This is a genomic window from Pseudomonas alkylphenolica (genome assembly GCF_004025535.1).
Classification (GTDB): Bacteria; Pseudomonadota; Gammaproteobacteria; order Pseudomonadales; family Pseudomonadaceae; genus Aquipseudomonas; species Aquipseudomonas alkylphenolica_A.
Genome location: NZ_QJRG01000050.1, coordinates 226,603 through 284,273 on the forward strand (window position 1 = coordinate 226,603; position 57,671 = coordinate 284,273).

Sequence of the window (57,671 nt, forward strand, 5' to 3'; positions counted from 1 at the left end):
TACAGAGAAGGGTGCCGACATCATCGACCTGACCGAATTGCTCAAGCGCAGCCTGGCGGGCAAGGTTGGCAAAAAGGCAGCACCCGAGAAAAAGCCGGTAAAACGCCCGCGCAAAGCTTCTTGAAAGGGACGCCATCGCAACCCGCTACAGGGGCGATGTTTCCAGCCTCGCCAGGTAATCCCCAAAGCCTTCCCGCGCCCGGCTATCGCGGCGGCTGCTGGTGGCCACACTGTGCCTGGCCGTCCACACGATCTGTGCGCCATTGGCCTCCAGCTCTTGTACCAGTTGCACATCCTCATGCGCGGACAGGGGCTGAAAGCCACCCGCACGTTCATAGGCGCGGGCACAGATGCCAAGGTTAGCCCCATGGACATGACGATGCCCTTCGTGCGCCTCGTAGGCACTGAGGTAAAGCTTGCGCAATGCAGCCTTCTGCCAGGGTTGCCAGTGGCTGATATGCACTGTCCCGCAGACCACGTCTGCCGTACAGGCGAGCTGCGACAGCAGCCAGTGCGGTGGCACCTGACTGTCGGCATCGGTGCACGCCAGCCAGCAGGCCCCACGTTCGAGCATCAGCCCCGCACCCAGCCGCCGAGCCATCCCGACATTGCCAGCTTCAATCGCCAGGGTGCTGACCCCATAACGCCGGGCGATCGCGGCACTGCTATCGGTGCATCGATCCAGCACCACCAGCACTTCAACCCGCAGGCCGGCCTGCTCCGCCACCGCCACAGCCGCGGCCATTGCCGTCAGGCAACGTCCCAGCCGCCGCGCTTCGTTATGGGCAGGTATGACGACTGCGATCATGGGCACCTCTCGTCGAGGTCGACGCCACCGGGCTGAGATGACCAGTACTCCAGGAGGAAATCCGCTTCCTCATGGCGACATAGCGGATGCAATTGCAGGTGCCGGGCCAGCAACTGATGCACCTGGTCGCCGTTCTGCGGGCAGCCAGCGATCGGATGCCGCCAGTGGCAGGCCAGCAGGCCGCCGTCGCAGGTCAGACTGGCGATCGACTGTTCGATCACCTGCAACCACTGGGCGGCGCCCAGGTAGTAACCCACTTCGCTGAGTACGATCAGGTCGAAACGCCCGTCGGGCCAGTCGGCTGGCAACCGGCCCTGGCTTACCGAAGCGTTGCCCAGCCCGGCTAGCCGCCGTGAGGCCAGACGCACCGCCGTGGGGTCGAGGTCGTGGCACACCAACTCAGCACAGCGCTCGGCCAGCCCGGCGCTCAGCTCGCCATTGGCGCAGGCAGGCTCGAACACCCGCTGATAGTACTGGCGCGGCAGGCTCGCCATCACCAACGTGCGTTTGCGCTGTTCATACCAACGGGTGCGAAACGCCCACGGATCATCGCTGGTGGCGTACAAGTCAGCGAAATAGTGCGCATCAAGGCTCATGATCACTCCGTTTACAGGAACACCAGTTCAAAAGGTTGCAGCAGACACTCCAGCAGCGCCGGGGGCACTACCGCAGGCCGGTCCTGGTCTGGCTCCAGCTGGCTGTGATGCGCGGCAATAGCCTGGCGCTTGCGTGCCACGCCGGCTTCGTCCAGTTCTATGCGGTGCGCCCGTGACCAGGGCAGGCGACTGTCGTCCGGTTTGGCCCAATGCCAGGCCCACACCGGCACCTCGGCCAGTTGCACCTTGCGCACCAGGGCGGCCTGCGCCGCCGCGCGGCCGAGGGCTTCGTGGTCACAGTGGCCGTCACCGCGCCAGGTGGTCATCAATAGGTCTTCGGGGCGGAGCAACTGGTTGAGGTGGTTGACCAGAAAGGCTTCGTCGCGGGGTACCGCGCCGTCTTTGAGGTGCAGCCGGCGCCAATCCAGCTGGGTGAGGTCCAGGTCCAGCTGTTGCAGGGCATGACGGCTTTCCAGGGGGCGCTGGTGGCGCAAGCGTTGCTCGGTCCAGGTCGAGGAACCGGGGTGGCTGCCTTCACCGTCGGTGGCTGAGATCAACAGCAGGTCCTGCTCGCGACCGCGAAACGCTGTCAGCAAGCCACCGGCCATGAGCACCTCGTCATCCGGGTGCGGGGCCAGCAACACCAGCCGTCGACCCGGCGGGCACAGGCTGTCGGGGCTGATCCAGGTGGCGCGGGCCAGGTGCGCCGACTGCTGCCACGCCGTCCACGGCGTACCCGTGCTGGCCTGAATCAGGTTTTTGCTCATAGCTGCCAAGCCCCCGCCGGCAACTGGGCCAGCTGTTGGCCAAGTGCCGCCAGGTCCCGTTCGGCATGGCTCTGGCGCAGGAACACCGGGAGGTCGGCGCTGAGCCGGGCGAAGTGGCTACTACGGCAGAAGGGTGTTGCGCCGAGGGCACGGCCTACATGGTGGATGACCTGCTCGGCTGCCTGTTCCACCTGGGCGCGAACCCGGCGCACCACAAAGCTGGCGTCAGCTGCCGGCTGGCGGTCGATCCATGCCGCACATTCGTGCAATGCCGCGCGGGCACCGCAGAGCGCGGCATCGACGGCACCAAGATGGGCTTGGGCATGGGGATCGGGGTGTGGCTTGCTGCAGTGATTGCGCAAGTAGTGCGCCAATGCTTCGGCGGCCCCGTACCAACAGGCGGCGATGCCGGCACCGCCATGCCAGAAGCCAGGGCGCGACAGGTATTGACCGGGTTGACCGACCGCAATGCCCGGCGTCTGGTCAAACGCGAGCGCTACGCTGGCGGTAGCGGCCATCCCGACAGCTTGCCAGTGATCGGTTTGCTGGCGCTGACTCACCTGCTTCAAAGTGATGGCCACTAACTGGGGTTGCTCATCATCGGTCCATGCGGTGATCAAGGCACGGTCGATCTGCAAGGCGCCAGAGCACCACGCCTTACGCCCGGTCAGCCGAACGTTGTCGCCATCACAGGCAACGATACGCGTGCGGGCATCGGGTGGCTCGGCTGCCCAGACACCCCAGACGGCTTCGCCGAGCAAATGCGTGGCGTCGCATTCGCTGAGAATTGCCAAGGCGTCGGTGTGTCCTTCGTAGAGCTTTGCCAGCGCCAAGTCACAGCCTGCCACATGCGCCAGAGTCTGCCAGCGATGTAGGGTTTGGCCCTGGCCAGGCAGCGGCAGGTGGTCGAAGCGACAGCTCACAAGCGCCCGCATCAGCTCTGCCAGCTGACTGTCCAGGTTCAGTGCCTGTGGGCGCTCGCTGAAGGTTCGCAGCAGGCTGTCGAGGGTGTTCAGATCCAGGCTCATGCCATCTCCAGTTGCTTGCGCATGCGTGCGGTGATCGATTGGCGGGTCTTGTTAATGTCTGCCCACGGGTCGTCGATCTCTGCCAAGCGTGCGTGCAAGTTGCCGATGTGCCACTGGTTGGCGCTTTTGAGCTCGGGCAGCTCGTCGCGCCAGATCGGCACCGACACCGGCAGCCCCTCCCGAGCGCGCAGGGAGTAGGCACAGGCGGTGGTGGCGCCCTGGCTGTTGCGCAGGTAGTCGATAAAGATCCGCCCCACGCGATTCTTCGGTCCGGACACGGCGCTCAGGCGATCCGGAAACAGTCGGGCGAGGTAGTCAACGATGGCGTGACTGAACGCCTTGACTTCGTCCCAGTCGGCGCGACGGGTCAGCGGCACGACAAGGTGCATGCCTTTGCCACCGCTGGTCTTGAGAAACACCTTGAGGCCCAGTTCGTCTAACAATGTCAGGGTCAGCTGGGTGGCTTCGAACATGGCCTTCCACGGTAGCGCCGGGTCGGGGTCGAGGTCGAGCACGAAGCGGTCCGGCCTGTCGAAGTCCTTGTTGGTGGCGCTCCAGGTGTGCAGTTCGAGCATGTTCATCTGCACGGCGCCAAGCAATGTGTCCGGGTAGTTGATGACCATGGCCGCCTGTCCGGCCTGGGCTTTGTCGTAGGTGAGCACCTTGGGCAAGTGCAACTGGCCGCCATGCTTCTGGAAGAACAGTTCACCTGCCAGGCCTTCCGGTGCGCGCACCAGCGCGACCGGGCGGTCCTTGAGCTGTGGCAGTATCCATGGGGCTACCGCCGCGTAGTACTCGGCGACGTCGCGCTTGGTCACGCCGCTGGTGGCATCGATCACCCGTTCTGGGTGGGTCAAACTCATGTGTGGGGTTATTGCATTGGCGGACATCGGGCGCTCCAGGTCGATGGCGCTGGCCGCTTTGTCATCGCGCAGGCCGTGAAATACCGCATGGCGTACCACCCCGTCGCGGGTCATCTGGGCGTAGGCGACTTCCGCCAGCAGGTGCGGTTTGAGCCAATGCACACCGCGCGCCTCGGAACCGGTGGGTGGCTTTGCCAAAGCGGGCCTGGCAACTTCCAGCGGCTTGAGGCGGTCATGCAGGCTATCGAGGGTGGCGACGCTGAACCCGGTGCCTACCTTACCGGCGTAACGCAGCTCGCCACTGTCGTTGTCATGCAGGGCCAGCAGCAGCGCACCGAAGCCATTGCGGCTGCCCTTGGGGTCGGTGTAGCCGACGACCACGAACTCCTGGCGCTGCGAGCATTTGAGCTTTATCCAGTCAGCGCTGCGCCGCCCCTGATACAGACTGTCGGCGCGCTTGCCGACCAGCCCTTCGAGGCCAAGACGGCAGGCACTGTCGAGCAGGGCGGTAACCGGTTCATCAAAGTTTGCGGAAAACCTCAGGATGTCCGACGGGTTGCTTTCAAGCAGTTGGCTCAAGGTGCTGCGCCGCGCCTGCAATGGCGTCTGGCGCAGATCCCGGCCGCCAAGGTAGGGCAGGTCGAACAGGTAATAGGTAATCTGTTCGTCATCCTGCGTGTCGAAAGCGTTCTGCAAGGCCTGAAAGTCAGCGACGCCATTGGCGTCGTTCACCACCATCTCGCCGTCGAGCCAGGCCGAGGTAAGGCCCAACGTGCGCAGCGCCGCTACCTGATGGGGCATTTTTGCGCTCCAGTCATGGCCATTACGGGTGAACAGGTGTACGTCATCGCCTTCGATACGGGCCAGAATGCGGTAGCCGTCGAATTTCACTTCGTAGCGCCAGTCACCGGCCGGGGGCGAATCGACCAGCGTCGCCAGCTGCGGTTGCAGCTGTGCAGGCAGCTGTACCTTGCGCCCGGTGGCGGAACGTGTCGCTTTAGAGCGAGGGGCCGTCACTTTGGCCCGGCGTGGCACTAGGGTACGTTCGCTGAGCACGCTGTCGGGCTGGGCCTCGACAATGCTGTAGTCAGCTTCGCTACGCGCGGCATCGTCGTTGGACTTGACCAGCATCCATTGCTCTTTCTTGCCCGCCAGGCGGGTACGGAACAGGTGCCAGACACCGCTGAGCTTCTCGCCTTGCAGGCGAAAGCGCAGCTTGCCCTTGGCATAGCCTTCGCGGGCGTTGTCTTCGGGTATCCAGACGCCCCGGTCCCAGACGATGACGTCGCCCGCGCCATAGTGGCCTTCGGGGATATGACCTTCGAAACTGGCATAGTCGAGCGGGTGATCCTCCACATGCACCGCCAGGCGCTTTACCGAAGGGTCCAGTGATGGGCCTTTGGGAATGGCCCAGCTTTTCAGGGTGCCGTCCAGTTCCAGGCGGAAGTCGTAGTGCAGGTGACTGGCGTCGTGCTTCTGAATGCAGTACTGCAGGGCATGGGCTTTACCGCGTCCGGGTTTGCCGCTGGGCTCGGGCGTGGCGTTGAAATCGCGCTTGCGCTGGTACTCCTGCAGCGGCTTGGCCATGGTCGGCTCCGGGGTGTTCCGTGGGGCTATAGCCATGGGAGGGACGGGTGGGGAGCGGAGTTCAAAATTTTACGAGGGGCAGATATTCGGAATCATTGTCCGTGGGTGGTGGTCGACCGGATGTGTGGCAATCAGAACGCGAGGAGACAACCATGAACGAGCAACGATGCGCCTGCCCCGAATGTTCTTGTGCGGTGGATCAGAATGCCCTGATGCAGGGGGGGCAGGCCTACTGCTGCGAGGCCTGTGCTACCGGGCACCGGAACGCTGAGCCGTGCCGCATGAGCGATTGCAAGTGCGGCGCGGCGATGCGCCCCAGTGAGCATCGGGTCGACAATGCACTGGAAGAGACGTTTCCGGCCAGTGACCCGATTTCGCCTTGATCAACTGTGCCTTGCACGCATGGTCCGGGCGCGCTTTTCCAGCACCAGGTAGGTAACCAACGCCAGCAACAGGGGAATCAGGTAGTACAGGGTGCGGTACCCCAGCAACGCCGCGATGAGGCTTCCCTGGCCCAGCTGGCCGTGGAGCAGGGCGAGGAATACTGCCTCAAGCACGCCGAGCCCGGCAGGGATGTGCGCAACCACGCCCGCCACGCAACTGATCAGCAACACGCCGAGGATCGACGGGTAGAACAGGTCGCCAGGCAGCAGCCAGTAGATCAGCGCTGCCATCAACGCCCAGTTGCTGGCCCCTAGCAGCACCTGGCACAGCGCCAGGCGCAGCGAGGGTAGGGTGATTTCATGGTCGCGCACGCTCCAGGTGCGGCGTTTGGAAAAGGCGCAGGCCAGCAGATACGCCAGGGCGACGCCGAGCATCAACAGGCCGATCATCTGCAACCCGGTCACGCCCACGGCCCAGCGCTCCGGCACCTTGACCAGGCGCAGGGCGAACACCGTGCCGGCCAGCAGCAGGTAGCCCATCCAGTTGGTCAACAGGCCCAGGGTCAGGATGCGGGTGATGGTTGCGGTATCCAGGCCCAGCCGGCCGTACAGCCGGTAACGCAAGGCCACGCCGCCGACCCAGGTGGTGAAATTGAGGTTGAAGGCATAACAGACGAAGGCCACCGGCAGCACCTGGCGGGCCGGCAGGTGGTGGCCGGTATAGGCCCGGGCCAGCAGGTCATAGCTGGCGAACGTCAGGTAGCTGCACAGCGCCAGGCCCAGGCCGATGATCAGCGTGCCCGGCGTATAGGCCACCAGCGACTGACGCACTTCGTTCCAGTCAAGGTTGCGCACCAGCAGGTACAACAGCACCGGGATCAGTACCACGAACAGCAGGGTCAGCAAGCGCTTGCCCCAGGTATGCCAGGGTTTGTGCGCCATCAGGTATGGCCCTCGTGAAGATCACGTGGCGCCTCGACATCAGGTTGCAGCGATTGCAACCGTTGACGATGGGCCGGGAGCCAGCCGGCGATGCGCGGAAAGTGACGAATGAGGTGAAAGCACAAAAAGATCAACGGCGCCCGCCACCAGTAACCGCGGATCATCCGCTCCAGGGTGACGGCTTTGCATTGTTCGCTGGCGAGCGAGGTGAGGTGCTCATAGAGCAGCTGGTTGAAGGCCCGGTCGCGAATCAGCAGGTTGGCCTCAAGGTTGAACGACAGGCTCAAGGGGTCGAGGTTGCTTGAGCCGACCGTCGACCACTCATCGTCGACCAGCGCCACTTTGCCGTGCAGCGGCCGTTGGCAGTATTCGTGAATCCGTACACCGTCGCGCAACAGGTAGTTGTACAGCAGCCGGGACAGCGCCCGAACCCAACGCAAATCCGGTTGCCCCTGCAGGATCAGGGTGACCTCCACCCCGCGCCGGGCCGCGTTGCGCAGCTCACGCAACAGCCGGTAGCCGGGAAAGAAATAGGCGTTGGCCACCACGATGCGTTGGCGCGCGGCGCGAAAGGCCTCGAGATAGCGCACCTCGATATCAATGCGGCGGCGGCCGTTATCGCGTTCGACCAATACCGCGCTGGCCGGGCCGGCCGGTTCGGTAACCGGGCGCACCTGACTGGGCGGGTCGAGCACCGGGGCCATCAGGCGACGACTGACTGCATGCACCTGGGCCACTACCGGGCCTTCGACTTCCACCGCATAGTCCTGCTTGGCCATCGGTCCGTAATCGTCGAGGTGGTCGGCGCTGTAATTGATCCCGCCAATGAACGCGAGTTTGCCGTCGATCACCACGATCTTGCGGTGCAGGCGGCGGAACAGGTTGGTACGCATGCCCGCCAGGCGCGGTTGCGGGTCGAACGCATGAAAGCGGATGCCCGCTTCAGTCATCGCCGCAATGTACGTATCCGGCAGGTCGGCCGCTCCATAGCCATCGGCTACCAATTCCACCCGCACCCCACGACGCGCGGCAGCGATCAGCACCTGCTGCAACTGCTGACCGACCTTGTCGTCGTAGATGATGAAGGTTTCAAGGAGGATTTCCTCCCGCGCCTGGGCCATGGCCTCGAACACGCGGGGGTAGTACTGCTCGCCGTTGATCAGCAGCGCCACACGGTTACCGTCTACCCAGGGTCTGTTCACAGGTTGATCTCCGCAGCCAGCGGGGCATGGTCGGATAAATGCGACCAGGGATAACTGGACAGCACCCGGGCTTTGCTCGGCATGGCGTTGCGCAGGTAGATGCGGTCCAGACGCAGCAGCGGCAGGCGTGCCGGAAAACTGCGCGCCGGCGTGCCGAAGTGCTCACCGAAGGCTTCTACCAGGCGTTGGCCGAGCAGGGCGTCGGCCTTCAGGCGCCAATCGTTGAAATCTCCGGCGACGATCACAGGCGCCTTGGCCGGCAAGCTGTCCAGCAGGTCGAGCAGCAGACGCACCTGGCGTTGCCGGTGTGTCTCGCGCAGCCCCAGGTGCACACAGATCGCATGCACCTGGTCATGCCCCGGAACGTCCAGGCGGCAGTGCAGCAGCCCCCGCTGCTCGTTGCCGTGGATCGAGACGTCGAGGTTGTTGTGTTCAACAATCGGGAATTTCGACAACAGCGCGTTGCCGTGATCGCCATGCGGATAGACCGCATTGCGCCCGTAGGCGAATTGCGGCCACATACTGTCGGCGAGGAATTCGTACTGCGGCGCCTGTGGCCAGCTCGCGTGCCGCTGTGCATGGCCCTGGTGGCTGCCGTGAACTTCTTGCAGGAACACCAGGTCGGCCCCGGTGGCGCGTACCGCTTCGCGCAGTTCCGGCAGGATGAAGCGCCGGTTGAACAGGGTGAAGCCCTTGTGCACGTTGATTGTCAGTACGTTCAGGCGCTGGACCTCGGAGGCCGGGCCGATACCGGGTTCGGTGACGCGTTCGCCGCTGCGGATCTCGTTCACGCTGCGTTCCTCATTGCAGACTCCCGGGTTGCAGGGCAGGGCACCCATCTAGTGCGACCCGGCCTGAAGGGTCAGGGTTCAGCAGGATTGACGAGTGGCTGGAAGTACAGGGCGGTTGAACGTCGCGGCGGCCGCAAGCGGGCAGACTACAATTGTCACAGTAACCGTGGGGATGAATGCTGATACTTGCCAGGCTGCCTGCCGCGCCTGGACTCTGTTCATTAACCAATGGAGCGTATCATGGCCAAGATTTATAACTATGTGTGCACATCCAGCGTTGATGGCGATTCACCCTCAACCTACGCCTGCACACTGGCGCTTACTGACGATGCGTTGATTGGCTCCTCAGGCACCTGGGTGGCAGGAGGCCCTTCGCCTACCAGGATTTTCATTGCTCAACGCGGTAAATGGGCAAAATTGTCGAGCCGGATCACACTTGACTCCGCGAGCGGAGCCCATGATGAACAGGTGGTGATGTTGAATGCCGACTCGGATTTCGGCGAAATGATCGGTGATGGCCTGGTATCGGCCAACACCGTCAAATGGAAGCGATCTTGATGGAGCCGTACCTTGGTTCGCCTCAGGCAGCCTGCTATGAGACAACCCGATTGCGTCCCTGAGACTTGGCACGATACAGGCACTCGTCAGCCGCCCTCATGACCGCATCCGCCGTTGGCGCCTCGTTGCTTCGACACGCTACTCCGACTGAGAGCGTAAGTTTTCCAATCCCGGGAATTTCACTGGCAGCAATGTTTTCCCTAATCCGTTCGGCAATGGCAATGGCGACCTCCAGCGCTGTATTGGGCAATACCAAAGTGAATTCTTCACCGCCATAACGGCACGCCAGGTCGCCGGTCCTGGAGTTTCGCTTGAGGATATCCGAGATGAACTGAAGTGCGCTGTCGCCTGCGTCATGTCCATGGGTATCGTTGACGCGCTTGAAGTGATCGATGTCCATTGCCAACAGCGAATAAGGCTGTTCGGCTTGCTCAAGCACCTCCAGTACATCGGTCATTGCCCGACGGTTGGCCAGCCCCGTCAGAGGGTCGCTCTGAGCCTCCCGGGCAAGCCGACCAAGCTTTTGCTGCAACAGCTGCACGCCGGTCAACATGGCCTGGCGGATCGACGAGGCTTCAAGGTACCAGGCATGAACCCGTTGCAACCGAGTGGTCGTTTCCGGCGTCGACAACTGGCCGGCAATCGACGATAGCTGGCGCAATGGCCGTGCAATCAGCGCGGCAGCAGCGAAGACCAGGCCGAAGCCGATGATGCCCGCCGGGATCATGCCCTGGAACACTTCGCGTAGCAGTTGCGCGAGTGTGGAAAGCGCGCGCTCGGCAGGTAGCTCGACGACCACTGCCCAATTTGCCGCGGGCACCGGTGCGTAACCCGTGAGCATTGACACGCCCGTGGGGGAGCTGACCTGCATTGAGCCACTGTGCCCTTGCAAGGCCGCGTCAACCGCTGCATTGCGGTCCATTCCCTGTCCAATTCGCTTGTAGTTCGGGTGGTACAACAGCCGCCGGTTGCCATCGACTACCAGCGCCAGGGTGCCCTCACGATGAAAGTGGTTGCTGATGACGCTATGCAGCGCGCTTTGCTTGAGCAAATACACTGAACCACCGATCGAACCGATGAACTGCCCGGTTACGCTGAATATCGGTTGGGATATCGCCACGACCAGATTGCCGGTCATCGACAGGTAGGCAGCACTGATCAAGGGGCGCTGCTGGGCTAGCGCCGACTCAAGGCCCTCGGGGCGAAGCGTGGCACCGACAATGCGCAGGGTTTCCGGAGAGGTCTGCAGTACCTTGCCGTTGGCATCGACGATCACGATGGCATTGAAGTCAGCATCCTGCGCCTGCAAACGAAGGGCCTCGGCCCGTAGTGCAGCAGGATCATCCCAACGTGTCGCCAAGACATCGGCGCTGTACTTAAGGCGGCTTTGTGCTGCCGTCAGGAAGTCACCGATGCTGGAGGCCATTTTCGCCGCGTAGGCGTTATTGGCCTCGAGTGCCGAGTGGATCAATGCGTCACGCTGAATGCGATAGGCGACGATCAGGCCATTGGCGAGCGTGGCCAGTACAGACAGTACGACGACGAAGAAAATCAGTCCGCGCAAATTAATGGGCAAAAGCCTGTGTCGCATTCTGGGCCCTCTTTTTGCCGGAAACGCCAAAACCGGCTTTCACCGTGTGCAGTCTGAGCATAGCTGCACGACGGGCAGCCAACCTGATTCGTCGGCGCTATTCTGAATAAACAGTCCCGTGGGGCGTTGATCATGCGCAGGATGAAGTTATTGCTTGCAGCCTGTGTTGTTGCGGGTTGCCAGGCACCGATGCCCGCCGCCAATCCGCAGATGGCCTGGGTCGATCTATCCCTGCCTTTTCCCAATGACCGGTTGCTGTTGGCCGAGCGTCTGGACAAACAGCGCCTGCGCGACGGACGGTTTTTTCAGGTGCCCCCCGGCAGCCATGAGCTTGTCGTGCGGTTCGATTACGAAACAGGTGGCGGCGGCGGTGGCGGCAACGGCGAGATGGGCGGGTCAACGGAACGGGTCTGCTACCTGACCCTGCGTTACGACCATTTTCAGGCGGGCCAACGCTACGTGCTTGAGGGCCGTTCAATAGCCCTTACCCCTGAGGTCCGCCTGTACAACGCCAAGCGTGAGATCGTCGCAGAGCTGGGTGATTTCTACTGCCTCATGTGAGAGGTCTCGGGAATCGTCAACCCCCACTGACCTTCCAGTGCTTCACATCGTCGGCAAATACCATCTGCTTCATCTCATGTGCGATGCCGTAGGCCAGTGATTCATGCGCGGCGATGACTTTCTCTTCTGCGGACAGGCAATGAAAAATATCCAGTTTGGTCGCAGCATCGGCGGTTTCCAGGGCATAGATCTGCACATAACGCGCGAGATCGTTATCCAGGCTGGACAAGTATTCGCGCAGGCGCTGATGGTCGACTGATTTCTGGCTGAAGTACCAGTTCATCGGGTGAATCAGAAACCTGGCATGAGGGGAGGTAATACGACGAGCAGCCGCCAGAAACATGATGATCCCCATCGACTCGATATTCCCGGCATTGATGGCGCAAAGCGGCACGGGCAGCGACTTCAGGAAAGTGTAAAGGGTGAAGCCGAAATTGGTGCTGCCGCCACAGGTGGACAGGTTCAGGAGCAGCGAGGTTGCGCCCTGATCGATGGCCTCAAGGCAGCAATCCCTGAAGCGCTCGGTGGTGGCCTGATCGATCTGGCAATGAAAGTGCACGATGTGTTCTGTCATCAGTCGACCTCCTGAGTGTGATGCCTGGAGGGCTTCTTCCAAGGAAACCAGTTTAGTAAACATGGCACGTACCGAACTGGAATTCCGGCATACGGTGCTCTTTGGTAATGGACGTGCCTGTGCAACGCCACTCGTCGCGCACCCTGCGTTTCTATTTAAACTTTCCTGTTTTCGCTGTCCTCCGAATTAGACGAGCCCATGCTCGTGCTAACGATGTAGAGGTGAACAGAAATGACCAATACAGGAAAAAACAATCCAGGCGGCTTTTCTGACCGGGACAAGCAAACCGGCAAGAAAGGTGAACAGAACACCGGTGGCAATTTTGCCGACGATCCACAACGCGCCTCTGAGGCAGGACACAAGGGCGGCCACGCTTCGGGTGGTCAGCCATCGCGCGATTCCGACCGCATGGCCGGCGCAGGCTCGCGTCGTGGCGGCGAATTTGCCGACGACAAGGAAAACATGCCCAAGCCTGGCCAGAAAGGCGGTCAAGCGTCCGGTGCACGGCAATCGGACGATTCGGAGCGCATGAGCGGCGGTGGCCAGGGAAGTGCTCGCGGCACCCATGTTACCGACCGTGATAAATCCTCGGACAAGGCGCGCAAAGACCACGAGCAGGGTGGTGGCGGAGGGCGCAAATCCTGATTAGGTACATCTCCGTCAAGCCCGATATCTGTTTCGGGCTTGATGGGGTTTCGGCCAAAAGCCGTTTGTCGAAGTCTGCCTACCCGTCAGGTACAGCCCCAATACCGGTGTACCGCGCCATGCACGCCCTGAACCGGATCTTGCTCCGGAAACGACAGCGAGAGAATGCTCGCCAACTGTTGCTGGCTTGGTGCCTGGCGACAGGTGTCGGCGTGCTGGCCCGGGGGATAGGCGCCGACCACCAGAAAGTCATCACTGCATTGCGTATTGCAGTGGCCGGTACCGACCGGCAGCAGTAAGACATCACCCGCACTGACCTCTACCAGACGCCCGTTCGGGCCGCCCAGCATCAGGCGCGCAAAGCCGCTGACGACGCCAAGCACTTCGTGGCCCTGGGTGTGGTAATGGTGGTAGTCGTACACCCCGGCGCACCATTGCGGCGGCCAACCATGGGTGCTGAAGGTATTCTTGAAATCGGCCACCGGATCGCTGCCTTTGGCAGCAATGGCCTTGATGTAAATGAGTATCGGCAGGTGCGGGTTATTGGGCACCCATTCATTGGGTTCGAGCAGCAGGGTTTGCACGGGAGCATACACAGGCTGCGACCTGACCATGAAGCGTCCTCCGCTGGTTGTGCATCGTCTGGAAGATTCCTGTTTTTGTTATTCTCGGCAGTAGGCGGATACAATCCGGCCAACGCTGTCCTTCGCAGACCGAGCATCAACTGTGGTGGTGAAGCCCCAGTCTTTCGATAGTAGTAGGTTTCGCGCAGACACGTTCCTGACCCCCCAGCTACTTCTTACTGCAAATGGCAGGGTGGTCAGATCTATGGCGAGTGCAAATCTCAGGCGCTTTTCGTGACAGGAGCCCTCAGCTCACTGGCCAACTTTCGGGCCTTGCCGACACCCCATGCCAATGCGCGGGTCATGGTCTGGCCGGGTAGGTTTTGATGGGCTTCTTCGTGAAGCATCATGCCTGAGGGCCCATAAATGCCCAGGAACATCTGGGTAGCGCCAGTGCAGGAGAGGCGGACCTGAACATCAATGACTGTTCCGTCCTCCAGCGTCTCATCATGGATGCGATGATGAAGGGTGGGATCTGCCCATGACCAGAACAGAGTTCCGCGATTCCGCATTTTCCCAAGCTCCAGTATTTGATGGGTTTACACCAGAATTTAGCGGGCCTGAGAAAACTCGCAGCGGGCAAACGGTTGCGCGAAAGTGTCTGCCGACAAACGGCGTAATGGCTGCAATCATCGCCAGATACAGGCTTCAATCTACGTCAGCCCGTCTGCGATGCGTCGACCCTGTCCGTTCGTACCATGCCAGCAGCGGCTGGGTGCTCACCCCGTGCGCCACAATACTCAAAGCCACCACGGAAAGTGCAAAGCCACTGCTGGTTGTCGCCATATCGCCAGGCAGTCCGTGATTGAAAGAATAGAACAGGTAGTAAAGGCTACCGATGCCCCTTATCCCGAACCAGCCCAGCAGGCTTTTCTGACGCACGTCCAGGCGGCTGCACAGGGTCTGAAGAAACACCGCCAATGGGCGTATCACCAGGAACAACGCTGTAGCCACGATCAACGCGCGTGCGTCCCAATGTTCGATTAGTACTACCCCCAGCAAAGTGACCAGGAATACCTCCAATGCGCGTTCTACCAGGTTACCGAAAGCCAGCATGTCTCCGAGCATGATCCCGGCCGCGACCTGGGTGTCCTCCAGCGCCTGGACATCACCCTTCACCGCATGTTCGGGTGCGACATGCTGATGCCCGACCACCGGCTGCACCAGGTGTTCGGCAGGCTCATGCGCTTGCGGGCAGCTGTGTACTTCTGCCTGGCGCAATCCAAGCCCGGCGGCAAATACGGCGAGGAAACCATAGCCATCGATCACCTCGGCCAAGACATAAGCCAGTGCGATCAGCGCGAGGCTGAGGTAATCGTTCGGGGAAACAGTACTGTCATTGTGGCGAGTACGCAGGTACAAGGTCAGCCACCCCAGGCCGCGGCCCATCCAGTAGCCACAAAGCAGGCCAACCGGCACAGCCCAGAGTACATCGTGCAATAGCCAGTAACCCAGCCACTGCTCATCACCCTCATTGTGCTGAATCAACAGCAGACCAAGCATCACGAACGGGAACGCGATGCCATCATTGAGTCCGGCTTCCCCTGACAGGCTGAAGCGCACGGGGTCCTTGTCCTGGGCATCGCTGACCTGGACCAGACTTGCCAATACGGGGTCAGTGGGTGCCAGAATGGCTCCGATCAGTACCGACACACCCCAGTCCATGCCCAGGCCGTAGTGCAGCAGAAGACTGACGCCGGCAATGCAGAACAACATGACCGGCCCGGCCAGGATGAAGGCAACCAGCCAGCGGCAGCTGCGCAACGGCAGCCGCAGCTTGAGGCCGCTGACGAAAAGGGAGAACAGCACGGCAACCTCGGTGAGGTGCTCCATCCAGCCGGAAGCCCGGGACAGGTCGAGCTGCAACCAGCCCATACCGCCAGGACCGAGGGCCGCTCCCAGCCCAAGGCACACCACCGAAGTGGTGACTGGCAGCCAGCGCAGGTACGCGGAGGTCAGGGCCAGCAGCAGCAGGACCGCGCCCAATACGGCAACCCAGACAATAAAGTTCATGCCCTTGCCTACACCCGGTAGACACCCCAGCGGATGCCGATGCTGTCATCCTGCATTATTCCTTTTGGCCATACTTGGCCTGGAGTTGTTTGGCTTGTTGAAGATGATGCTCAAGTTTTGGCAGTACGTCGCTCGCGAATGCCTTGAGTTCAGCGGTGTCAGACGAGCTCGCTTCCTTACTGAAGAGTTCCACCGCCTTTTCGTGGGCATCAACCTGGTTGTTGAGGTATGAGCGATCAAAGGACTCGTCGCGCCATTCCAGTATCACTTTCTTGACCTTGTCCGTTACCGCGGCTTCGTTCGGCACGCTGATGTCGTGTTTGCGTGCGATATCGCCAAGCATCTGATTTGCCCGGGTGTGATCGGTGACCATTTGTTGGGCGAACGCGGTGATGTCGGGGTTCTTGCTCTTTTCCATGGCCAGGTTGCCAGCCACTACTTCGGCAATGCCTGCTTCAGTGGCAGCATCGACGAAGTCGGATGACGTGGCAGCCAGCACAGAAGCGCAAGACAAACCCAATACGACGGAAAAACCGATTGTTTTGAGGAATAGAGTATTCATGTCTCACTCCAGAACAGGATTCGCGACGTCGGTGTCGCTACAGAGTGAGAGCCTGTTCTGCGCAGAAAGGTTTAGTTTTTCAGTCGTAGACCGCCTATGGAGGGCCAACGGAACATTGGCGGCCAGCAACGCTCAGACATTCAAGGACAATAGGGGACTATCGTGGAACTGTGGATTGACCTGCTGCAATGGCCAGCCATGCTGCTTACGGTGGCGGCTGCCTGGGGGACCGGCTCGCGTCATGCCCGGGGGCGCCGGATCGGCTTCTGCTGCTTCATCTGCAGCAACGTGTTGTGGGTGATTTGGGGCTGGCATACCCACGCCTGGGCGTTGGTGGTACTGCAGTTCTGCTTGTGTGCAATGAACCTGCGAGGCTTGAAGAAGAACACGCCATCGGCGGACTGACCGACAGATCAGTATCCGGCGGTCTGTGCGCAATGGCTGCGACACGCGGTGTTCTGCAGCTGTCCGTCCACGACATCATTCAGAGCGCGTTGGTGAGTGGCACCTTGTGCCAGCGATTGGTAATAGACCGCCAACTGCTGATCGGCGTTGGTACCCGTGGTGAGAATACGTGCAGCGTGATCGATGTGCTCCGAGTCGATTGCAAACCGGGCTTGCAGCTCAAGCAACCACGCGTGTGCCGACACTGGCCCTTGCGCAACCGGATCAATGAAGCGTCCGTCACGACCGTCGCGCATGGCGCGCCAGAGGTTCTCCTGGGTAAGCCATTGCGCCTCGCATGTTAGCTGTGAGCCTTGTGCAGGTGTCTCCACGCTGTGCTCGACCATTTGCCGGAACATTTCGGCGATGCATAGGCCGTCTTCGAGGTGAGGACAACCATCGGCCAGACGCAATTCCACGGTGGGGTAGCGCCTTGAGGGGCGAATCAGCCACCAGCAATCCGACTCCGGCCCAAGGGCCCCGGTGCGGCGCAGCAGGTCAAGGTAACGCTGGTAGTCATTCCAGTCCTTCAGCCGCTCTGGCAGGCCCATGCGTGGCCATTCGTTGCACAACACGCGACGGTAGCTGCGATAGCCGCTGGCCTGCCCCTCCCAGAACGGGGATGAGGTACTGAGCACCAGCAACAGCGGCAACCAGGGCAGCAGTTGGTTGATCAGGTGGATGCGGTCATGGCCAGGCGCAATGCCGACATGAACATGCAGGCCACACACCAGGCTGCGCCGGGCCACCAGGCGGTGATCCTCGAAAAGTGTGCGGAAGTGTTCGCCAGAGGCGGGCTGCTGAAACCACCAAGCGCCAAATGGATGGCTGCCAGCGGCGCAAATACCCAGGCCGTTCACAGCCAGTGCGGATGCCAGGCGTTGGCGGTGGCTGCGCAAAAAATCCCGCGCTTGGGCCATGCTGTAGAAAATTGGCGACGCCAGTTCGATCTGGCTTTGGAACATCTCCTGGGCGAAATACTGCCCGAGTACCTCACGACACGCCGCAAGGGCGGGCGCGCCGGGTGTGGTAACCACCTGGCGGCTGTCCAATGCCACCAGCAGGTATTCTTCCTCGATGCCGAACCCCTGTTTCATTCGCGGCAGGTCACGGTAAGCGTTACAGCAGCAATACGTTCCACGTCCTGATAGCCAGGTTGCAGCAGTTGCTCGCCAAACACGTCAGGGTCCAGTTCCTGATAGCGCCACACCCATCGGGTCGGCTCGAGTATGTCGTTGAGCGCATCAAGGAACCGGTCCTGGCCTTCGACTATCGCCACCCCCGTGTAAAGCAGCAGCGTGCCTCCTGGCGCAAGGCGTGGCAGGGACTCCTTGACGATCCGCAGCGACAATCCTTCGCCCAGGGTTCCGCCGCCGTGACGATAGGTACGTTCACTGGCATCGAGCATGTAAGGCGGGTTGGCGACAATCAGGTCAAAAGTGCCGGTGACACCCTGCAGGACATCGCTGTGCGCTACCGAGACATTGGCCAGTTCTGCCAAGGCGACGTTAATGGCGGTATAGCGCAGGGCCAGATCATTGATATCCACGGCCGTCACCTGTGCGTGGCGCCGGGCGGCGGCAATGACGATAGCGCCGATACCGGTGCCGGCGCCTATTTCAATCGCATGGTTGACCGGGTTGATGCTGTGCTGCAGATGCGCCTGGATTACCTGCGCGAAGCGATAACTGTCAGGCCCGAAGAACACGGCATCGGTCGATTCGGTAGGGTAGCCTGAATGCAGAAACAGCCATTCGCCCAGGGTCGAAAAACGCACGGTGCTACGCAACTCGCTGCCCTGCGGCTCGACGATATCGGCCAGGTGCATCTGTTCCAGTTCGTCAGGTGAAATCCGCTCGGGGGCAAAGCGTCGGTTCCAGCCGAATATATCGCGCAGGCTGCGAGCCGGATCTGTAAGGGGCCGATCGAGGTTACGCTGATGGGTGGCGGGGGTAACGCAGGTGAAGGAATAGCCGTCGGCCTGCAAGCGCCGCCCTAAATGAAGCAGTGCCCGGTCAGCCTGGGTTTGTCGGTTGGTCAGTTGCATCAGGGGTGACCTCCGTTCAAACCGGTTATCTGGCGATACCGCCGGGTGGCGGCCAAGCCGTCAGGCAAGGCGTGGCGGGCACCTGCCATCCGGGCAATAAGCTGATCCAGTGGCATTGCCCGCCCAGATGCTTGATCGGCGTTTGTGTCGGCAATGGCCTGCGCTGCCTTACGTGGACGCTGAACGGGTTGCCAGTCAGCTGCAATCCAGTCATGCAACAGTTGCTTTTCATAGGGGCTGAACACACCGAACATCGCAGCCGTGGGCCCTTCGACGAGTTGCCAGAAGCGACTGTCGGCGGGGGGCTGCCCGCGTTTGATCCAGCCCTTGCGTTGTAGTGCAACAAAGAACCCTGCGATGCTGCCTGGCTCTGCCAGCCACTGGTTCACCGTGCGGCCTTCAAGGCGGCAGTAATCCGAGTGCATGTGACTGCCGAAGCTGCGTTTGCGTTCGAACGCTTGCAGTAGCTGCTCCTCAAGGTCGAAGCCGGCGGCGATATCGGCGGCGCCCAGGCCCAGATCGTTGAGCCGGTAACCCTTGGCAACGCGGTGGTAGAACACCTCTTGATCTTTGTCTGGCCATAGCTGGAGGAGGGCCTGAACGGCCTTGCAGGCATGGCCGGTGCTGGCGTTGTCGATGGTGATGTGAAGCCTGAAGTAGTGCGGGTCGATGCCCAGTTCGTCCAGTTCGAACGCGGTCACCAGTAAATGCAGTGGCAATTGTTCATAGCCGAGGTTGTAGCCAATGACTTCAGGCAGGTAGGCGTCCATGTTCAGACCCAGTGCCAGTTGCAACGCGCCCTGCAAGTAGCGCTCGTCGGCCAGGGGGAGGCTTTCATGGCAGCCAAGGCTGGCGAGCAGGCGCTGATAGATGAGCACGTGGTTACACGCCGCATCACCGTCGCCGAGCTCTTCCAGGTAAGTACGGATCAGGCCATGGAAGCGGGGGTCGTTGCTGTGGTGCAGCGCACCAAACAGCCAGGCACCATCAACCGCTTTGGTCGGGGCCACCTGCTGCAGGAAATAGAGAGCATGGGCGCGGTTGCTGAAATACTGCCGGGGTGCGCCCTGGCGGCGTTCATCGAGGTAGCTTGCATACTGGCGGGCAACGTTGGCAGCACGTTGTGCGGTCCAGTCGGCAAGGGTGGTCGGATCGGCGGGCAGTTCATTCGCAAACCTGTCAGCCTGACGCAATTGAGTGTCGAGCCAGGCAGTACTGCCCGAGGTATCACCTTGGGCCAGCGCTTCGTAGTGCGCCTTCAGAGCCCCCGCACGCACCGAAAGGGCCACGTCTGGCAGGCTCATTGCGTTTTATCCTTTTGAGTGTCAGGTGGCTGCTGCATCTGCAGTGAAGGCTTGCTGCGGTCGGTGTCCTGTTCGATGTGCTTGGGCTCGTCGAAGCAGCCCTGCAGCAATATCAGGGAGAAACAGAGCAGTAAGGGGCGACTGAATCTCATGAGCTGTTCCTCCTGATGGAAGGGTTCATATATGCAGAGGAAACTGTACGCACCCTGAAGTTCAGTCAGATTGGCTCAGTGGCAGCCCGGTAAAACCTACATGGTTTTTCAGACCTCCAATGATTCAAAGAATCGGCTTGCCACCGGTGTTGGTGGGCGCTGGCGCAGTGGTTTGGTACTCCTGCGCTGGCAACGACTGATCTGCATTGCTTAAAACCTTGTAGAGCGCCTCCAGTGCCTTGGCGTCATGCTCCAAGTGGGCCGCGATGTCGTTGATGCGTCGGGACAGCTTCGGCGTCAACGCCAGACGCCCCAGCTCGCGCAGCAACTCGGCAGCAGCCTCGTCATTGAACGACGCGCTGCGGATGGTGCACAGGGTTTCGAAGTCGTTTGTCATATGAAAACCTCCGGGGCGAATGCTCATAACGAGCATTCGCCTCACCTGCATTAGAAGAGCTTGAGGAAGTTGATGTAGAGCCGCGGCGCCTTGCCGTTGTCGTCATCCAGCTCTTCAGCCGACACCGAACGGGTCAGCGGGAAGGCGATTTCCGGGGTGACGTAGGTGTCCTTGAACACCTGCAGGTGGGCGCCAAAACCGGCTGAGGACAAGCTTTGCGTAGTCTCCCAGCTGGGGGCTTCACTCCACACCTTGCCGAAGTCCCAGAAGGCGTAGTACTGGGTCGGAATGGCATAACCCTTCATGGCGTGGATGCGGTTGTATTGCAGCTCGGTTTTCAGCGCAAAGCCACGGTCACCGGTGATCTCCGAAGGGTCGTAGCCACGCCCGAACTCACTGCCGCCCACGCCGAACTGTTCCGGCGACAGCAGCGCCTGGCCAAAGGACGTTTGCGCAGTGGCGGCCAGGTACAGGTTCAAACCGTCCATCAGGCGGCTCAGGTCCTGCAAGCGTTGAGCATCGAGCTGCAGTTTGGTGAAGTCGGTTTCGCCACCTGCGCGTGAAGGGTTCTGCCGACTTTCGTTACTCGCACCCATGATCGACAAACCCTGGCTCAGCTCGGCCTTGGCCAGGTTCCTGCCGCCATAGCTGTCAATGAAGTCGTAGCTTGCGCCCAGGCGCACGGCACGTATGCGGTCGTCGCTTGACGGCGAGTGGTGCGGGTCGTCGAAATACTCGGACTTGCCGTTGTAATAGGTAAAGGCAGCCGAGGTCTTGAAGGTTTCGTCGCGCTGACGTATCCACGGCCGGGTGATGCGCACCGCCAGGGTGTCGCCGGAACTGTTGGCGTTGAGAAACGAGTAGGTATCGGCGTTGCCGTCGTTGTGCTGGGCGAGCAGGCTGAGGACATCGCCCTGGCTGCCCACGGGCAATTCATACTGGCCTTCGAAAAAGGTCATCTTGTCGCCTTCGACAGATTTGCCGGCACGAATGCCCAGATGATCGCCGCGACCGGTAAGGTCGTTGATGCCGATGCCGCCGTAGACCTGCCAGGGCCCGAAGTAGCGGCTGTCGCGGTTATCGAAACCGATAAAGCCTTCGTACTTGCGCTGGGTGTTTTCCACCGCAAGATCAGTCCCGGCTTCCACGGGCGAGGCCTTGAGGGTGCCGCGACTGTCGTTGCCCGAAACATCATTCATCAGCAGCAGGTTACGCTCCAGCGTGGCACTGGTCGGCGGGACTTCCTGACGGATGTTGTCGGCGTAGCGTTCCAGTGCCTGGTTGCTTGGGCCGCTGAAGGCAACCTGGTTGATCTTGCCTTCGAACACCTGGATGGTCAGGTTGCCGCCTTCCAGGCGTTGCTGCGGCACGAACGCCTTGGCCAGCAGGAAGCCCGCCTTGCGGTAGCGTTGGGTGATGGTGTCGATCACCGCATTGATTTCGCCGAGGTTGACACGGTTGCCTTCCAGGCGCGCCACCACCGGGTTGAATGTACCCGGGGGGTAGCTGGTCACACCGATCAACGTCACCTTGTTGACCTTGAAACGCGGCATGTCGGCTGGCAGCGCGGTCATTTCCCTGGGCATTTCCTCCAGTTGCGGGGTCACCGAGGTTGCCGGCAGTTGCAGGGTTTCGGGCATTTGCGTTGCAGAGGTGCGTGCGCCGCTACGGTCGGGCACTTCGACCCGGCCGGGGTTCAGTTGTCCCAGCGGCGCGGCCTGTACCTGTGCTGCCAGCAACAGGCCAGAGAATACTGCCACCGCCAGGCGGGTCAAGCGTGAGGGATGGATGTTCATGATTATTTACCTCCCTGTTCGGGCGCCTGCAGGTCATGGGGAATGACGCTGCGATTCCAGTCCGGGACGATGAACTTGCCGTCTTTGAAGTGGCTGTTGGCGTAATCCAGCACGTCCTGGATATCCGGGACGGTGCTGCTGGCGTCACCATAGGCGCGTGGTTTACAGATCAGTTGCACGGCATAGGTGCGGGCCACCGCCGGAGTAACCGAGTAGTTGGCGGACACGGCCGAGGGGGATTCCAGCGCCGTGCAGCGGGTGTTGCCCGGCGACTGCGCAGTAACGGGCACGATCTGGCGTACCGCGTTGGGTACCGGCTCGACAGGTAGCGGGCCGACCGGTGCAGGTTCAATGGGTAACGGTTCAATCGGCGCCAGCGGGCCGGTGATGGTCAGGGTGCCGTCGTGGAAGGTCACGGTGTAGTTCGTACCGGCTTGATAGGCCTGCCCCTGACCAATGCCATAGGCGCCTATGGCTTCGCCGGGGGCGCGTACCAGCGAGCCCTGGGCGATAGCTGCCGTGTCGCCGTTTTTCAGGCCGCTGACCTGGTAGGTCAGTTGCGGGTCGACAGCACCGAGGACCTTGGATTTACTGTCAGCGTGGACGTCAAGTGGCGCCGGGGTAACCTGCAGGTTGCCTTCCTTGAACACCATCGTGTAGTTGCCGCTGCTCAACACGACATTGCCCTGGGTGATGGCATAGCCGCTGTCCCTGACATTTTCTCCTGATTGTCGATCCAGCGAGCCCGCGACTACGGCCGATGCGCTGTCGCCGTGCTTGAGCCCTTGCACCGAATAGGTCAGCAGGGGATCAAGATCACCGTAGACCTTGGTCTGGTGATCGGCGGTCACCGTCAGCTCGGCGGGCGTAATCGCCAACTGACCGTCGTTGAAGGTCAGAATGTAGTTGCCACCTTTGCCGCCATTGAGGCCCAGATCGCCCTGGTTCACGGTGTAGCGGCCGACATTTTCACCGCTGTCACGCTGTACGGCGCCACCATTGAGGACGTCTGCGGCGCTGTCACCATTGACCAGGCCGTTAACCCGGTAGGTGAGGCCCGGGTCGACTTCGCCATACACCTTGGAATGGTCGCCGGCATCGATTTGCAGCGCGGCGGGGGTGATGGTAAGTACGCCGTCCTGGAAGTTGAGGATGTAGTTCTGGCTGGTGCTGACCAGGTCAACGTTGCCGATGGCATAGCCACCCGCTTTTACATCTTCGCCGGCTTCGCGTTGCAAGCCGCCGTTATTGAGTACGGCGTCCTGCTGGTCGCCACGTTTGAGCCCGGACACCTGATAACTCAGTGCGGGATCGACTTGCCCATAGACCTTGGTTTTGTCGTCGGCACGCACCAGCAGGGTAGCGGGGGTAATGGTGAAGGTGCCTGCCTGATAGCTGAGGATGTAGTTCTGGCCCTTGCCCTGGTTGAGCCCGATCGAGCCTTGATCGATGTTGTAGCCACCGGCCACGACATCTTCACCCGCCTGACGCTGCAAGGCACCGCTGTTGAGCACATCGCCGGCCTGGTCCTGGCCTTTGAGGCCGCCGAGTTGGTAGCCGAGCGATGGGTCCAGATCACCATAGACCTTGCCGTTGTTATCGGCGGTGAGGGTGAGGGCGGCCGGGGTAATGGTCAGTTTGCCTTCGATGAACTGCAGGACGTAGTTACTGCCCTGATCGTTGTTCAGGCCGATGCTGCCTTGATTGATGCTGTAGCCAGGTGTGCGGACGTCTTCGCCCGCTTCACGGCCAAGGCTGCCGTTATTGAGAACCGAAGCGGCGGTGTCGCCGTTCTTCAGCCCTGAAAGCACATGTGTGAGTGCCGGGTCGGCGTCGCCGTAGACTTTCGACTTGTCTTGCGCCTGTAGCGTGACTGTCGCAGGGGAGATCTGCAGCTTGCCGTCGACATATTTCAGGGTGTAGTTGCCGCCCAGGCCATTGTTGAGCGCCAGTGCACCCTGATTGATGCCGTAGTGGCCGACATTCTCACCCGCTTGACGGGCAAGCGCGCCCTGCAGCAGGTCGGCGCCGTTGTGACCGAGTTTTGCCCCGGACACGCCATAATCCAGTGCCGGATCGCTGTCACCGTAGGTCTTGCCTTTGTCGTTGGCAGTGACGGTCAGTTGCGCGGGCGTGACCGTCAGGGTGGCGGGGTTGTTCTGCAGGGTGTAGCGCTGCTGGGCGAACGCGTCGCCACTCAAACCACCCTTGATGGCGTAGTCGCCAACATTGGATTGCGCGTCGGCTGCCGTGGCAGGCGAAGATTGGGTCACACCAGACCTGCCGAGCTGGGCGTCCACGTAGTGGTCGATGCCGCGCACCTGTTCGGTGGTGGCACCGCTGTACTGGATGTTCTGGGTGAGGGCCGGGTTTGGCTCGCCATACTCACGACTGACGTTATCAGGGATGGCGATGACGCCCGCCTTGTTGCCAGCGATCGTGACGTTGGTGTCGCTCTTGTCCTGGGTAGACAGAAACTGCATCCGCGCCGTTTCGAACAGGTTTTGCTGAGTGACCGGCTTGCCATCGGTGGTTTGAACCCAGGGTTTATCGTCGGCGAGCCAGCCAATCCTGGCCAGTACTGCGTCGGTTTCACTCTGCAGCTTGAATATCAGCTGCTGGGATGTGTCGGTGGAGGGTTTGTACTGGATCTCCTGCTGGTTGGCCGCCCCCGGGATGTACTCGCTATCAACGCCCCAGTAGTTTTCGAAGTACTGGTTCTTGACACCGACAGCAAGTGTTCCGCCAACAGGGCTGAGGGAAAAGCCCACCGGTACATCGACGGTAACGCCGTTTCTGGTGACGATGGGTGCATTGACGTCAGCGGGGTTCGGTTTGAACTGCCAGAGTGCATTGTCAGTGTCGCGAAAACTGATGCCGTAAATCAGGTAGTCGGAGCTGTCCAGGTAGCGCAGTACATCGGCCTGGGGAATCTCGTTGCCGTTCTCGTCATGAAAGTTCAGCGCCTCGAACACCACGTAGTCGAACGTCTGGCCGTTGCCAGGGCTCAGGGTTACCGTCCGGTCTGTTTCGTTGTTGCCAATGACCACCTGCGTACCGACCTGGGTCAGGGCATAGGCTTTGACGCCGCTGAGGGTTTCGCCGGTCAACGGCGCGGTAATGGTTTTGCTGGTGTCTGGCCCGTTGCCGGTGGCGTTGGTCTGGCTGAAGGTAAAGATGCCGTTGCTGGCCTTGCCCGCCAGCTCGCCGGCGAAGTTCAGCCCGCTGTCCATTCTCACGCTTGCGCCTTCAAGCGCCACCTTGCTGCCGATCAGGGCGGTGTTTGCCTGCTGGAAAATGGACGCGGTGTTGGCGGTCTTGAGCCAGGCGATACCTGAGCCGACGTCGATGATCGCGCGCTGGCCGTAAGCGGCGTCACCACTGCTGCCGTTCGGGGCGTTGTCGATCAGGCGGATGTCACCGGTCGCGCTGATATACAGGTTGCCGTCCTTGAGCAGGATCGGCGCCTTGATGTTGACCGCACCATTGGCATGGCTCTTGTCGTTGCCATCGAAGGTGCTGATCAAGCCGGCATTGCCTGCACCGATCAGGGCCAGGGTAGAGGTGCTGACACGACCGTCGTTGTTGACCGTTGCAAGGTTGGTGGCAATGATCGGCGCATTGACGTTGAGGGTCTCGGTGGCCTGGATCACCACATTGCCTTGCGCCAGGCCATTGACCACGGCACTGGCCGCCACCGAACCGCTGCCCAGGTTATCGTCGCCGGTTGCGCTGATGTTCACGGTTTGCGGGTCGAGTAACCAGGTGCCGCTGGCCTTTGCGCCCCGGGTATTGACGTTGGCGTCTGCGGTCACCGTCAGGTGCTTGCCCGACGTTTCCACCACGCCGCCGTTGGCTTTGCCGGTGGCGGAGGCAGAGCCGGCAAAATGCGTCGAGCCATCGCTCCAGACAACGATCCGCCCACCGTCGGTTGTGCCGTCAGCCTTGAGCGCCGCACCCTTGGCGACATGGGTGGTTTTGGCTGCAGGCTCAGCGCCCTTGCCCTGAAAGCTGCCGCCGACCAGCACCTTGCCACCTGCACCCTGGGTGCCGGAAGCATCGATTCTGGCGCTGCCAGCCACATTCACGGCATCGCCCAGCACCTTGATCGAACCACCGTTGCTGCCTTTGGCGCTGAGGTTGCCGGTGACGTTGGTTTGCGCAGCGCTGCCCAGCACAATGGTGCCGCCATCATTGCTGACCGAGTCGGCATTTACATTGCCGCCCAGGTTGATGACCGAATCCAGGTGTTTGGCGGCGCGCTGAGCGCTCATGCTCACCACGCCGCCCGCGACGTCGATTTCGCCGCTGTTATGGACGCCACCGGTGACGTCGGCATTGACGCTGCCAGGCTCCCCCGGGTTGCCACTGACGGCGATGTTGAGCAGCCCGTCACCGTGGAAATCAAGGGTTGCCTGCGGGCCGGTGGCCAGCTGCACAGTGCCTTTTCTGGCCTGAATGACACCTGCGTTGGACACCTGGGCGCCGAGCAGCGCAACCATACCGTTGTCGTGAACGGTGATGCGACCCTGGTTGGTGACCGAACCGGTCAGTTGAATATCCAGCTTGCCGGTGGCTGCGAATTGCCTGGCCTGTTCTTCAGTGAGAAAACCGGCACTGGCGATCAGCGCACTGGAGGCGATGTGAGCATTCGGGCCGACCCACACGCCGTTGGGGTTGACCAGGATCAGCTGGCCATTGGACGTCACCGCGCCATAGATCTTCGACGGGTCGCTGCCCATCACGCGGTTAAGGGTGACCGACTTGCCGTCCGGCTGGTTGAAGGTGATCTTGTGGTCGGGGCCTACGTTGAAACTCTGCCAGTTGATCGCGGTACGCGCGCCGGAGGTGTTGACCTCCATCTGCTTGCCTTGCTGGTTGATCGTTGCCTGGCCACCGATTACCTGCCCGGCCTGTGGCAGGTCGGCAGCTGCGGCGCACGACACCGGTGCGGTGATGCCTGCGGTGGCCAGCGCGACGGCAACACACAGTGCGGTAAGGGTACCGCAGGGGTGTCCCAGCCCCGGTTTCGGATACGTGTACATGGTGTTTCTCCTAGAGGTATCAACTAGGAGAAATGATTGATCCGTACCCTGATCCGGGTAAGCGTGGGTTCACGCAACGCCTTGTAGTGCGTCCCTGATGTTAATGGGGTGGATGGGCGGCGGCGACAGGCACTTTCAACTTCACCTGTGCCTCGAAGCGTTGATCGTCATCTTCTGCTATGACCAGATCGCCTTGCAGCAGTGCGCTGATCTTTGTTGCCATGGCCAGATAAATAACTGGAGAGGCCCGCTGCTCGTTTGCAGTCATCGTGGCACTGACCTGCAGCGTCCAGTCCAGGAGCCCGGCGTCGCGTTCTATCGCGCTGGCCTGGATCGACACATGATTCGCGCCTTCGTGTTTGAGGTGGAGCATCAAGGCCTTGAGCAGGCTGGCGTAAGGTGTGGCGTCTATCCAGCCCCAGGGAGGCGGGGAGGCCTTGAGGAATGACCTGGGGGGCATAGCGTCGTCGGTCAGGGCTTTGAGGATATTCTCGGTGAGCGTGTTCAGGTCTTGTGCAAACGGGCTGTAGCGGACGTGCCCTTGCTCCAGGTCGACCATCTCGCCAACCATTCGCACGCTCTCGTCGATGCGCTCCAGCAGCCCGAGCAACGCGTGCTTGTCGTCACTGTGTTGGTGGCTGGCGACAATATCTCTGGCTTTGTTGATGTAGCCCGTAACTTCCTGCCCATGTTGTATCAGGTACGTACCACGGCGACTGTAGATGGAGGAAAAATAGGCCAACTGATCGCGGAGCGCCTGTATCTGGTTTTCCTCTTCACCGATATCGATGAACGAGCAGAGCATGCCGACAAATTCACCATCTTCAGCCAGCACAGGGCAGCCACTGTGTTTGACCACGCGGCGCTCGCCGCGCAGGCTGACGACTACCACCATCATGTACGGGATACGGTTCTCTACCGCAGCACTGTAGGTTTTGCGTGCGTACTCCAGGTGCTCGGTATCGATAACGCCAATGTCGCATTGCCGGGCGTTGATCACCGACTCCAGCGTCAACCCGAGGTAGTCGAGGAAGGCTTGATTGGCGGCCACTATCCGGGCATCCGGTGCTCTGAGGCAAACAGGAAAGGGGACCTTGTCGAGCAGGGTGTTGAAGTTCAGGTCTGCTGCTGACAATGAGGCGTCGGCTGAATCCTTCGCTCCGGCCTTTTTCTCCAGCAGCCCCCGGTTGGCAGCGACTTGAAGCAGGTCGACCAGCGAGTGGGTCCCCGTTTTTTCCAGCAGCCTGGACTTGTAGGTGCTGACCGTACGGTCACTGATCGCCAGTTCCCCGGCGATCTGCTTGACCCGGTAACCCTCTGCCAGGTAATGCAGCACCGTGATCTCCCTGGCGGTCAATGGCGGGAGCGCGTTGTCGGTCGCCGTGCTGGTGCGCAACGCCGAAGCTTGAAAGTAGGTCTTGCCGTGCAGCACCTTGTTGACCGCATCGCTGAACGCTGAAGGCGAATCCGTTTTGTCGACGAATCCCGAAGCGCCCGCGGCGATGCACAGTGGCTCGTAGGCTTCGGCAGGCAGGGCGGTGAACACCAGCAAACGGGTGGTGCCCTTGCGCGCAACAATGCGCTTGATCAGGTCCAGGCCTCCGAGCCTGGGCACCTCAAGGTCCAGAATGATCAGGTCTGGCGACTCACTGCGAGCCAGATCCAGCCCCACAAGCCCGTTGTTGGCCACACCTACTACGGTGTGGCCGGCCGAGGTCAGGGTCGACTCCATGCTGAGGGCATTGAGCGGGTGCGGATCGATGATAAGCACTGTTGCCATGTCCCTGGCTACCTTGGTGATGGGCTTGAGCGTTGAGAATAGACGCTCAGGCAGCGCTCATCGTGCGGCACCGATAACTGCTGAAGGTGGTGGACATGGCGTATTAGCTAAGAGGATAGAACGTCACTCGCCCCGTTTGTGGTCCTTTACCGTCGAGTGGTCATGGACGTGCATGGCCCAGTACAGGTTTTCCCGCTCAAGCTCTACCAGTGCTTCAGCCAGGCGGGCGTCCGCCTCACGCCAGCCATACCCTGCGATGCCGACGCCGCGAAGGACGTTGCGCGCCATGAGCCAGGCATGCCGGCCCTTTTTGTAGATCACATGGAAATACCTGTTCATCAACATTCTCCAGGCAGCGGCATAGTCGCCGTGTTGATGGCAATCATTGCGCTGGAAAAGGCTTCGACAAAATAGGGAAACAACGAAACACCTGTAGTGGACGCACTACTGTGTGTTGAGCTGTAACGAAGAGTACATTTGTACTCCTTTTGGTTGGGCGAGAGGCCGAAGCAGATATGCAAGCTGTGAATACTTGAAATTTCAACTGTTCATTTTACTGATGCCTTTTCCAGCGATCCAATGTAGGTCAATGCCCGAACAATAAAATGTACAAGGGGGGATAACCATGACCGAGATTGATCCGCGCACGCGCCTGCTGCTGGAAGCACCTATCCTGCCAACCGTTTTGCGGCTGGCGCTACCCAATGTGTTGGTAATGGTGGTGCAGGCCTCTGTCGGCCTTATTGAAACCTATTTTGTCGGCAAGCTTGGCAGCGATGCACTGGCGGCGATGGCACTGGTGTTTCCAATTGTCATGCTGATGCAAATGAGCTCCGCCGGTGCGATCGGCGGCGGTATTGCCTCTTCGATCGCCCGCAGCCTTGGCGCGAAACGCCGGGAAGAGGCCAACGCGCTGACGTGTCATGCAATGCTCATTGCTCTGGGCTTTGGCCTGCTATTCACCGTGACACTCCTGGTGGGCGGGCGATGGCTTTACACGCAAATGGGCGGAACGGGTGCGTCACTCGAGTCGGCGCTTGTGTATTCGCACTGGGTATTTGCAGGGGCTGTGCTGGTGTGGCTATTTAATGCGCTGTCTGCCGTGATCCGCGGCACCGGCAACATGGCAGTGCCCGCCCAGGTAACGGTCGCAGGCGCGGTAGTACTGGTGCCGTTATCGCCGATGCTCATTTTCGGTTGGGGGCCGGTTCCCGGCATGGGTATAGCCGGTGGTGCTGCAGCGCTGCTCCTTTACTACCTCGGTGGTACCCTCGCGCTCTGGATGTACCTGCGCTCGCCACGCAGCCTGCTAAAGCCCAGGCTTACCAGTGTGCGACTACGTTGGCCATTGTTTCGTGACATCCTGCGCGTTGGCATGGTCGGACTGATTGCGACAGTCGCCACCAACCTGTCAATCGGCATCGCGACGGCGTTGTCGGGTCAGTTCGGCCCAGACGCCATTGCCGGGTACGGGACTGCAGCACGTCTTGAATATTTGCTGGTGCCACTGGCGTTCGGTTTTGGCGCGCCGCTATTGACCATGGTCGGTACCTGCATCGGCGCCGGCGATAGGGCCCGCGCCCTCAAAGCCGCATGGGTGGGCGCCGCGGTTACCTTTGCGATCACAGAGGCCATTGGTCTCACCGCGGCCATTTTTCCTCGCTCCTGGTTGCTGTTGTTCGGCACCGAACCTGCCATGCTCGATGCCGGAACCCAGTATTTGCAGGTAGTCGGCCCCTTGTACGGTTTCTTCGGCCTGGGCCAGGTGTTGCATTTCGCTTCGCAAGGGGCAGGGCGCCTGTTCTGGCCTGTGGCGGCGAATCTTGCCCGCCTGGCCGTGGCCGGTCTCGGCGGATGGCTTGCGTTGCATTGGGGTGCTGACTTGATCTACGTGTTCATTGCCCAAGGCGTGGCGTTCGTGGTGTATGGCCTGGTAACCACTGCAGCGGTAGCGGCCGGGGCATGGTTCGGCCGGATAGGCTGGCCGCGCAGCAACATCAACCGCGCTTGTACTGACCTGCGTGCTCCCAGTCAGTAGCATCGCCCCCATCCAAGATCCTTTTCGGATCGGATACACTGCGCCTCAAAATCATAAGAATGGGGCTGCTACCTATGGCTCAGCATGGCCACTCACTGGACATCATTCAGGCCCGACGGTCGTTCCTGGACGGGCAACTCTCGCCCGGCCTGGTTTCCCAGCCGTTACTGCGCTCATGGCAGCGCACCCTGGCTGCGGGGTTGCGGCCAGCGGACAGAATGCTGTTCGGGCAATCGGTAAGCCGTGCTGAAGCCCACAGGGTCGGCGAGGCGCATCGAACGCTCATCGACATCGCAACGCCAGACATCCTCAACCTGTGGCAGTCGATGCAGTCGCCTGCCTGGGTGGTGCTGTTGACCAATGCCGACGGCACCATCATTCATAGCGTCGGCAACCATGATCGCGCCCCCCGTGAACTGAGATTGCCGTTGCAATGTGGCCGCAAACTGCCTGAAAGCGAGATGGGCACCAATGCACCTGCCGTGGTCCTGAGTGAGGGCGAAGCTTCAGTCGTTCAGGGCGGTGAGCACTTTCTTGACGAGTTGAGCCATTTCAGTTGCGTCGCCGCGCCGGTGTTCGGCATCGACGGCACCCTTGCCGGCGTGCTGGATGCGACCGGGTTTGACGCGGCAATCGATCCGCGCGCCTTTCAGCGTGTCAGCCTGGCGGCACGTTCCATCGAAAACAGCCTGTTTGCCAGCAGTGATGCCGGAATCCTGATCGGCATTCACGAAGACCCACGGCTACTCGGTAGCCCTCTCCAGGGCTTGCTGCTGGTGCGTGAGGACGGCCGTGTGCTGACGGCCAATCGATGCGCCAAGCAGATGTTGCGTCTTGATCAAGACTTCGTGCAAAAGGGGCAGCGGCTTGAATTCAATGCGCTTGTAGATCATCCCTTCCAGGACCTGCTGAGCGCCGGTGGCGCCCAGCCCGTGCGCACGCATACCGGTGCCGTGCTGTACCTGTCGATGCTGCAAAGGCCTCGCTCGGTAAAACCGCAGGCAAGGGCCGTGGCGGCGGTGCTGCCGCCGCCAGACGATCCGATCGACACCTTGCTCAACCGCGCAGCGCTGGTGCTCAAACGTCAGATTCCGGTGTTGCTGCAGGGCGAAACCGGTACCGGCAAGGAATGGTTTGCCCGTCGCCTGCATGAGGCCACCCGGCCCGGCAAGCCCTTCGTTGCGATCAATTGCTCGGCCATTGCCGAGAGCCTTGCCGAAGCCGAGTTGTTTGGCTACGAAGAGGGCGCTTACACAGGCAGCAGACGCGGCGGGGCGCCTGGCAAGATCGAACAGGCCAATGGCGGTACGCTGTTTCTCGACGAGATCGGTGACATGCCGTTGCAGTTGCAAACGCGCCTGCTCAGAAGCCTGCAGGAACGCAGCAACGTGCGATTGGGTGGCGTCAAGGAGATCAGGATCGACATTCAAGTGGTGTCGGCCACGCACCGCAACCTGGCCTCGATGATTGAGGCGAACGCGTTTCGCGAAGACCTCTATTACCGGCTAAGCGGCTTTCGTGTGCAGCTTCCTGCCCTGCGCGAGCGGGCGGACCTGAGGCACCTGATTCACACGTTTCTGACCGACCCTGAGGGTGCCCATGCAGCGTGTCGACTCGCCGAGGACGTCGAGGCACTGCTGCTTGATTACGCCTGGCCTGGCAACATCCGCCAGTTGCGTCATGTCATGGCGGTGGCCTGCGCGCTCAGCGGGCCCTCCGGTGAGATTCGGCTGGACACATTGCCGGAAGAAATTTCTGCGCCCCGACGCATCGCCACTGGCATTGTGGAAAACGCCTCGAGCTCCCCAAGTACCTCGCTGTCCAGCCTGAAGGATGAGTGGGTGACCAGCAGCCTTGCAGCGCATGACGGCAATGTCAGCGCCGCCGCTAAAGCCCTGGGTGTGTCCAGGTCCACGCTCTATCGCAGCCTGCAACGCCTGGCCAAACCCTGAAGCGAAACGCCAGCGTCGAAGTGTTCGACTATGGGACACCCCATCTTCCGGGGTGTCCCATTGCGCGACAGCGTGATGCCCGTACTGCCTGCAGAGCACCGATCTGAAGGCTCTGTAGCCGTTTTTCGAGTTGGCTCACCGTTTGCAATTGCGTGATCTCCAACAAGAAAAACGGCCGAAGGCCTGGGAGATCCCGATGCAACCTGCAGCGTTCGCACTGTCCATTGATGGACGCCTTGTCCGCACCCCTGAAACCGCGGATGTGATCAACCCTGCCACCGAGGAAGTCATCTGCGCCGTTCCGCTAGCCAGCAAAGCCCACCTGGATGAGGCGGTGCACGCCGCTCAGGTTGCTTTCAAATCGTGGCGCGAGCGGCCGCTTGCCGATCGGCAGCGCCTTGTGAGTGCACTGGGTGATGCGCTGGAGCAGCACCACGAGCGGTTCGTCGAACTCCTGATCACCGAGCAAGGCAAGGCACGTGCCGGCGCAGAATGGGAGATCGGTGGCGCTATCCACTGGTGCCGCGAGATCGCCAGGCAGTCGCTCGAGGATGAAGTGGTTGAGCAGGACGGCGATGAACAGATTATTTCCCGCCATACGCCTATCGGCGTGATCGGCGCGATCACGCCGTGGAACTTCCCGGTGTTGCTGGCCATCTGGAAGGTCGCACCTGCACTGGTTGCCGGTAATACCATGGTGCTCAAACCTTCGCCCTTTACGCCGCTGTGTACGCTGCTGCTGGGCGAGCTGGCCAATCAGATCCTGCCGCCCGGTGTGCTCAACGTACTCTCCGGGGGTAATGAGCTGGGCCAGTGGATCACCGAGCATCCGGGCATCGGCAAGATCTCGTTCACCGGTTCGACTGAAACCGGCAAGCGGGTCATGCAGAGCGCTTCGGTCAATCTCAAGCGGTTGACGCTGGAACTGGGCGGTAATGATCCGGCGATCGTGCTGGCGGATGTCGATGCCAAGGCCATCGCCAAAGACCTGTTCTGGGCCGCCTTCTCCAACAGCGCCCAGTTCTGCGTAGCCTGCAAGCGCCTGTATGTGCATGAAGCCGTGTACGACGACGTCGCGCGCGAGCTTGTGGCCTATGCGCACACCGTCAGGATGGGCAATGGCATGCAACCCGGTGTCGACCTCGGCCCCCTGCAGAACCGCATGCAGTACGAAAAAGTTAAAGACCTGCTGCAGGATTGCCAGATCAACCAGCAACGCTTCCTGATCGGCGGTGAGGCCAGTGCAGCCAAGGGTTACTTTATCCCGGTCACGATCATTGATAACCCGCCGGACGACGCCCGTTGCGTCACCGAAGAAGCGTTCGGCCCGGTGCTGCCGCTGCTCAGGTTCAGCGATGTCGAGGAGGTGATCGCTCGGGCCAACGGTACCGATTTCGGCCTCGCTGCCAGTGTCTGGTCAAACGATCTGGAGGAGGCCCAGCGTATAGCAAGGCGTCTGGAAGCGGGCACCGTCTGGATCAACCATGCCCATCAATTTTCACCGCACATCGCCTTCGGCGGTCACAAGACCTCGGGCCTGGGCATTGAAAATTCACTGCATGGCCTCGCGGAGTACACGAACATCCAGACCGTACTGCAAAAAGCCGGGCACTGAGGAGGCGCACCATGCAAGCATCTGTTGGCGCCTTGATCAGCCAGGCGGCGTTACGCTTTGGCGACAAGACTGCGGTGGTTTTCGAAGGCAGGACCTGGAGTTTTGCCGAACTCGATGACCTCTCCAACCTCACGGCCCAGGCATTGGTGGACAGGGGCGTAAGGGCAGGGGACGTTGTGTCGCTCTACTCCCCGAACTGCCCGGAGTGGATCATCGCGTATTACGCGATCCTCAAGGCCGGCGCCGTGGTCAACCCGCTCAACCTCATGCTGACCGCTGCCGAGGCCGCGTTTGCCATGGCCGACTGTGGTTCGGTGGCGGTCTTCGGCGCTGCTGAAAAGATCGCCGGCCTTCAAGCCTGCGCTGCCAAGACTAGCCTTCGAGACTATATCCAGTTCGACGGCCTTGCAGTGCACGGCGCTGTCAGCCTGTATGGGCTGCTGGAGCACACATCCCTTGAGGGCCGATTCCCGCTGGCGGGAACCTGCGCCGAAGACGTGTCGACCATTGGTTACACCTCAGGCACCACGGGCCACCCCAAAGGCGCAGTGCTTACCCATGAGTCGATCCTCATGAACGTTGCCATGACGGCTACCCTGCATGTGCGCAACCCCAGCGACGTTGTGGTGAGTGCACTGCCGTTCTCGCATGTGTATGGCAACGTGGTGATGAATGCAGCGATGGGTTACGGCATGACCCTGGTGCTGCACAAAACCTTTGACGCGCAGGCCATCCTAGACAGCATCCAACGCCATCGGGCGACGATTTTCGAAGGTGTGCCGACCATGTACATGTACCTGCTCGAGCATCCGCACCTGCAGGCGTTCGACCTGTCGTCCCTGACGCGCTGCACCGTGGGTGGCCAGACCATGCCCGAAGCCAGGATGGAACAGGTGGAAAAGCGCTTCGGCTGTCGCTTGCTCGAGCTGTGGGGCATGACGGAGCTGGGCGGGCTGGGTACCACCCATTCGCTGTACGGGCCCAGGCGCCTGGGCTCGATTGGTATTCCTTTGCCTCACCAGCAAGCGCGGATCATCGACCCGGCTACGGGCGAGCCGGTGTCTGCACCCGGCATCGTTGGCGAGCTGCAGATGCGTGGGCCGATCGTGATGAAGGAATACCATGGCCATCCCGAGGCTACCCGGGAGGTCAAGGATGCCCAGGGCTGGCTTCATAGCGGAGACCTGGCGCGCTTTGACGAAGACGGTTTCATCTATGTGGTTGACCGGCTCAAGGACATGATCATCACCGCCGGTTTCAATATCTATCCCGCCGAGCTGGAAAGGGTTATTGCCGAACACCCCGGGGTGGCCATGGTGGCTGTCGGCAGCGTTCCTGATGCGAGCAAGGGGGAACTGGCAAAGGCGTACATCGTCAAGCGCCAGGGCGCTGATGTCGATCTTGCGCAGGTGGAACAGCACTGCCGCACGCGCTTGGCGGCTTACAAAGTCCCAAGGCGTTTTGCTTTCGTCGATGACTTGCCGAAGACCGCCAGCGGTAAAGTCATGAGGCGCAAGCTCAGGGAGCTGTTTGAGTAAGTGCTGACAGATGGCGTCCTGCGGGGAGCAATTCCCCGCAAACGCTGGTGGGGTGTCAACCCTGAACGGGTATCAGTCCTCATCGTCCGGCACGACATCCGTGACCATGACGCGTGCATGCGCGCTGAGTTCGTCTTCCATGCGCAAGCCGAAGTAGCGAGCGTCGTTGGCATCCCAAAAGGCCTCTACCTGCGCCATGGATGCATTGTTAAGCAGCACCTCGGCACTGTGTTCCAAGATGATTGAGTAACGTCTTTCGGAGTTCATTGAAAAAGGGGCTCGCAACGGCTGAGTGAGGAGGCTGATGGGGAAACAGCAATGGCACCATTATGCCGCCTCGCCGGTTTTCGACCGCAACCACTCATCGATTCAGTGGGATTTGGCATGTCACTGGTCTGTCAGGCTTTTTTCTGCGGGTTGGACAATCTGACGTTCACGACTAGGGTAAGTGGATCCAATCGTCTTAAAAGTGAAACATATCGGTCATATCATTGACCTGATTTCTTCATCTTCGTTAGTCGGCCACTGCCGTTTTGGACTTCATGCCTTATGCGTCGTGTCGTATTCAATCAGAAGGGAGGCGTTGGCAAATCCAGCATCGCCTGCAACCTGGCCGCTGTCAGCGCTGCCGAGGGCTACCGCACATTGCTGGTCGATCTTGACCCCCAGGCGAACTCGACTCACTACCTCACGGGCTTGACCGCAGGTGCGATTCCGGCAGGCATCGCCGACTTTTTCCGGCAGACCCTTTCGAGTGGGCCTATCAGCAAAAACAGCCGGGTGGCGATCACTGAAACCGCATACGACAACCTTCACCTGGTGACCGCTTGCCCCGATCTGGCTGATTTGCAGCCCAAGCTTGAGCGCAAATTCAAAGTCAACAAGCTGCGAAAGCTGCTGGTGGAATTATCCGCTGACTACGACCGCATCTATATTGATACGCCACCCTCGCTGAACTTCTACACGTTCAGCGCCTTGATCGCTGCCGAACGACTGCTGATTCCATTCGATTGCGACAGCTTTTCTTTACAGGCGCTGCAGCGGGTAATCGCCCAGGTGGATGAACTTCGCCAGGATCACAACGCGTCGTTGCAGGTAGAAGGGATCGTGGTCAATCAGTTCAGCCGGACAACTTTGCACCACGCGCTGATCGAAACGCTTCGTGAAGAAGGGTACCCTGTGCTGCCGGCCTACCTGAGCAGTTCCATCAAGATGCGCGAGTCTCATGAAGTCTCAATACCGATTGTCCACCTGGCGCCACAGCACAAGCTTTCGTTGGAGTTTGCAGACTTGCTGGATGTGCTCGAGCAACGCGCCTTATCAACGCACTCGCTGAATCTGGCTCGATACGGGGCGTTGCTGCCGGTACGCACGCCCACTCAACTCACAGCGAGATAGCCCGTGCTTAGAAATGTCTCGGACATGGACCTGCGCCTGTTGCGCATTTTCTCCACGGTGGTGAAGTGCGGTGGGTTTACCGCGGCGCAGGCCGAGCTGAACATGAGCCAGTCCAACATCAGCACGCACATTTCCGGCCTGGAAAAGCGCCTCGGCTATCGCCTCTGCGAGCGCGGCAAGGGCGGGTTTCGCCTGACCGAAAAAGGACAGCGCATTCTCAAGGCGTCGGCAGCGATGTTCGATGCAGTGGACGCCTTTCGTGACGAGGCCCAGGACCTGTCCGGACGATTGGTGGGGGACCTGTACCTCGGCCTGGCCGATAACATCGCGACCCTGCCCGCCGCACGGATCGATGCCGCCATCGCCCGTTTTTATCAGCGCGAACACGACATGCACCTGCACATTTTCGTCAATTCGCCCACCGAACTGGAGCTGGCGGTGATCGACGGGCAACTGGACCTGGCGATCTCCTATTTCAGCCGGCCGTTGCCGACGCTGACTTACCAGCCGTTGTACACCGAAGAAATCGGCATGTTCTGCGGGCGCAAGCACCCGTTGTTCGAGGTGGATGCGCCCACCCTCGAACAACTGCAGGCCAGTGACTGGATCCGCCATGGGTTTTTGCCGGCTGGACAAGTGTTGCCGGTGACACCCGAGCGCGCCTCAGCCACCGCTCACCATATGGAAGCGGTGGCCCACGGTGTGCTGGCCGGCACTCACCTGGGGTATTTGCCGGTCCACTACGCGCGCCCCTGGCTGGACAGTGGGCAAATGCGCGCATTGCATCCTGCGACGCTGCGCTACGAAGTGCAGCACAGCATGATCACTCATGTGGGCCACCCACAAAGTGAAGCGGTGCGTGCATTCATCGATGAATTACTGGCTGAGCACAACCTGTAGTACGCCGTTTACCGCATTGCGGAAAATCTGGCTGTAGTCCTCGGCGCTGAGGGCGCAGGCATTGGTATCCGAAGAGGAGATGTCGGCCAGCGCCTGTTCCCCCACCCAGCACGCTGCGTCGGCATCCAGGCCGATTTCACCCAGCGAGTGTGGAATGCCAAGGCGTTTGCGCAGGTCCAGCACCCAATCGAGAAAGCCGTCGAAATCGGTCTTTGGCAACTCCAGGTAGCGTGCCAGGCGCGCGATATCCACGGCAATCGCTTCGCGGTTGGCGATCAATACATAAGGCAGCAGGATCGCGTTCAACAAGCCGTGGTGCTTGTGGTACCGCGCGCCCAGTGGATGGGCGAGGGCATGCACGCCGCCCAGGCCTTTCTGGAAGGCGACGGCGGCCATGGCCGAGGCCACCAGCATGCCCTCGCGGGCAACCATGTCGTCACCGTTGGCCTGCGCATTGACCAGGTGCTGCTGGATCAGGCGAATACCCTCGACGGCAACGCCCGATGACATCGGGTGATACAGCGGCGAGCAAAAGGCTTCGATGTGATGGGTCAGGGCGTCCATACCGGTTGCCGCCGTCAAGGCGGCCGGCAAGCCGCGAGTCAACACCGGGTCGAGGATGACAGTGGCCGGGAGCAGTTCCGGGTGACTGATCACCCGCTTGATGTTTGCTTCGCGCTCGGTCAACACCGCTTCGCGGCCCAGTTCCGAGCCCGTGCCGGCAGTGGTCGGCAACGCAATCAGCGGTGGCAGGCCCAGGCGCGGAAAGTCCGCCAGGGTGGGGTAGCTGGCCATCACCTGCGACCACTCGAACCGTTGCAGGCCTTGCGCATCAACGGCTGCCAGGCTGATGCCCTTGGCGGCATCCATTGCGCTGCCGCCGCCCAGGGCGATAAGCGAGTCATGTTTGCCGGCCTTGAACGCCGCAACGCCCTGTGCCACGTCGTCCATGCTCGGGTTGCTGGCTACCTCGCTGAATACGCTGAAGGCAATATCGGCCTGGGTCAGGTGGGCCTTGAGCAGTGCCAACGGTTCCAGCGCCAGCATGCCAGGGTCGGTGACCAGCAAGGGGTTACGCATGCCCAGCAATGTGCAGCGCTCTGCCAGGGTTTCGAGCGCACTCGGTCCGCAGAAGATATCTGTGGGGTAATTCCAATAGTGAAGGGACATCAGGCACTCCAGATCGGCACGGCGCAGGGTGGTTGCGCCGTGCACGGCAAGACGAAGGGTGTTATTGCGCGCGCAGGTGCGGGCTGACGCTGCGTTGATAGGGTTTGGCGTAGACCATGTAGATCAGGCCCAGGATGGCCAGGACCGAGAACACCAGGATCACCGCCCACACCTGAAACCACGGCGCACCGGGCGGCGCGAGGGAAACCCTTGGCCAGGCGACGTTGATGCTTTCGAACACCAGCCAGCAGAACGCGGCGAGGTTGATCGGCACGCCCCAGCGGCCGAGGCTGAACACACCGGGCTCGGCTTTCCATTTGCCGCTCAGGCGGGCGAGCAGGGCGCAGGTCACCACGATCAGGAACACCACGAAGAAGCCGCCACTGCCAAACGCGATCAGGGTGCCGACCGCCGTCGCGTTCAAACCCAGGGTCAGGCCGAAGCTGGCAAACAGCGTGCTGAAGACCATGGCGGCAAACGGCACTTTGCGTTTGTCGACGCGGCGCAGCAGGGCCGAAGCGGGGAGGATCGAGTCACGAGCCATGCCGAATACGGCGCGGCCGATATAGGTCTGCACCGAGACCACACAGGCAATGAACGCCACCAGCACGATGCCTACGAACGGCCGTTCCGACCAGGCACCAAAGGCGTCGACGACTGCCGGGGTGACCGGGTCGATGACCTGGCCAGACACCATGGCAGCGGTGTCGGTATAGGACAGGGTGACCGCAAATGCAGTGAGCATGACGGTCAACCCGACCAGAATCATCGAGCGCAAGATCGCACGCGGGGTCGAGGTGCGGGCGTCTGCGGTTTCCTCGGAAACCTGCGAGCACGCATCAAACCCGAGAAACGCCCAGCCACCCACGGCCATGGCGGTGAGAAAACCCGTGAAGTAGGACCCGTCGGCACTTTGCGATGACGTCAGGCCTTCAAATACCAGCGACAACGAATGGTTGCGGAAAAACAGCAGCAACAGTACGCCGATACCGATCGAGGCAATCGCTTCGGCGATGATGCCGGCATTGACGAAATACTTGAGCGGGTTGATGCCAAACAGGTTCACGCCAAGGCCGACCAGCAACAGCACTGCGCCACAGAACACCTGAGCATTGGCGGCGGGCGGTTCGCCGGTGAAAAACAGCCACAACCAGAAGCCACCCAGATACGCCACGGTGGTTAACGATGCCAATGCCGAGGCCAGGTACATGAACCCGGTAAACCAGGCCCAGCGATCACCGGCCAGGCGCTTGACCCACTGGTAGCAACCGCCAGCGAGCGGGTACTGCGAGGCCAGTTCGGCGTAGACCAGCGCGACCAGCAGCTGCAAGGCCAGGCATAGCGGGACGATCCAGACCCAGGAGGGGCCCGCATTCATGGCGCCCAGCGACATCACCGAATAGATGCCGACCACCGGCGAAACCGTGGCAAAGCCAACTGAGAATGAGGACCACAGGGATAACCCCCGCTGCAGTTCCTGGGTGTAGCCCTGGCTGTGCAGCAGGCGTTCATCGGCGCTTGGCCGTGTTGATGACATAGGAATTCCTTGAGTCGGCAGACACATTTATTTTTAGATTTGCCTTGTTTGTTAAGTCTTACCGACGAAACAAACTCCTTCAGGAAAGGAGACGGCAGGAGCTTAAATGGGCCAAACATCAATGAAAATTCATATGTGCTTAGGCTGGCATATGGATTTGTTGATGTATTCGTTGGCGCGCGCGCATAAAAAAAGCGCCGACAGTGCTGTCGGCGCTTTGCAAGGAGGAAGCCCTACGAATTACGCTTGAACCACCGCAATCCTGGCGCTTTCGGCTGCTTCACGGAACTCCGCGATCTGGTCGAAGCTCAGGTAGCGGTAAACGTCGGCCGCCATGCTGTCGATGTTCTTCGCGTACGCCATGTACTCTTCCCCGGTTGGCAGCTTGCCCAGGATCGAAGCAACCGCAGCCAGTTCCGCCGAAGCCAGGTACACGTTGGCACCATCGCCCAGACGGTTGGGGAAGTTACGGGTCGAAGTCGACACCACCGTCGAATTCGCCGCCACACGTGCCTGGTTACCCATGCACAGCGAGCAGCCTGGCATTTCCATGCGCGCGCCGGCCCTGCCGTAAATACCGTAGTAGCCTTCCTCGGTCAGCTGGTGAGCGTCCATCTTGGTCGGCGGCGCCAGCCACAGGCGGGTCGGCAGCGAGCCTTTGACCTTTTCCAACAGCTTGCCGGCGGCACGGAAGTGACCGATGTTGGTCATGCACGAACCGATGAACACTTCGTCGATCTTCTGGCCCTGAACGGTCGACAGCAGCCGCGCGTCGTCCGGGTCGTTCGGCGCGCAGAGCACAGGCTCTTTGATGTCGGCCAGGTCGATCTCGATGACCTCGGCGTATTCGGCGTCCTTGTCGGCTTCCAGCAGCACCGGGTTGGCCAGCCAGGCTTCCATCGCTTGCGCGCGGCGTTCCAGGGTACGCGGGTCGCCGTAGCCTTCGCTGATCATCCAGCGCAGCAGGGTGATGTTCGAACGCAGGTACTCGGCAATGGCCTTTTCCGGCAGCTTGATGGTGCAACCGGCAGCGGAGCGCTCGGCCGAGGCGTCGGACAGTTCGAACGCTTGCTCGACGGTCAGCTCGTCCAGGCCTTCGATTTCCAGGATGCGGCCGGAAAAGGCGTTGATCTTGCCTTTCTTCTCGACGGTCAGCAGGCCCTGCTGGATCGCGTAATAAGGAATGGCATGAACCAGGTCGCGCAGGGTGATGCCCGGTTGCAGTTTGCCCTTGAAGCGCACCAGTACCGACTCCGGCATGTCCAGCGGCATGACACCGGTGGCGGCGGCGAAGGCGATCAGGCCGGAACCGGCCGGGAACGAGATGCCGAGCGGGAAGCGGGTGTGCGAGTCACCACCGGTACCGACGGTGTCCGGCAGCAGCATGCGGTTCAGCCAGCTGTGGATGATACCGTCGCCAACCTTCAGGGAAACCCCGCCACGGGTGCGGATGAAGTCCGGCAGGGTGTGGTGGGTGGTCACATCCACAGGCTTTGGATAGGCCGCGGTGTGGCAGAACGACTGCATCACCAGGTCGGCAGAGAAGCCCAGGCAGGCCAGGTCTTTGAGCTCGTCGCGGGTCATCGGCCCGGTGGTGTCCTGGGAGCCGACGGTGGTCATCTTCGGCTCGCAGTAGGTGCCAGGGCGTACGCCGGTGACACCGCAGGCTTTACCAACCATTTTCTGCGCGAGGCTGTAGCCCTTGCCGGTGTCGGCAGGCTGCTCCGGCTTCTTGAACAGCTCGGACGCTGGCAGTCCCAACTCGGTGCGGGCTTTTTCGGTCAGGCCACGGCCGACGATCAGCGGAATACGGCCGCCTGCGCGAACTTCGTCGAGCAGTACCGGGGTCTTCAGGCCGAACGTGGCGATGACCTCGTCGCTGCCGTGCTTGCAGACTTTGCCGGCGTGCGGGTACACGTCGATGACATCGCCCATGTTCAGGTTCGACACGTCGAACTCGATCGGCAGGGCGCCGGCATCTTCCATGGTGTTGTAGAAGATCGGTGCGATCTTGTTGCCGAAGCAGAAACCGCCAGCGCGCTTGTTCGGCACGTACGGGATGTCGTCGCCGAAGAACCACAGCACCGAGTTGGTGGCGGATTTACGCGAAGAACCGGTACCGACCACGTCACCGACGTAGGCGACCGGGAAGCCTTTGGCTTTGACGGCTTCGATCTGCTTGAGCGGGCCAACCGCACCAGGTTGCTCAGGCACGATGCCGTCTCGGGCCATTTTCAGCATGGCCAGGGCGTGCAGCGGGATGTCAGGGCGCGACCAGGCGTCGGGAGCAGGGGACAGGTCGTCGGTGTTGGTTTCGCCCGGCACCTTGAACACGGTCAGGCTGTATTTCTCTTCGATTGCAGGGCGGGCGGTGAACCACTCGCCAGCGGCCCAGGATTCCAGCACGGCTTTGGCGTAGGCATTGTCAGCCTTGGCTTTTTCAGCAACGTCGTGGAACGCATCGAACATCAGCAGGGTGTGCTTCAGTTGCTCGGCGGCAACGGCAGCCAGCCCGGCGTCATCCAGCAGCTCGACCAGGGTGGCGATGTTGTAGCCGCCCTGCATGGTGCCCAGCAGCTCTACCGCGCGCTTCTTGTCGATCAGCGGGGAAGTGGCTTCGCCCTTGGCGACAGCAGAGAGGAAGCCGGCCTTGACGTAGGCGGCTTCGTCTACGCCTGGTGGAACGCGGTGGGTGATCAGCTCGACGAGGGCTGCTTCTTCGCCAGCAGGAGGATTCTTCAGCAGCTCGACCAGGCCTGCGGTTTGTTCGGCGTTAAGTGCGAGGGGCGGCAGGCCCTCTTCGGCGCGCGCTTGTAGGTGGCGGGCATAGGCTTCGAGCACGGGTAATCTCCTGCAGGGGGCGTACGGTATGTAAAAAGCAGGGGCAGGTGCTTGGCACTTGAGAGTGACCACTGACAAGACCACCAAAAACAGCCTGCCCCTGCTGAAATCTGTTTTGTTGACACATTGGCAAGCAATGCGCGAAATCTAAAGGATAGGAGGCGACAATACAACAGGATTGTCGACACATTACTGCGATCTATCCGTTTGCAGGGAGGGCTGAAGGCTCTGTTTCGGGGACTGTCAGGTGTACGGGGGTGTTTGGCGGGGTCGACTGTCGACAAATGGCGGGTAGCAGCATGCACCACGGCATGAGTACAAATGTACTCCTGCCGTAGTGCATGGGGGAAATTGAGGCTGGGGTGATCACTGCTGCGGTTGCCACCACTCGACGGGGGTATCGCCATTAGCGCGTACGCTTTGGTTACAGCAGCGGTCAAGAGTGAACGGAACAGAGCTTTTTCATCATCGCTGTCGCAGATTCAAGCATAAATAAAGCCCTGCTAGAGGATCAGTTATACGTCATGGTAAATGTCGCGGTGCCGTTCGCCTGGCCGCCCTCGACCTCTTCCTCGGTTTGAATGTAACGTGCCGTAAACGGGACGTCTCTATACTCACCAGGTTGATATCCGGTTGCTGAAGTCTCAACGCCAAACTTTACAAATTTAGAATCTTGACGTAGTTCTATTCCCACTCCCTTGGCGCTATTGCGGCCAGGGGTGATTCGCATTACCCCGGGCAAACCAGAGCTGTCTGCGGTTGCGTCAATTTGGAATTTGACGTTGGTGCCGGGATAACAATAGAGAGGAATATTAAATGGGACTGTATCTGTTCGGGACCCAATGCCGGAAAAATGAGAGCGGTGAGCACTGGGCATGTTCACTGGAATAAGGGTTTGGGTAACATCGCACGCGTTGGCCTGGACAGTTTGAGTGCCTACAACTATATCAAAAACTTTGGCATTACCGGGAACTATAAGAGTAGGTCCCGCTCCAGAGATTTCACCGGAATGAATCGGGCCAGTCTTGACGAGAGTGTACCTAATCTCGCTTATTAAAGTATTGTGTCTGTTAAAAGATTCTTCGAAAGGAAAAAAGCCTAGCAAATCACCTTTTGTAATTTCAAAAATTATTCCGACGCCTGGAACCCCAGTATTGTAAGCGTTTGCTACAGTATCGTTTTTATCTGAAAATGCACCAGTCCAGCTGCTAAATCTCGCTGGTGCATCGCATTTTACTATTAAACCGAGGGTCGAGAACTCTTCTTTGTGCAGCTCTTCTCCAACTCCAAGGCTTGGGCTAACGTTAATCGTACGCGCGGGAATATTGATGGTTATATCACTATTACCATCATTATCGACTACAGTACAGTAGGCCCATACTGTAGTCGGAAGAAAACAAGCTGAAATTAAAGTTGCGAGAAGTGCTGTCATTTTTCTCATTTAACTGATCTCCAATGCCTGCTTAACGGCAAGCAGCGTTGAGTGTTGCTATCGATGGTGCTGCGTCTTTTGTAGGTAAGGCAAAGACCGCCTGGCATTGCTGATGGTTTGCAGTGCCCAAACTGACCTTCATCTCGCCATTGGCGCCGACGATGCCGTTGTTGTCCAGAGCGCCTTCCGGTTTCAAACACTTGGAAGTCACTCATACGTTAAGGTGAAACTCGCGGTACCGTTCGCCTGACCCGCCTCGACATTATTGCTGGTCTGATAGTACGTAGCCGCAAACGGAATGCTGAATGCGCCAACGTCCGAAGTACCTGCCGGGATCACGGCACCGAACTCTACTGGCATATTGTTGTGTGACAGTTTGATTCCCACTCCGCTGGCGCTACCGTCCGGCGCAGGCGAGATTGCCATTACTCCGCGAGCACCCGAACTGTCAGGGGTTGCGTCAATAGTGAAACTTACTCCTGTGCTGCCGTCACAGTCGAGGTCAATAGTGAACGGGACGGGATTCGTTTCGTGTCCTATTCCACGGAATTGGCTGCGATCCACATCACCTAGTGGTATGCCAATAGCGGATTTGGATACGGAGCAACTCGCCGCCGGTACGATCGTATTATCACCAGTCAGGCTAATTATTACGGATTCCAGAGGGGTGCCGCCATCATTTGCCTCTATCGCTCCCAGTTTACCTATGCTGAGCTCACCAGCCCCAGTCGCGCCCTCTGATGATTTGTACAGAATCGCAGTGACTAAGTTAGTACTTATTGATGCTCCGCCGGTAAAGGGAACGCGATCGCCGGCATTGATGCTGCCGTATGCATCATAAAAAGTGCCAAATGTTATTGCTACACCTGGTATGTTGGTGTCATAAGCATTGCGTCTAATAGGGTTCGGAGTTGTGAATAGTGTGGTGGTTGCAGTTAAGCTGCCACTATTTGTACACGTCATGTCTCCGCTCTTGTTGTTCAGGCTTTTTCTAGCCAGTACGGTTCCGGCAGATGCATTGGGTGGGACTGTCACCGTCCCGAACTCGATGTTATAAGTTTCGGTTCCACCACTACGGAAACTACAGCTTGCCCACGCTGAATCCGGAAGGGTTAGCAAAGCAGCAGAAAAGATCATGAGACCTATAATAGGTTTTCTCATTTAACTGACCTCCAATGCCTGCTTAACGGCAAACAGCGTTGAATGTTGCTATCGATGGCTCGGCGTCTTTGGTGGGTAAGGTAAAGTTCGCCTGGCATTGCTGATTGTTCGCATTGCCCCAACTGACATTCACCTTGCCTTGATCCGGTACGCCACTCAGGTACACCTCGCCCTTGGCGCCGACGATGCCGTTGTTCTCCAGGGCACCGTCTTCCTGCACGAGGGTGGCAGTGGCACCAAACGGTACGGGTTTACCCTGATAGGTAAGGGTCATCAGCACGCGGCTGCCGACGCGGGTTTTAAAGTCAGCCAGCACCACGGCGCCCTTGGTGGGGATGACCGTCTGGGTATTGACTTCCATGTCGACATCGTCTGGCAGCGTTTCACTGTCCAGCGCTACGCGGTTCTTGCGATAGGTACTGACGTAGGGCACCACCGCGTAACCGCGCGAATCGGTGCGTACGCCGGTGGTGTTGCGCACCTTCGCATCCGCGGCACCCGGTGCACGAACCAAGGCAATGGTTTCGCCCTGGTTCTGGGAGAAGGTCACGCCATACGGGTGAGCCACGATCCCGCCCTGGACCCCGTAGTTCACCTGCTGCGAATTGCTGTCGTAGTTGTAGCCGGCCCGGGCTTCGCCAAGCGCGCCCTTGTAGCTGGCGTTGGCAGAGCCGCTGGTACCGCCACCCTGACTGGCATGGCGTTGTTGCACGTTGTAGCTCAGGTTGTTGTCTGCCAACGCAGTGCCACCCAGGCCCACGTTATGGGTGGTGTTGCCTTGCTTGCTGGTATTGAGGTTGTAGCTGGCCCAGGCCCTTGGCAGTACTTTTTCCAGCGGTACCTGTACGTTGAACGACAGCTGTTGGTCCTTGCTGTTGCGGCCCTCGTAGGCGGGGGCCTGGCTATAGGTGTAATCGACACCGTAGTGAATGCCGTTGTGGCTGACGTTGTAGCCGGCACTCACACTGCGCTCATAGCCCTTCTGGCGCCAGAAGTCCTGCTGATAACCGTTGACATAGAAGTTGCCTTTATCGCCCAGGGACTGGCTGATGTTGACCTGTGCCCGGCTGCGTTTGTTATAGGTGCGGCGCCAGTTGTTGAAGTTGTCAGGATCAATTTCATTGGCCTCCTGGAAGTCGTAGTAACCACTGGTGGAGTAGCGGTAACTGGCCAGGGTAAAGGTCGTGCCGGTTGCGGCGATGTCCTTGGCGTACTGAACGCGATACGACTGACCGTCGTGTTTGGAGCCATCACGCAACTCGGCTTTGGCCTGGGTCACGTCAGCAGACACCGAACCCCATTCGCCAAACCCGTGGCCGATACCGAGGCTGCCAGAGGAGTATTTTCCCGATGCCAGCAGGCCACCGTACAAGGTGGCGTCAAACGGCGTGCCATAGATCAGCGAGCCCTGGGCAAAGGTCGGCGTGCTGGCCGTACTGGCCGAGGAGCGGTATTCACCGGCGGTCAGCGCGTATTTCAGGCGGCCTTCGCGCAACATCACGGGCACCGCGGAGAACGGCTGCACGGAGCGTCGCTCGGTACCGTCGGCCTCGGTGATGGTGATTTCCATGTCACCACTGGACGCGGTGGGGTACAGGTCGGTAATCGCGAAGGCGCCGGCGGGCACGTAGGTCTGATAGATGATGTAGCCGTTCTGGCGCACGGTGACCTGGGCGTTGCTCTGGGCAATGCCGCGCACCACGGGAGCAAAGCCTTTCAGGCTGTCGGGAAACATGTTGTCGTCCGACGTCAGTTGGGCCCCGCGAAACTGCACGCTGCTGAACACATCGCCGGGTGTAGAACTGTCACCCAGGGTCAACTGGCCCTTGAGCGCGTGAATATCGCGCTGGGCGTAGCTGTTGACGTTGTTCCAGTTGCTTGTACCGTTGCTCTGGTTGTAGGTGGAATAGTTGCGCAGCCGCCACGCGCCAAGGTTCAAGCCGCTGCGCAGGTTCAGGTAATAGCTGCTGTCGGTGCCGGAACGGTTGTTGTGCGAAGTGGTTGCGCCACTGAAGCTGTAATTCAACAGCCCTGCAGTCAGCCCCTGGTCCCAGGTGCTGGGGTCTACATAGCCACGGGCTTCGGCGTTCAGGGCCGCCTGCGGGATGCTGATGTCCAGGCGTTGCGTGCCGAAGGTGAACCGGCTGAAAGCGTCTGGAATATAGTCCTGCAACTGGGTAATGGTTTGAGTCGCCGGCAGCTCTTGCAGCGCCGGGAAGGCTTCGACTTTAACCCCCATGTCTTTTAATTGCTGCGCCGTCAACTCGGGTTGCAACGCGCCGTCAATCTCGACAAAGTTTACGTCGCGAGTATCGACTCGGCTGTCGTTGAAATAAATATCAACCCTGTAGGTGCCGGGAAGTTGTCCAGCCGGGCTGGAGAAATGCCCAAGGTCGATGGCCGGCTGACCAGGCTCGGTCATTTCCAATGCGTGCGGATTGAAATAGTCTTCGGCCAATGCCAACGTTGGCTGTAAACTCATGCCCAACAGAATATGACTTGCTATTAATGTGGCCAGGCGAGTTGGGGTAGCGCCATGTGCGCGACCGCCGGTTTTTAGCGATGGAACTTGGAACAAATAATGGTTTTTCATCTCTATAAACTCCACCTGACATTATTGCGCGCAAGCCAGCCCCACCCCCTTTGGCTTCGGGCAGTTAATCCAGCAGTTTGATAGTTAACTAAACAGGGAAGAACAACGACGTCGCCGCGTTGGATCAGAGCGCTGCAGAGGCTTCTGCGGATACACCGCCATAATCATTGATGGCTTTCCACTTGACGGCACCGGACGCCCCTGTCGGAAGGGGCCACGACAATGAACTTTGTGGTGCGACCATGCCGGCGTCCTTGATTTTGTCTTTACCCACGCTGAGTTCATTGAAAGAAACGTGGTAAGGCGTTGGGTTATCAACTTTCAACGTGTTGCCGACACGGCTGAACTTCAGAAGCCTATAAGCGCCATTGGCTTCACCCGCCAAACCGGCCGGACGGTAAAATAGTTTGATGGTGGTTTTTAACGAAATCTGCAGTTGATTGGCATCGGTTTGTTTCGACGCAGGAATCGACTTGATATTGAGCCAGAACACCGACTCTTTGTCTTCGCTAAGGCTGCCGCCAGTACGGATGATCCGCAGCGAATTCTCCTGCTCCGGATTCAGCCGAAACAGCGGTGGCGTGACGATGAACGGCGCCTTCTGGACAGCGCCAGTCGACCTGTCCTCGACCCAGGACTGAATCAGGAAGGGTGTGTTTTTTTCCGAGTTTTTGACCGAGATGGAAGATTCTTTTTTCGAGCCGTCAAACACCACGCGGGTGCCACCTACGACCACACCGGCCCACGAAGTCTGGGCGATACTCAACAGCAAGCCGGAGATTAAAAAGGGCTTGAGCCAACGCATCAGTAATTTCTCCTTGAACTGCACCCTCTTGCCGGATTGCTTGTGCAAAAGGGTGTAGTTCGATCATGCAGTTAGACGGGCTATCAAATGGGTTGATAGCCGACTGCTAAGACTTAGTTGTAACGGACGGTGAATTCGGCAGCAGCGTTGCCTTTACCAGCAGTTACGGTGCTAGCAGTAGCCACGTACTTGGCAACAAAATCAAAGGTGTTGTCGACTGTTGCTACAAGGTCTTTGTCAGCAGACGCACTATTCAATGCAATGGGGGTATTGCCGTCTGCTTCAAAGAAACCGATTGCTACACCAGTTGCCTCTGCATCGTTACCAGTCCCTTTAGTCAGCGCCAGCAAACTGCTGTTGTTTGCATCGCCCGCACCGCTAAAACTGATAGAAGCGTTAACAGCCGCCGGGCACTCCGTCACCACAATGGCGAGTTTCGAGGGTGAGGCGACAGAGCCGGCTGCACCGAAGGACGAAGTAGAGACGGTGCCCAGATCCACGGTCAGCGCTTCAGAGCCGGAGGCAATCTTGCAAGTGGTGCTGGAAATGGTACCAGTAAAGTTAATAGTACCGTCAGCGGCGTTGGCCATGGTTGCAAAAGCGGAGCTAGCCAGAATTGCTGCAGCGATCAAACTCTTTTTCATATCGATTATCCTTCAGTTAAGTGGATGTTTGCGTTTGGCTTGCCTTGCGATGCAAGTACTGGGCTCTGTATTTAAACGCCACATCTGATAGTTACGTACATTGGGGTTGGAGTTCTTCTTGTCTTGCAAAGAAGTGGGCGAATTATGGGTATTCAAGACAGGATGTTGCAGAGGGGAATTCAGCTTAGGTTGTAGGGAAATTCTTACTTGATGGGTCATGACAAACACAAAAGCTAGCGGACGCGTTACTTGAGTGCTTCTGACAGGGGAAGGGAATTGCAGCCGGCAAGCGCACGGTGTGGTGCGTAGCTTCTTGCCGGTGAGGTGGCGGCAATCGCGCGGGTCGCGCTGCTCAGGCCTGGCCTGGCAAGATTGCCGCCTTCAATGGTTGAGTTACTTGCAGTTGCCGGCCTTGCGATAGCCCGCTGCCTGCGCTTCGGATTCCGAGGCGAACGCTACCTGGTTTTTCGCAGACACCTGCGCATAGCCAGGGCAGCCATTGGCAAGGTGGTATACGTGGCTCTTCTGGTTACCGATGATCGCACCGCTGGCCGCGGATGCACTTGCCAGGGTAGGTTTTGCAGCGGGTTGTGCTGCGCGCGCCGGCACTGCACTGACGACACCGTCACCCACAGGCTTGTACCCGGCCGTCCAGCTGCGTTGGCCGGTAACGAACGGGTTGGAGTGCCCCATGATGGCGGCGATACGGCGATCACGCTCTTTTTCCCAGGCGGTTACCGGGTGCTGCTTGTCCCACGCCATGAGCAGCTGTTGTTGCTGACGGGACATGCTCAGCTTGTAGCGATCGAACATATAGAAGGTGGTTCGTGCAACCAGGCCTTTGACCTCGTCACGCGGTTCGGCGGTTTTCTGCTCGAAATCGATCTTCGTCGTGCACTGGCCGTACTGGCGGGCAACCCCGGCGTTCATGCCGTAGTTGAAGTTGCTGCGGTCGCCGTTCACTTCGCCTACGGACGGGTACAGGTTGAACAGGTTCGCTTCCATGGCGCGGAACACCGGGTCTTCATCCACGCAGTGTTCGCGCCCGCCGTTCTGCCAGCACTGACGCTGGTGGCCGAATGTCCAGGCCGGCACGATGTGTTCCCACTCGGTTCGCTCGGCGCGGCTTTGCTGTTTGCGTGTTTCATAGCCACAGGAGCCCGGGTCGACGCGGCCACCGGATTTACCGACCCAGGTCCACTTGCAGCCACAGTAAAGCTCGCCCATGGCGCTGTTGGCCTGGTCGAGGTAAACCTTTTGTTTGGCGATGACCTTGGCTTCGGAGAATGTCGCAGGCGGCGAGGCGAGGGTAGGCGTCGCGACGCAGAACATCAGGGATAGAACAGACAGCAGCTTTTTCATGAATCAAATCATTGGCTTAAGGGTTACACATTGTAACCCTTCGCGCTTGTGCGCCTATGCCTTTGATTGGGCTCAGTTTCCCTTTGTTTCGGGCCACGGGGCGGCGCTGTTCAGGGCTGGTCAGTGGGGCGTGAAGATCCGTTTCACGCCAACGCCATCGAGCACGGCATCGATCAGCGCACGCGCCGCCTCGATGTGCTGGCCGGCACCGCACACCAGGGAGCGGTCGTTGAGCGTGAGGTGATCCGCCGCATCGCTGAGCGTAGCCTCGGCACATTGCAGCAGGTGGCAGGCATGCAGCAGCGCTTCTTCGGCGGGAATGCCGGCGCGGACTGTGAATAGGCGATGGGTACCGAACGGCGTGTCGGCGGTGGTGGCGTTGGAAAGATCGACGCTTGGGGGATCGGGGACGAGCTTTTTCATGGTTGGCCTCAAGTTATGATGCCGCCACGTCTCGCTGCTAAACGAAAAGGTGGCAGCTGTACGCGGGTTAGCAGACCGGTAACTCGAGGAACCCGGCGCACCCGAAGGCGCCCCACGTACAACCGCCATATAGCGTTGTGCCGTTGATATCGAGTATTGAACCGGACTGCTAAATCCGCTCGTTGGATGTTCCAACAAGGTCAGCAGCCTAGGTCCACGAGGGGCTCGGCACAACAGCTCAACGGCGCCGGAAGTATGATTCAGAACGGTCCGACAGAAAACGCCTACAGGATCTCGATTTTTCGCAGATGTCTGTGGGAGTATCGTCCGTCTTGATGGCCGCTACCCGTTAGAGCGACGGCTACTCGTCGACCTTCTGCGCGCCAGCTTTGCGGGTCACACGCCTTGCTTTCACAGGTTTAGCGGCCTCGGCCCTGGCTGCCTGAAGCGCCACAGCCTGCATTTCCTCGTAGGAATCCTTCAGGCATTGCGCGAGGAAGTCCGGGTCGGGCACCACGTTCGGTGAGCTGGTCAGCGAGATGAACATCTTCCCGCAGTAGCTGGTGGGGTTCCAGATCAGCGACAGACCATCCACCAGCGGGCCAACACCGCACCAGTACACAAGCTTTGCCCCGAGCATGTACAGCGGCACATTCGGCCCCGGCACGTTGGTGACCATGCAGTTGTGCAGCACCACCGGGCCTTTGCCACCCATGCCCATCAGCGTCGCCAGGCGGCCGGCGAGCCCGAGGGTGGCCGGGGGCGCGAATTTCTGCAGGTTGGTCAGGTCGTTGGCACCCACCGCGTTCTGGATCGCTTTCGATTGCGACGTCGCAGCCTGCAGCGCTTGCAGGCGTTCGAGCGGGTCCTCGATGTCGGTGCGCAGTGGGAAGGTGAGCATCGACACGGTGTTGCCGGCAGCAACGGATTCATTGCCCTGGCGGGTGTTGACCGGTGCCAGGGTCACCAGCGACTTCTCTGGCAGTTCATCCTTTGCCATCAGGTAACGACGCATCGCCCCGCCGACCATGGCCAGCACCGCATCGTTGACGGTAGCCCCGGGCACAAGGTTCTTGATCTGTTTGACCACGGCCAGGTCGAGGGTGACCGAATCCCAGACCCGACTGGACGTCACGTTGCTGTTGAAACGCGTGCGCGGTGCGCCGCCTTCAGCGCTAAGCACCGAGCGCGCGACTTTCTGCAGGCTGGCAAAGGCCAGCTTGGGCAATACCCGGGCCAGCGGCAGCGCCATGCGCGCGGAGGCAGTGATGTTGTCGGTGAGCATGCGGCTTACCGTGTCGAGCACGCCCCAGCGCTGCGCTACCCGCGAGGCCGCCGGAGCGTTATCGACCACCGCCACGGGTTTGCCTTGCGCGCCGGCCAGATCGTGCAGGGCCCAGGTCAGCTCGGCAGCCGCCGCGCCGTCCATGGCGGCGTGGTGCGACTTGGTCAGGATGGCAAAGCTGCCCTTGGGGATGCCCTCGATGTTGTCGAGCCCCTCGATCACGTACATCTCCCAGGGCGCCCGGGACAGGTCCACCGAGCGCGCATGAATGCGCGATACCAGAATGCAGAACTGGCGCCAGTCGCCCGGCTTGGGCAGGGCGAAATGGCGCACGTGGAAGTCGATGTCGAACAGGTCGTCTTCCACCCAGTACGGATAGCCCAGACCGAAGGGCACCTGGATGATCTTGCGCTTGAACACCGGCGAGACGTCGAGGCGATCCGAAATATGCTGGACGATCTGCCGAAAGCCGAGCCGCTGCCCCTCTACCGTGGACTGATCGTAGATATAGATCATGGTGCAGTGCGACGCGGCATGGGGACGGTCGACCTTGAGGAACAGGGCATCTTGCCCGCTGAGTTTGCTCATTGTTAACGCGCTCGCAAGGTGGTGGCGGAGTCGGGCAGATTCAGCGATCCGCCGTTGCCCCGTCCCCCTGCAAATGGGGGGGCATTCGCGGCCGACCGGGTCTTTAAGCTGGACGCTATCGGAGGGTCTTGTGCGCGCCGTCGGGGTGCACCTGCTGACTCCCGCCCGGGGAGGGGATCGTGCGTGTGGCGTAAACAACAGTGCGTGAGTGAGGAAGGGGCAGGGGCTGCACGCGGGCCCTGGTGGGAGCGCTTGTCCGAAGACTTCTGGCGGCAGGCCGACGGCACCGAACTGGACGCCAGGCATCGATTGAAGGTTCATGGCACGGCTGCCATCGAACGGGTGATGCGCACCTCGTTGTCGGCCACGGTGGCGGCAAGTGCGCTGACCACGCTGTCCAGGCCGGGCCGGCTGCAGCGCGAGTTCGAGGCATTGCGCTTCTACGAACCGCTGGCACGTAAGGCGGATGCCTCGCAGGTATTTCTGCCGCCGCCGAAGGACATTGTCATTTCAGAACAGGCCCTGCCTGGCAACGACATCCGGCGTGTGCAACTGCGTTTCGCCAGCCCGTTCAAGCCGCTCAATCCCTTCGCCCGCCCGCAGTTCGAGGCCATGCAGCGCAATGCCTTTGCCCATGCCCAGCACTGGTGCCATGGCGACCGGCCGCGACCGACGCTGATCGTCATCCACGGCTTCGCCGCCGACCCGCACTGGCTCAACGCCCATGCGCTGTCGCTGGCCGAATTTTATGGGCGGGGCTATGACATCCTGCTGTTTACCTACCCGCACCATGGCCGCCGCGCAGAATGTAGCGACTGGTTCAGTGGCCAGGGGCTGTTCGGCAGCGGGCTGGTGGGTTTCAACGAAGCGCCGCTGCATGCGATTCATGACCTGCGGGTGTTCATCAACTACTTGCAGGCGCGCGGTGTCGAGCATATCGGCGTCACGGGCATTTCCTTGGGCGGCTATACCGCAGCGCTGCTCGCCGCCGTGGACGATCGCCTGGCCTGGTGCATCCCGATCGTGCCTGCGGTCAGCCCGGTCGATGTGTTTCTTGAGTGGCAGCCCACCGGTGTTCTGCTCTCGCGGCTGATGCGCAAACAGGGCATTGGCGTCGCCGAAATGCGCGGGTTGCTGGCCGTGCACAACCCGCTGACCTACGCCCCGTGCCTGGACGGCGAGCGCATGCTGATCATCGGCGGCGCCGGCGACCGGGTCACCATGCCGCGACACTTGCGGCTGTTGCACCAACACTGGCCGGGCAGCGCGTTGCACTGGTTTCCTGGTAATCACGTACTGCATCTGGGGCGCGGGGAGTATCTGGCGTGTATGGGGGCGTTGATGGACAGGTATTCGGAAAACTAGGTTAGAGTGCTCATCCATTTCTGTTCCTGCGTTATGTGAAGAATGAATCGCTCGCTGTTTGTGTCACTGGATGGGCCCAAGGGGACCGGCAAAACCACACTGTTGGAAGCCGTTACGAAAGCACTGCGGGCAGACAACAAGAAGGTGATCCGGCTTTGCGAGCGAAAAAGCGATCCCCACCGGGCTGAAACAATGGCGCTCGTTAACCAGTTCGTCAGAAACCCCAGCCGTGAGCTGGAACTGGGGGTGTGTCAGCGTTTCGCGGACAGCCGCGCGTGGATTTCCCATCATGTACTGCCTAAGCAGCCAGCCGGCAGCATCATCCTGATCGACCGCTGGTACCCGTCCGAGGCCGCGTTTCGCCACTTGCTGCCGTTTGCAGAGATTCTGCAGTTGAACATCGACCGGAACGTGCGGGTGCCCGACCTGCATGTCGGGGTTGTCACTGACCCTGAGGTTTCATGGGCGAGGGCGGCTGCGCGAACGCGTGGGCTGAGCAGTACGGTGATGCACAAGCTGGAAGAGCATGTCGCCAGTACCCAGGCGTTCGAACGAGCAAGTGCGGATCACGGTTGGGTGCTGTGCCGGAATGAGGGAACGATTGAAGCGGCGACGATGCAGGTGGTGGCCGAGATCTATGGCGTGCTTTGACGTCTCGCAGCGATCAGTGATGCACTGATCGCTGCGCACACTTGCCTGGGGAGCTAAAAAAGGTCTACGCGGTTCAGCATTTGACCACGCCTACCCGCCACTGCGCCGGCGGCAGCAGGCCGTTGACCAGGTAATTGCCGACAATGCGCGACTTGTACACCCGAGGGTTGTGATTGGCCAGTGTGCGTGCATTGCGCCACAGTCGATCGAGCGCCTTGTTGCTGGCCGTGGCGCTGGCGCCCAGGGCATCAAACAGTGCGGTGGTGGCGGCGAGTGTCGCATCGACGACGGGGTTGACCGCCAGGCAAACCTCAAGCTCGGCTTGGGCGACCTGTAAGTCGTCATCGTTCAGGGGCCGTTCATGACTTATCACATACTGCGCCGTGCGCTCCAAACGCTGCGCAGCTTGCTGGGCAATGGCCTGCGCGGCGTAGGCCTGGCTGGCGACCTCGCCAATCACTTGCAGCAGCTGCACATCCTGAGCGGCGACATCGGCATTGCCGGTAGAGAACGTCCTGGCGCGCTTGCCGAGTTCATCGGCGCCGCTCAGGGCCGCGCGGCGGGCGATACCCGCTAGCGTGCTGAGGTGATACAGCTGAAAGAACGACTGCCCATAGGCAAAACGCTGGTCAGTGGGGCGCAGGTCATCTTCCACCAATGCGTTATCGAAGATGCAGGTGCCGCTTGCAGTCAGTCGCTGGCCGAAACCATCCCAGTCATCCAGGAGCTGTACGCCGGCGGTTTTAAGATCGACCACTGTGGTGTACAGCGTGCCGTCTTCACCGGTGCCGGTGATGTTGATCAGGTCGCTGTAAAGCGCGCCCGTGGTGTAGAACTTTCTGCCGCTGATACGCAGCGCGCCGTCCTCGTCGCGATAGATGCGCGTTTCAAATTCGCCTCGGGTCTGGTTGCCTACCTCGGTAATGCCTGGCGAGAGCAGGGCGCCCTGGCTGAGCTTGTCCAGCCACTTCACCTGCCAGGCCGCGTTCTTCGAAGTGAGCACGTCTTCGCAGAAACCGAAATGCCCACGCAGTGCCTGGGTAATGTTTGAGTCCGCCGCCGACAACTCTGCCAGCAAGGTCAGCAGTTCAACCAGCGTCGCGTCGTGGCCACCATACGCCGCTGGCAGGCGCCAACGCAGCAACCCCAGTGCGTTCAATTGCTGGATGACATCGGCAAGGCTGCTGCGTGAGCGGTCAGCCTCGGCGGCCTGTGCGGCGATTTGCGCAAAAAGCGGGCGAAAGGGGGCGGCCAGTTGTTCGTAACGGGCCGTCGGGGCTACACCCCAGATATTCAACTCAGGATTAGGCATGC

49 protein-coding genes and 1 pseudogene (1 of these 50 running past the window's edge) are annotated in these 57,671 nt (G+C 60.3%); 14 read left to right on the forward strand and 36 right to left on the reverse strand.

The annotated features are described in order from the left end of the window. Positions 1-124, forward strand: the 3' portion of a protein-coding gene (locus DM813_RS27785) for a Ku protein (RefSeq protein WP_128326610.1). Its footprint begins 722 nt before the window's first position; 124 of the gene's 846 nt are visible here — the last part of the coding sequence; its start codon lies beyond the left edge, outside the window; it ends in the stop codon at positions 122-124. A gap of 21 nt (positions 125-145) precedes the next feature. Here the strand turns inward: DM813_RS27785 and DM813_RS27790 are convergent, their stop codons facing one another. From DM813_RS27790 to ligD, 5 genes are read right to left on the reverse strand one after another with little or no spacing between them, the layout of a single operon-like run. Then, positions 146-808 carry a glycosyltransferase gene (locus tag DM813_RS27790; protein WP_128326611.1) on the reverse strand — a complete coding sequence of 221 codons (663 nt, stop codon included), beginning with the start codon at positions 806-808 and terminating at the stop codon, positions 146-148. Continuing rightward, positions 805-1,404 (reverse strand): class I SAM-dependent methyltransferase, encoded by a 600-nt coding sequence (locus DM813_RS27795; protein ID WP_128326612.1) that lies wholly within the window; start codon positions 1,402-1,404, stop codon positions 805-807. The genes DM813_RS27790 and DM813_RS27795 overlap by 4 nt, the downstream gene beginning before the upstream one ends. Positions 1,405-1,415: 11 nt before the next feature. Next, on the reverse strand, positions 1,416-2,171 hold the full coding sequence (locus DM813_RS27800; protein ID WP_128326613.1) for a PIG-L deacetylase family protein: 756 nt from the start codon (positions 2,169-2,171) through the stop codon (positions 1,416-1,418). Continuing rightward, complete coding sequence (locus tag DM813_RS27805) at positions 2,168-3,199, reverse strand: acyl-CoA dehydrogenase family protein (RefSeq protein ID WP_128326614.1); 1,032 nt, start codon at positions 3,197-3,199, stop codon at positions 2,168-2,170. Before DM813_RS27805 ends, DM813_RS27800 begins: the two co-directional genes overlap by 4 nt. Then, on the reverse strand, positions 3,196-5,649 hold the full coding sequence (gene ligD / locus DM813_RS27810) for a DNA ligase D (protein ID WP_128326615.1): 2,454 nt from the start codon (positions 5,647-5,649) through the stop codon (positions 3,196-3,198). The genes DM813_RS27805 and ligD overlap by 4 nt, the downstream gene beginning before the upstream one ends. A 152-nt stretch (positions 5,650-5,801) precedes the next feature. Between ligD and DM813_RS27815 the strand changes: the two genes are divergently transcribed. Next, the gene (locus DM813_RS27815) at positions 5,802-6,032 is read left to right on the forward strand and encodes a metallothionein (protein WP_128326616.1); all 231 of its coding nucleotides are present in this window, start codon (positions 5,802-5,804) and stop codon (positions 6,030-6,032) included. On the opposite strand, the gene DM813_RS27820 is transcribed toward DM813_RS27815, so the two are convergent. From DM813_RS27820 to DM813_RS27830, 3 genes are read right to left on the reverse strand one after another with little or no spacing between them, the layout of a single operon-like run. Continuing rightward, entirely contained in the window at positions 6,033-6,974 is a 942-nt protein-coding gene (locus DM813_RS27820) for a lysylphosphatidylglycerol synthase domain-containing protein (protein ID WP_128326617.1), read from the reverse strand. Then, the gene (gene clsB / locus DM813_RS27825; RefSeq protein ID WP_128326618.1) at positions 6,974-8,176 is read right to left on the reverse strand and encodes a cardiolipin synthase ClsB; all 1,203 of its coding nucleotides are present in this window, start codon (positions 8,174-8,176) and stop codon (positions 6,974-6,976) included. The genes DM813_RS27820 and clsB overlap by 1 nt, the downstream gene beginning before the upstream one ends. Continuing rightward, positions 8,173-8,958, reverse strand: coding sequence for an endonuclease/exonuclease/phosphatase family protein (locus DM813_RS27830; protein WP_128326702.1), 786 nt, complete (start codon positions 8,956-8,958; stop codon positions 8,173-8,175). Before DM813_RS27830 ends, clsB begins: the two co-directional genes overlap by 4 nt. Positions 8,959-9,207: 249 nt before the next feature. On the opposite strand from DM813_RS27830, the gene DM813_RS27835 reads away from it, so the two are divergent. Beyond that, entirely contained in the window at positions 9,208-9,525 is a 318-nt protein-coding gene (locus DM813_RS27835; RefSeq protein ID WP_128326619.1) for a hypothetical protein, read from the forward strand. A gap of 34 nt (positions 9,526-9,559) precedes the next feature. Here the strand turns inward: DM813_RS27835 and DM813_RS27840 are convergent, their stop codons facing one another. Continuing rightward, positions 9,560-11,116, reverse strand: coding sequence for a GGDEF domain-containing protein (locus DM813_RS27840; RefSeq protein ID WP_128326620.1), 1,557 nt, complete (start codon positions 11,114-11,116; stop codon positions 9,560-9,562). A 132-nt stretch (positions 11,117-11,248) separates the two neighbouring features. Between DM813_RS27840 and DM813_RS27845 the strand changes: the two genes are divergently transcribed. Beyond that, positions 11,249-11,677 carry a hypothetical protein gene (locus DM813_RS27845; protein WP_128326621.1) on the forward strand — a complete coding sequence of 143 codons (429 nt, stop codon included), beginning with the start codon at positions 11,249-11,251 and terminating at the stop codon, positions 11,675-11,677. 16 nt (positions 11,678-11,693) lie between these two features. Here DM813_RS27845 and DM813_RS27850 read toward each other — a convergent pair whose 3' ends face one another. After that, a complete protein-coding gene (locus DM813_RS27850) occupies positions 11,694-12,314 on the reverse strand; it encodes an ATP-dependent Clp protease proteolytic subunit (RefSeq protein ID WP_277750123.1) in 621 nt (206 codons plus the stop codon). Positions 12,315-12,482: 168 nt separating this feature from the next. Here DM813_RS27850 and DM813_RS27855 point away from each other — a divergent pair, with 168 nt between their 5' ends. Beyond that, the gene (locus DM813_RS27855) at positions 12,483-12,896 is read left to right on the forward strand and encodes a general stress protein (RefSeq protein WP_128326622.1); all 414 of its coding nucleotides are present in this window, start codon (positions 12,483-12,485) and stop codon (positions 12,894-12,896) included. Between the two features lie 86 nt (positions 12,897-12,982). On the opposite strand, the gene DM813_RS27860 is transcribed toward DM813_RS27855, so the two are convergent. From DM813_RS27860 to DM813_RS27875, 4 genes are all read right to left on the reverse strand, one after another. After that, complete coding sequence (locus DM813_RS27860; RefSeq protein ID WP_128326623.1) at positions 12,983-13,510, reverse strand: cupin; 528 nt, start codon at positions 13,508-13,510, stop codon at positions 12,983-12,985. 230 nt (positions 13,511-13,740) lie between these two features. Next, complete coding sequence (locus tag DM813_RS28755; protein WP_128326624.1) at positions 13,741-14,031, reverse strand: hypothetical protein; 291 nt, start codon at positions 14,029-14,031, stop codon at positions 13,741-13,743. A gap of 136 nt (positions 14,032-14,167) precedes the next feature. Then, positions 14,168-15,532, reverse strand: coding sequence for a cation:proton antiporter (locus tag DM813_RS27870; protein ID WP_128326625.1), 1,365 nt, complete (start codon positions 15,530-15,532; stop codon positions 14,168-14,170). Positions 15,533-15,587: 55 nt separating this feature from the next. Next, entirely contained in the window at positions 15,588-16,094 is a 507-nt protein-coding gene (locus DM813_RS27875; RefSeq protein WP_128326626.1) for a DUF4142 domain-containing protein, read from the reverse strand. A 162-nt stretch (positions 16,095-16,256) separates the two neighbouring features. Here DM813_RS27875 and DM813_RS27880 point away from each other — a divergent pair, with 162 nt between their 5' ends. After that, entirely contained in the window at positions 16,257-16,499 is a 243-nt protein-coding gene (locus tag DM813_RS27880; protein ID WP_206617443.1) for a hypothetical protein, read from the forward strand. Positions 16,500-16,507: 8 nt separating this feature from the next. Here the strand turns inward: DM813_RS27880 and DM813_RS27885 are convergent, their stop codons facing one another. From DM813_RS27885 to DM813_RS27920, 9 genes are all read right to left on the reverse strand, one after another. Further along, positions 16,508-17,635 carry a carboxylate-amine ligase gene (locus DM813_RS27885; protein WP_128326627.1) on the reverse strand — a complete coding sequence of 376 codons (1,128 nt, stop codon included), beginning with the start codon at positions 17,633-17,635 and terminating at the stop codon, positions 16,508-16,510. After that, the gene (locus tag DM813_RS27890; RefSeq protein WP_128326628.1) at positions 17,632-18,585 is read right to left on the reverse strand and encodes a methyltransferase; all 954 of its coding nucleotides are present in this window, start codon (positions 18,583-18,585) and stop codon (positions 17,632-17,634) included. Before DM813_RS27890 ends, DM813_RS27885 begins: the two co-directional genes overlap by 4 nt. Then, the gene (locus DM813_RS27895) at positions 18,585-19,889 is read right to left on the reverse strand and encodes an iron-containing redox enzyme family protein (RefSeq protein WP_128326629.1); all 1,305 of its coding nucleotides are present in this window, start codon (positions 19,887-19,889) and stop codon (positions 18,585-18,587) included. Before DM813_RS27895 ends, DM813_RS27890 begins: the two co-directional genes overlap by 1 nt. Further along, positions 19,886-20,041, reverse strand: coding sequence for a hypothetical protein (locus DM813_RS28535; protein ID WP_164897308.1), 156 nt, complete (start codon positions 20,039-20,041; stop codon positions 19,886-19,888). Before DM813_RS28535 ends, DM813_RS27895 begins: the two co-directional genes overlap by 4 nt. A 124-nt stretch (positions 20,042-20,165) precedes the next feature. Beyond that, positions 20,166-20,438 carry a hypothetical protein gene (locus tag DM813_RS27900; RefSeq protein WP_128326630.1) on the reverse strand — a complete coding sequence of 91 codons (273 nt, stop codon included), beginning with the start codon at positions 20,436-20,438 and terminating at the stop codon, positions 20,166-20,168. Positions 20,439-20,488: 50 nt separating this feature from the next. Next, positions 20,489-22,234: a ShlB/FhaC/HecB family hemolysin secretion/activation protein gene (locus DM813_RS27905; protein WP_128326631.1), complete on the reverse strand. Its 1,746-nt coding sequence runs from the start codon at positions 22,232-22,234 to the stop codon at positions 20,489-20,491. 2 nt (positions 22,235-22,236) lie between these two features. After that, a complete protein-coding gene (locus DM813_RS27910) occupies positions 22,237-27,279 on the reverse strand; it encodes an MBG domain-containing protein (protein ID WP_241653256.1) in 5,043 nt (1,680 codons plus the stop codon). Between the two features lie 100 nt (positions 27,280-27,379). After that, positions 27,380-29,059, reverse strand: a complete 1,680-nt coding sequence (locus DM813_RS27915) for a response regulator (RefSeq protein ID WP_128326632.1) — start codon at positions 29,057-29,059, stop codon at positions 27,380-27,382. 123 nt (positions 29,060-29,182) lie between these two features. After that, complete coding sequence (locus DM813_RS27920; RefSeq protein ID WP_128326633.1) at positions 29,183-29,398, reverse strand: hypothetical protein; 216 nt, start codon at positions 29,396-29,398, stop codon at positions 29,183-29,185. A gap of 286 nt (positions 29,399-29,684) precedes the next feature. Here DM813_RS27920 and DM813_RS27925 point away from each other — a divergent pair, with 286 nt between their 5' ends. The 4 genes from DM813_RS27925 (at position 29,685) to DM813_RS27940 (ending at position 36,202) form a co-directional block, all read left to right on the forward strand. Further along, positions 29,685-31,097, forward strand: coding sequence for an MATE family efflux transporter (locus DM813_RS27925; RefSeq protein ID WP_128326634.1), 1,413 nt, complete (start codon positions 29,685-29,687; stop codon positions 31,095-31,097). A 74-nt stretch (positions 31,098-31,171) separates the two neighbouring features. Then, positions 31,172-33,049, forward strand: coding sequence for a sigma-54-dependent Fis family transcriptional regulator (locus tag DM813_RS27930; RefSeq protein WP_164897309.1), 1,878 nt, complete (start codon positions 31,172-31,174; stop codon positions 33,047-33,049). Between the two features lie 196 nt (positions 33,050-33,245). After that, the gene (locus DM813_RS27935; RefSeq protein WP_128326636.1) at positions 33,246-34,664 is read left to right on the forward strand and encodes an aldehyde dehydrogenase family protein; all 1,419 of its coding nucleotides are present in this window, start codon (positions 33,246-33,248) and stop codon (positions 34,662-34,664) included. Positions 34,665-34,675: 11 nt separating this feature from the next. Next, positions 34,676-36,202 carry a class I adenylate-forming enzyme family protein gene (locus DM813_RS27940; RefSeq protein ID WP_128326637.1) on the forward strand — a complete coding sequence of 509 codons (1,527 nt, stop codon included), beginning with the start codon at positions 34,676-34,678 and terminating at the stop codon, positions 36,200-36,202. 72 nt (positions 36,203-36,274) lie between these two features. Here DM813_RS27940 and DM813_RS27945 read toward each other — a convergent pair whose 3' ends face one another. Beyond that, positions 36,275-36,469 (reverse strand): hypothetical protein, encoded by a 195-nt coding sequence (locus tag DM813_RS27945; RefSeq protein ID WP_128326638.1) that lies wholly within the window; start codon positions 36,467-36,469, stop codon positions 36,275-36,277. 282 nt (positions 36,470-36,751) lie between these two features. Here DM813_RS27945 and DM813_RS27950 point away from each other — a divergent pair. Further along, a pseudogene (locus DM813_RS27950) lies at positions 36,752-37,519 on the forward strand (ParA family protein); the annotation flags it as partial. A gap of 84 nt (positions 37,520-37,603) precedes the next feature. Continuing rightward, entirely contained in the window at positions 37,604-38,500 is an 897-nt protein-coding gene (locus DM813_RS27955; protein WP_128326640.1) for a LysR family transcriptional regulator, read from the forward strand. On the opposite strand, the gene DM813_RS27960 is transcribed toward DM813_RS27955, so the two are convergent. From DM813_RS27960 to DM813_RS28010, 11 genes are all read right to left on the reverse strand, one after another. After that, complete coding sequence (locus DM813_RS27960) at positions 38,477-39,673, reverse strand: iron-containing alcohol dehydrogenase (protein WP_241653265.1); 1,197 nt, start codon at positions 39,671-39,673, stop codon at positions 38,477-38,479. The two genes, DM813_RS27955 and DM813_RS27960, sit on opposite strands and share 24 nt — an antisense overlap. A gap of 58 nt (positions 39,674-39,731) precedes the next feature. Beyond that, complete coding sequence (locus DM813_RS27965; protein WP_128326642.1) at positions 39,732-41,207, reverse strand: APC family permease; 1,476 nt, start codon at positions 41,205-41,207, stop codon at positions 39,732-39,734. A gap of 240 nt (positions 41,208-41,447) precedes the next feature. Beyond that, positions 41,448-44,048, reverse strand: coding sequence for a bifunctional aconitate hydratase 2/2-methylisocitrate dehydratase (gene acnB, locus DM813_RS27970; RefSeq protein WP_128326643.1), 2,601 nt, complete (start codon positions 44,046-44,048; stop codon positions 41,448-41,450). A 511-nt stretch (positions 44,049-44,559) separates the two neighbouring features. Beyond that, on the reverse strand, positions 44,560-45,480 hold the full coding sequence (locus DM813_RS27975) for a fimbrial protein (RefSeq protein ID WP_206617444.1): 921 nt from the start codon (positions 45,478-45,480) through the stop codon (positions 44,560-44,562). 207 nt (positions 45,481-45,687) lie between these two features. Next, positions 45,688-46,641, reverse strand: coding sequence for a fimbrial protein (locus DM813_RS27980; protein ID WP_128326645.1), 954 nt, complete (start codon positions 46,639-46,641; stop codon positions 45,688-45,690). A 22-nt stretch (positions 46,642-46,663) separates the two neighbouring features. Continuing rightward, positions 46,664-49,123 (reverse strand): fimbria/pilus outer membrane usher protein, encoded by a 2,460-nt coding sequence (locus DM813_RS27985; RefSeq protein WP_206617445.1) that lies wholly within the window; start codon positions 49,121-49,123, stop codon positions 46,664-46,666. A 235-nt stretch (positions 49,124-49,358) separates the two neighbouring features. After that, positions 49,359-50,039 (reverse strand): fimbrial biogenesis chaperone, encoded by a 681-nt coding sequence (locus DM813_RS27990; protein WP_128326647.1) that lies wholly within the window; start codon positions 50,037-50,039, stop codon positions 49,359-49,361. 113 nt (positions 50,040-50,152) lie between these two features. Then, on the reverse strand, positions 50,153-50,683 hold the full coding sequence (locus DM813_RS27995) for a fimbrial protein (protein WP_128326648.1): 531 nt from the start codon (positions 50,681-50,683) through the stop codon (positions 50,153-50,155). Positions 50,684-51,076: 393 nt separating this feature from the next. Next, entirely contained in the window at positions 51,077-52,045 is a 969-nt protein-coding gene (locus DM813_RS28000) for an endonuclease (protein WP_128326649.1), read from the reverse strand. Positions 52,046-52,165: 120 nt separating this feature from the next. Beyond that, positions 52,166-52,468, reverse strand: coding sequence for a DUF6124 family protein (locus DM813_RS28005; protein ID WP_128326650.1), 303 nt, complete (start codon positions 52,466-52,468; stop codon positions 52,166-52,168). Positions 52,469-52,829: 361 nt separating this feature from the next. After that, the gene (locus DM813_RS28010; protein ID WP_128326651.1) at positions 52,830-54,341 is read right to left on the reverse strand and encodes a wax ester/triacylglycerol synthase family O-acyltransferase; all 1,512 of its coding nucleotides are present in this window, start codon (positions 54,339-54,341) and stop codon (positions 52,830-52,832) included. Positions 54,342-54,524: 183 nt separating this feature from the next. Between DM813_RS28010 and DM813_RS28015 the strand changes: the two genes are divergently transcribed. Together DM813_RS28015 and DM813_RS28020 are read left to right on the forward strand one after the other, a co-directional pair. Beyond that, positions 54,525-55,706 (forward strand): alpha/beta hydrolase family protein, encoded by a 1,182-nt coding sequence (locus tag DM813_RS28015; RefSeq protein ID WP_241653257.1) that lies wholly within the window; start codon positions 54,525-54,527, stop codon positions 55,704-55,706. A gap of 42 nt (positions 55,707-55,748) precedes the next feature. Beyond that, positions 55,749-56,357, forward strand: coding sequence for a dTMP kinase (locus tag DM813_RS28020; protein ID WP_128326652.1), 609 nt, complete (start codon positions 55,749-55,751; stop codon positions 56,355-56,357). Positions 56,358-56,430: 73 nt separating this feature from the next. Here DM813_RS28020 and DM813_RS28025 read toward each other — a convergent pair whose 3' ends face one another. Then, on the reverse strand, positions 56,431-57,669 hold the full coding sequence (locus DM813_RS28025; RefSeq protein ID WP_128326653.1) for an acyl-CoA dehydrogenase family protein: 1,239 nt from the start codon (positions 57,667-57,669) through the stop codon (positions 56,431-56,433). Positions 57,670-57,671 lie beyond the last annotated feature (2 nt).

What these genes read in the sequence shown, in the direction of transcription:
- DM813_RS28025 (WP_128326653.1), bottom strand. Translation starts at nt 57,669, where the DNA reads ATGCCTAATCCTGAGTTGAATATCTGGGGTGTAGCCCCGACGGCCCGT.
- DM813_RS27870 (WP_128326625.1), bottom strand. Translation starts at nt 15,532, where the DNA reads ATGAACTTTATTGTCTGGGTTGCCGTATTGGGCGCGGTCCTGCTGCTG.
- DM813_RS27845 (WP_128326621.1), top strand. Translation starts at nt 11,249, where the DNA reads ATGCGCAGGATGAAGTTATTGCTTGCAGCCTGTGTTGTTGCGGGTTGC.
- DM813_RS27820 (WP_128326617.1), bottom strand. Translation starts at nt 6,974, where the DNA reads ATGGCGCACAAACCCTGGCATACCTGGGGCAAGCGCTTGCTGACCCTG.
- DM813_RS27855 (WP_128326622.1), top strand. Translation starts at nt 12,483, where the DNA reads ATGACCAATACAGGAAAAAACAATCCAGGCGGCTTTTCTGACCGGGAC.
- DM813_RS28755 (WP_128326624.1), bottom strand. Translation starts at nt 14,031, where the DNA reads ATGCGGAATCGCGGAACTCTGTTCTGGTCATGGGCAGATCCCACCCTT.
- DM813_RS28000 (WP_128326649.1), bottom strand. Translation starts at nt 52,045, where the DNA reads ATGAAAAAGCTGCTGTCTGTTCTATCCCTGATGTTCTGCGTCGCGACG.
- DM813_RS27925 (WP_128326634.1), top strand. Translation starts at nt 29,685, where the DNA reads ATGACCGAGATTGATCCGCGCACGCGCCTGCTGCTGGAAGCACCTATC.
- DM813_RS27900 (WP_128326630.1), bottom strand. Translation starts at nt 20,438, where the DNA reads ATGACAAACGACTTCGAAACCCTGTGCACCATCCGCAGCGCGTCGTTC.
- DM813_RS27875 (WP_128326626.1), bottom strand. Translation starts at nt 16,094, where the DNA reads ATGAATACTCTATTCCTCAAAACAATCGGTTTTTCCGTCGTATTGGGT.
- DM813_RS28010 (WP_128326651.1), bottom strand. Translation starts at nt 54,341, where the DNA reads ATGAGCAAACTCAGCGGGCAAGATGCCCTGTTCCTCAAGGTCGACCGT.
- DM813_RS28020 (WP_128326652.1), top strand. Translation starts at nt 55,749, where the DNA reads ATGAATCGCTCGCTGTTTGTGTCACTGGATGGGCCCAAGGGGACCGGC.
- DM813_RS27935 (WP_128326636.1), top strand. Translation starts at nt 33,246, where the DNA reads ATGCAACCTGCAGCGTTCGCACTGTCCATTGATGGACGCCTTGTCCGC.
- DM813_RS27930 (WP_164897309.1), top strand. Translation starts at nt 31,172, where the DNA reads ATGGCTCAGCATGGCCACTCACTGGACATCATTCAGGCCCGACGGTCG.
- DM813_RS27815 (WP_128326616.1), top strand. Translation starts at nt 5,802, where the DNA reads ATGAACGAGCAACGATGCGCCTGCCCCGAATGTTCTTGTGCGGTGGAT.
- DM813_RS27945 (WP_128326638.1), bottom strand. Translation starts at nt 36,469, where the DNA reads ATGAACTCCGAAAGACGTTACTCAATCATCTTGGAACACAGTGCCGAG.
- DM813_RS27850 (WP_277750123.1), bottom strand. Translation starts at nt 12,314, where the DNA reads ATGTTTACTAAACTGGTTTCCTTGGAAGAAGCCCTCCAGGCATCACAC.
- DM813_RS27860 (WP_128326623.1), bottom strand. Translation starts at nt 13,510, where the DNA reads ATGGTCAGGTCGCAGCCTGTGTATGCTCCCGTGCAAACCCTGCTGCTC.
- DM813_RS27905 (WP_128326631.1), bottom strand. Translation starts at nt 22,234, where the DNA reads ATGAACATCCATCCCTCACGCTTGACCCGCCTGGCGGTGGCAGTATTC.
- ligD (WP_128326615.1), bottom strand. Translation starts at nt 5,649, where the DNA reads ATGGCCAAGCCGCTGCAGGAGTACCAGCGCAAGCGCGATTTCAACGCC.
- DM813_RS27980 (WP_128326645.1), bottom strand. Translation starts at nt 46,641, where the DNA reads ATGAGAAAACCTATTATAGGTCTCATGATCTTTTCTGCTGCTTTGCTA.
- DM813_RS27890 (WP_128326628.1), bottom strand. Translation starts at nt 18,585, where the DNA reads ATGCAACTGACCAACCGACAAACCCAGGCTGACCGGGCACTGCTTCAT.
- DM813_RS27920 (WP_128326633.1), bottom strand. Translation starts at nt 29,398, where the DNA reads ATGAACAGGTATTTCCATGTGATCTACAAAAAGGGCCGGCATGCCTGG.
- DM813_RS27990 (WP_128326647.1), bottom strand. Translation starts at nt 50,039, where the DNA reads ATGCGTTGGCTCAAGCCCTTTTTAATCTCCGGCTTGCTGTTGAGTATC.
- DM813_RS28535 (WP_164897308.1), bottom strand. Translation starts at nt 20,041, where the DNA reads ATGAGATTCAGTCGCCCCTTACTGCTCTGTTTCTCCCTGATATTGCTG.
- DM813_RS27790 (WP_128326611.1), bottom strand. Translation starts at nt 808, where the DNA reads ATGATCGCAGTCGTCATACCTGCCCATAACGAAGCGCGGCGGCTGGGA.
- DM813_RS27995 (WP_128326648.1), bottom strand. Translation starts at nt 50,683, where the DNA reads ATGAAAAAGAGTTTGATCGCTGCAGCAATTCTGGCTAGCTCCGCTTTT.
- DM813_RS27915 (WP_128326632.1), bottom strand. Translation starts at nt 29,059, where the DNA reads ATGGCAACAGTGCTTATCATCGATCCGCACCCGCTCAATGCCCTCAGC.
- DM813_RS27910 (WP_241653256.1), bottom strand. Translation starts at nt 27,279, where the DNA reads ATGTACACGTATCCGAAACCGGGGCTGGGACACCCCTGCGGTACCCTT.
- DM813_RS27800 (WP_128326613.1), bottom strand. Translation starts at nt 2,171, where the DNA reads ATGAGCAAAAACCTGATTCAGGCCAGCACGGGTACGCCGTGGACGGCG.
- DM813_RS28005 (WP_128326650.1), bottom strand. Translation starts at nt 52,468, where the DNA reads ATGAAAAAGCTCGTCCCCGATCCCCCAAGCGTCGATCTTTCCAACGCC.
- DM813_RS27885 (WP_128326627.1), bottom strand. Translation starts at nt 17,635, where the DNA reads ATGAAACAGGGGTTCGGCATCGAGGAAGAATACCTGCTGGTGGCATTG.
- DM813_RS27895 (WP_128326629.1), bottom strand. Translation starts at nt 19,889, where the DNA reads ATGAGCCTGCCAGACGTGGCCCTTTCGGTGCGTGCGGGGGCTCTGAAG.
- DM813_RS27840 (WP_128326620.1), bottom strand. Translation starts at nt 11,116, where the DNA reads ATGCGACACAGGCTTTTGCCCATTAATTTGCGCGGACTGATTTTCTTC.
- DM813_RS27940 (WP_128326637.1), top strand. Translation starts at nt 34,676, where the DNA reads ATGCAAGCATCTGTTGGCGCCTTGATCAGCCAGGCGGCGTTACGCTTT.
- DM813_RS27835 (WP_128326619.1), top strand. Translation starts at nt 9,208, where the DNA reads ATGGCCAAGATTTATAACTATGTGTGCACATCCAGCGTTGATGGCGAT.
- DM813_RS27795 (WP_128326612.1), bottom strand. Translation starts at nt 1,404, where the DNA reads ATGAGCCTTGATGCGCACTATTTCGCTGACTTGTACGCCACCAGCGAT.
- DM813_RS27805 (WP_128326614.1), bottom strand. Translation starts at nt 3,199, where the DNA reads ATGAGCCTGGATCTGAACACCCTCGACAGCCTGCTGCGAACCTTCAGC.
- DM813_RS27965 (WP_128326642.1), bottom strand. Translation starts at nt 41,207, where the DNA reads ATGTCATCAACACGGCCAAGCGCCGATGAACGCCTGCTGCACAGCCAG.
- DM813_RS27975 (WP_206617444.1), bottom strand. Translation starts at nt 45,480, where the DNA reads ATGACAGCACTTCTCGCAACTTTAATTTCAGCTTGTTTTCTTCCGACT.
- DM813_RS27985 (WP_206617445.1), bottom strand. Translation starts at nt 49,123, where the DNA reads ATGAGTTTACAGCCAACGTTGGCATTGGCCGAAGACTATTTCAATCCG.